General features: G+C 75.0%; 55 protein-coding genes (2 of these 55 only partly in view). 37 read left to right on the forward strand and 18 right to left on the reverse strand.

Going from position 1 to position 54715, the window contains the following annotated elements; genetic code table 11:
- Positions 1-120 carry the beginning of a family 2B encapsulin nanocompartment shell protein gene (locus tag ACBI99_RS27810; protein WP_357593315.1) on the reverse strand. Its footprint begins 1269 nt before the window's first position, so 120 of the gene's 1389 nt are visible here — the first part of the coding sequence; the start codon lies at positions 118-120; the stop codon falls past the left edge of the window.
- A 111-nt stretch (positions 121-231) separates the two neighbouring features.
- The gene (locus tag ACBI99_RS27815) at positions 232-1038 is read right to left on the reverse strand and encodes a class I SAM-dependent methyltransferase (RefSeq protein WP_357593317.1); all 807 of its coding nucleotides are present in this window, start codon (positions 1036-1038) and stop codon (positions 232-234) included.
- Positions 1039-1233: 195 nt separating this feature from the next.
- On the opposite strand from ACBI99_RS27815, the gene ACBI99_RS27820 reads away from it, so the two are divergent.
- The 4 genes from ACBI99_RS27820 (at position 1234) to ACBI99_RS27835 (ending at position 5397) form a co-directional block, all read left to right on the forward strand.
- Positions 1234-1836: a DNA starvation/stationary phase protection protein gene (locus ACBI99_RS27820; RefSeq protein WP_357593319.1), complete on the forward strand. Its 603-nt coding sequence runs from the start codon at positions 1234-1236 to the stop codon at positions 1834-1836.
- Positions 1837-1841: 5 nt separating this feature from the next.
- The gene (locus ACBI99_RS27825; protein ID WP_357593321.1) at positions 1842-2954 is read left to right on the forward strand and encodes a PP2C family protein-serine/threonine phosphatase; all 1113 of its coding nucleotides are present in this window, start codon (positions 1842-1844) and stop codon (positions 2952-2954) included.
- A gap of 83 nt (positions 2955-3037) precedes the next feature.
- Positions 3038-3793, forward strand: coding sequence for an ABC transporter ATP-binding protein (locus ACBI99_RS27830; RefSeq protein WP_375073864.1), 756 nt, complete (start codon positions 3038-3040; stop codon positions 3791-3793).
- A complete protein-coding gene (locus ACBI99_RS27835; RefSeq protein ID WP_357593323.1) occupies positions 3790-5397 on the forward strand; it encodes a hypothetical protein in 1608 nt (535 codons plus the stop codon). Before ACBI99_RS27830 ends, ACBI99_RS27835 begins: the two co-directional genes overlap by 4 nt.
- Before the next feature lie 15 nt (positions 5398-5412).
- Here ACBI99_RS27835 and aceE read toward each other — a convergent pair whose 3' ends face one another.
- The gene (gene aceE, locus ACBI99_RS27840) at positions 5413-7863 is read right to left on the reverse strand and encodes a pyruvate dehydrogenase (acetyl-transferring), homodimeric type (protein ID WP_375073865.1); all 2451 of its coding nucleotides are present in this window, start codon (positions 7861-7863) and stop codon (positions 5413-5415) included.
- Positions 7864-7881: 18 nt separating this feature from the next.
- Between aceE and ACBI99_RS27845 the strand changes: the two genes are divergently transcribed.
- Positions 7882-8526, forward strand: coding sequence for a GntR family transcriptional regulator (locus tag ACBI99_RS27845; protein WP_375073866.1), 645 nt, complete (start codon positions 7882-7884; stop codon positions 8524-8526).
- A 29-nt stretch (positions 8527-8555) separates the two neighbouring features.
- Complete coding sequence (locus ACBI99_RS27850; RefSeq protein ID WP_219508637.1) at positions 8556-9356, forward strand: SDR family oxidoreductase; 801 nt, start codon at positions 8556-8558, stop codon at positions 9354-9356.
- Between the two features lie 39 nt (positions 9357-9395).
- On the opposite strand, the gene ACBI99_RS27855 is transcribed toward ACBI99_RS27850, so the two are convergent.
- The 4 genes from ACBI99_RS27855 to ACBI99_RS27870 form a co-directional block, all read right to left on the reverse strand.
- Entirely contained in the window at positions 9396-10370 is a 975-nt protein-coding gene (locus ACBI99_RS27855) for an aldo/keto reductase (RefSeq protein WP_219508638.1), read from the reverse strand.
- 91 nt (positions 10371-10461) lie between these two features.
- Entirely contained in the window at positions 10462-10653 is a 192-nt protein-coding gene (locus ACBI99_RS27860; RefSeq protein WP_219508639.1) for a ferredoxin, read from the reverse strand.
- A gap of 35 nt (positions 10654-10688) precedes the next feature.
- Positions 10689-11900 carry a cytochrome P450 gene (locus tag ACBI99_RS27865; RefSeq protein ID WP_375073867.1) on the reverse strand — a complete coding sequence of 404 codons (1212 nt, stop codon included), beginning with the start codon at positions 11898-11900 and terminating at the stop codon, positions 10689-10691.
- A gap of 43 nt (positions 11901-11943) precedes the next feature.
- Positions 11944-13179, reverse strand: a complete 1236-nt coding sequence (locus tag ACBI99_RS27870; RefSeq protein WP_357593331.1) for an FAD/NAD(P)-binding oxidoreductase — start codon at positions 13177-13179, stop codon at positions 11944-11946.
- A gap of 57 nt (positions 13180-13236) precedes the next feature.
- On the opposite strand from ACBI99_RS27870, the gene ACBI99_RS27875 reads away from it, so the two are divergent.
- The 4 genes from ACBI99_RS27875 (at position 13237) to ACBI99_RS27890 (ending at position 15916) form a co-directional block, all read left to right on the forward strand.
- A complete protein-coding gene (locus ACBI99_RS27875) occupies positions 13237-13875 on the forward strand; it encodes a TetR/AcrR family transcriptional regulator (protein WP_357593333.1) in 639 nt (212 codons plus the stop codon).
- 17 nt (positions 13876-13892) lie between these two features.
- Positions 13893-14108: a hypothetical protein gene (locus tag ACBI99_RS27880; RefSeq protein WP_219508642.1), complete on the forward strand. Its 216-nt coding sequence runs from the start codon at positions 13893-13895 to the stop codon at positions 14106-14108.
- A complete protein-coding gene (locus tag ACBI99_RS27885) occupies positions 14105-14566 on the forward strand; it encodes a Clp protease N-terminal domain-containing protein (RefSeq protein ID WP_375073868.1) in 462 nt (153 codons plus the stop codon). The genes ACBI99_RS27880 and ACBI99_RS27885 overlap by 4 nt, the downstream gene beginning before the upstream one ends.
- A gap of 108 nt (positions 14567-14674) precedes the next feature.
- A complete protein-coding gene (locus ACBI99_RS27890; protein ID WP_375073869.1) occupies positions 14675-15916 on the forward strand; it encodes an ATP-binding protein in 1242 nt (413 codons plus the stop codon).
- Here the strand turns inward: ACBI99_RS27890 and ACBI99_RS27895 are convergent.
- Positions 15891-16517, reverse strand: coding sequence for a response regulator (locus tag ACBI99_RS27895; RefSeq protein ID WP_219508645.1), 627 nt, complete (start codon positions 16515-16517; stop codon positions 15891-15893). The two genes, ACBI99_RS27890 and ACBI99_RS27895, sit on opposite strands and share 26 nt — an antisense overlap.
- Before the next feature lie 108 nt (positions 16518-16625).
- Here ACBI99_RS27895 and ACBI99_RS27900 point away from each other — a divergent pair, with 108 nt between their 5' ends.
- From ACBI99_RS27900 to ACBI99_RS27925, 6 genes are read left to right on the forward strand one after another with little or no spacing between them, the layout of a single operon-like run.
- Positions 16626-16814 (forward strand): DUF6229 family protein, encoded by a 189-nt coding sequence (locus ACBI99_RS27900; RefSeq protein WP_219508646.1) that lies wholly within the window; start codon positions 16626-16628, stop codon positions 16812-16814.
- Positions 16815-16830: 16 nt separating this feature from the next.
- The gene (locus ACBI99_RS27905) at positions 16831-19668 is read left to right on the forward strand and encodes a type 2 lanthipeptide synthetase LanM family protein (protein ID WP_375073870.1); all 2838 of its coding nucleotides are present in this window, start codon (positions 16831-16833) and stop codon (positions 19666-19668) included.
- A gap of 5 nt (positions 19669-19673) precedes the next feature.
- Positions 19674-21536, forward strand: coding sequence for an ABC transporter ATP-binding protein (locus tag ACBI99_RS27910; RefSeq protein WP_219508648.1), 1863 nt, complete (start codon positions 19674-19676; stop codon positions 21534-21536).
- Positions 21533-22873, forward strand: coding sequence for an FAD-binding oxidoreductase (locus tag ACBI99_RS27915; RefSeq protein WP_219508649.1), 1341 nt, complete (start codon positions 21533-21535; stop codon positions 22871-22873). Before ACBI99_RS27910 ends, ACBI99_RS27915 begins: the two co-directional genes overlap by 4 nt.
- A gap of 37 nt (positions 22874-22910) precedes the next feature.
- Complete coding sequence (locus ACBI99_RS27920; RefSeq protein WP_219508650.1) at positions 22911-23516, forward strand: TetR/AcrR family transcriptional regulator; 606 nt, start codon at positions 22911-22913, stop codon at positions 23514-23516.
- A complete protein-coding gene (locus ACBI99_RS27925; RefSeq protein ID WP_219508651.1) occupies positions 23513-24178 on the forward strand; it encodes a VC0807 family protein in 666 nt (221 codons plus the stop codon). Before ACBI99_RS27920 ends, ACBI99_RS27925 begins: the two co-directional genes overlap by 4 nt.
- Here ACBI99_RS27925 and ACBI99_RS27930 read toward each other — a convergent pair.
- Positions 24162-25160 (reverse strand): zinc-dependent alcohol dehydrogenase family protein, encoded by a 999-nt coding sequence (locus ACBI99_RS27930; protein ID WP_219508652.1) that lies wholly within the window; start codon positions 25158-25160, stop codon positions 24162-24164. The two genes, ACBI99_RS27925 and ACBI99_RS27930, sit on opposite strands and share 17 nt — an antisense overlap.
- 96 nt (positions 25161-25256) lie before the next feature.
- On the opposite strand from ACBI99_RS27930, the gene ACBI99_RS27935 reads away from it, so the two are divergent.
- The 3 genes from ACBI99_RS27935 to ACBI99_RS27945 all read left to right on the forward strand — a co-directional run bounded on the left by ACBI99_RS27935 (position 25257) and on the right by ACBI99_RS27945 (position 27101).
- Positions 25257-25583: an ArsR/SmtB family transcription factor gene (locus ACBI99_RS27935; RefSeq protein ID WP_375073871.1), complete on the forward strand. Its 327-nt coding sequence runs from the start codon at positions 25257-25259 to the stop codon at positions 25581-25583.
- Between the two features lie 33 nt (positions 25584-25616).
- Positions 25617-26342, forward strand: coding sequence for a phytanoyl-CoA dioxygenase family protein (locus ACBI99_RS27940; protein WP_357593343.1), 726 nt, complete (start codon positions 25617-25619; stop codon positions 26340-26342).
- Positions 26343-26492: 150 nt separating this feature from the next.
- A complete protein-coding gene (locus ACBI99_RS27945) occupies positions 26493-27101 on the forward strand; it encodes a carboxymuconolactone decarboxylase family protein (RefSeq protein ID WP_364183579.1) in 609 nt (202 codons plus the stop codon).
- Here ACBI99_RS27945 and ACBI99_RS27950 read toward each other — a convergent pair whose 3' ends face one another.
- The gene (locus ACBI99_RS27950) at positions 27102-27500 is read right to left on the reverse strand and encodes a nuclear transport factor 2 family protein (RefSeq protein ID WP_375073872.1); all 399 of its coding nucleotides are present in this window, start codon (positions 27498-27500) and stop codon (positions 27102-27104) included.
- 186 nt (positions 27501-27686) lie between these two features.
- Between ACBI99_RS27950 and ACBI99_RS27955 the strand changes: the two genes are divergently transcribed.
- Both ACBI99_RS27955 and ACBI99_RS27960 read left to right on the forward strand, forming a co-directional pair.
- Positions 27687-28232: a carboxymuconolactone decarboxylase family protein gene (locus ACBI99_RS27955; protein ID WP_375073873.1), complete on the forward strand. Its 546-nt coding sequence runs from the start codon at positions 27687-27689 to the stop codon at positions 28230-28232.
- Complete coding sequence (locus ACBI99_RS27960) at positions 28225-29757, forward strand: NAD(P)-binding domain-containing protein (protein WP_375073874.1); 1533 nt, start codon at positions 28225-28227, stop codon at positions 29755-29757. Before ACBI99_RS27955 ends, ACBI99_RS27960 begins: the two co-directional genes overlap by 8 nt.
- A 10-nt stretch (positions 29758-29767) precedes the next feature.
- Here ACBI99_RS27960 and ACBI99_RS27965 read toward each other — a convergent pair whose 3' ends face one another.
- Both ACBI99_RS27965 and ACBI99_RS27970 read right to left on the reverse strand, forming a co-directional pair.
- Positions 29768-30904, reverse strand: a complete 1137-nt coding sequence (locus tag ACBI99_RS27965; protein WP_375073875.1) for a glutamate--cysteine ligase — start codon at positions 30902-30904, stop codon at positions 29768-29770.
- Positions 30905-31027: 123 nt separating this feature from the next.
- Positions 31028-31561 carry a helix-turn-helix domain-containing protein gene (locus ACBI99_RS27970; RefSeq protein ID WP_308125928.1) on the reverse strand — a complete coding sequence of 178 codons (534 nt, stop codon included), beginning with the start codon at positions 31559-31561 and terminating at the stop codon, positions 31028-31030.
- Between the two features lie 38 nt (positions 31562-31599).
- Here ACBI99_RS27970 and ACBI99_RS27975 point away from each other — a divergent pair, with 38 nt between their 5' ends.
- The 3 genes from ACBI99_RS27975 (at position 31600) to ACBI99_RS27985 (ending at position 34942) form a co-directional block, all read left to right on the forward strand.
- The gene (locus tag ACBI99_RS27975; protein WP_375073876.1) at positions 31600-32868 is read left to right on the forward strand and encodes an alpha/beta hydrolase family protein; all 1269 of its coding nucleotides are present in this window, start codon (positions 31600-31602) and stop codon (positions 32866-32868) included.
- 79 nt (positions 32869-32947) lie between these two features.
- Positions 32948-33436: a MarR family winged helix-turn-helix transcriptional regulator gene (locus ACBI99_RS27980; RefSeq protein ID WP_364183501.1), complete on the forward strand. Its 489-nt coding sequence runs from the start codon at positions 32948-32950 to the stop codon at positions 33434-33436.
- Between the two features lie 72 nt (positions 33437-33508).
- The gene (locus ACBI99_RS27985) at positions 33509-34942 is read left to right on the forward strand and encodes an MFS transporter (RefSeq protein ID WP_375073877.1); all 1434 of its coding nucleotides are present in this window, start codon (positions 33509-33511) and stop codon (positions 34940-34942) included.
- Here the strand turns inward: ACBI99_RS27985 and ACBI99_RS27990 are convergent.
- Positions 34939-36249, reverse strand: a complete 1311-nt coding sequence (locus ACBI99_RS27990) for an FAD-binding oxidoreductase (protein WP_375073878.1) — start codon at positions 36247-36249, stop codon at positions 34939-34941. The two genes, ACBI99_RS27985 and ACBI99_RS27990, sit on opposite strands and share 4 nt — an antisense overlap.
- 81 nt (positions 36250-36330) lie before the next feature.
- Here ACBI99_RS27990 and ACBI99_RS27995 point away from each other — a divergent pair, with 81 nt between their 5' ends.
- Together ACBI99_RS27995 and ACBI99_RS28000 are read left to right on the forward strand one after the other, a co-directional pair.
- Positions 36331-37287 carry a helix-turn-helix transcriptional regulator gene (locus tag ACBI99_RS27995; RefSeq protein WP_375073879.1) on the forward strand — a complete coding sequence of 319 codons (957 nt, stop codon included), beginning with the start codon at positions 36331-36333 and terminating at the stop codon, positions 37285-37287.
- 1 nt (position 37288) lies between these two features.
- Positions 37289-38200 carry a serine hydrolase gene (locus tag ACBI99_RS28000; protein WP_375073880.1) on the forward strand — a complete coding sequence of 304 codons (912 nt, stop codon included), beginning with the start codon at positions 37289-37291 and terminating at the stop codon, positions 38198-38200.
- On the opposite strand, the gene ACBI99_RS28005 is transcribed toward ACBI99_RS28000, so the two are convergent.
- The gene (locus ACBI99_RS28005) at positions 38191-39123 is read right to left on the reverse strand and encodes an MBL fold metallo-hydrolase (protein ID WP_375073881.1); all 933 of its coding nucleotides are present in this window, start codon (positions 39121-39123) and stop codon (positions 38191-38193) included. The genes ACBI99_RS28000 and ACBI99_RS28005 overlap by 10 nt on opposite strands.
- Positions 39124-39222: 99 nt before the next feature.
- Here ACBI99_RS28005 and ACBI99_RS28010 point away from each other — a divergent pair, with 99 nt between their 5' ends.
- On the forward strand, positions 39223-40173 hold the full coding sequence (locus ACBI99_RS28010) for a GlxA family transcriptional regulator (RefSeq protein WP_375073882.1): 951 nt from the start codon (positions 39223-39225) through the stop codon (positions 40171-40173).
- Between the two features lie 21 nt (positions 40174-40194).
- On the opposite strand, the gene ACBI99_RS28015 is transcribed toward ACBI99_RS28010, so the two are convergent.
- Positions 40195-41148, reverse strand: coding sequence for a helix-turn-helix domain-containing protein (locus ACBI99_RS28015; protein WP_375073883.1), 954 nt, complete (start codon positions 41146-41148; stop codon positions 40195-40197).
- Between the two features lie 57 nt (positions 41149-41205).
- Between ACBI99_RS28015 and ACBI99_RS28020 the strand changes: the two genes are divergently transcribed.
- Complete coding sequence (locus ACBI99_RS28020) at positions 41206-42183, forward strand: zinc-binding dehydrogenase (protein WP_375073884.1); 978 nt, start codon at positions 41206-41208, stop codon at positions 42181-42183.
- 13 nt (positions 42184-42196) lie between these two features.
- Here ACBI99_RS28020 and ACBI99_RS28025 read toward each other — a convergent pair whose 3' ends face one another.
- A complete protein-coding gene (locus ACBI99_RS28025) occupies positions 42197-42760 on the reverse strand; it encodes an SPFH domain-containing protein (RefSeq protein WP_375073885.1) in 564 nt (187 codons plus the stop codon).
- Between the two features lie 384 nt (positions 42761-43144).
- Between ACBI99_RS28025 and ACBI99_RS28030 the strand changes: the two genes are divergently transcribed.
- From ACBI99_RS28030 to ACBI99_RS28040, 3 genes are read left to right on the forward strand one after another with little or no spacing between them, the layout of a single operon-like run.
- Entirely contained in the window at positions 43145-43945 is an 801-nt protein-coding gene (locus tag ACBI99_RS28030; RefSeq protein ID WP_357593369.1) for a hypothetical protein, read from the forward strand.
- Positions 43942-45066, forward strand: a complete 1125-nt coding sequence (locus ACBI99_RS28035) for a sensor histidine kinase (protein WP_375073886.1) — start codon at positions 43942-43944, stop codon at positions 45064-45066. Before ACBI99_RS28030 ends, ACBI99_RS28035 begins: the two co-directional genes overlap by 4 nt.
- The gene (locus ACBI99_RS28040; protein WP_375073887.1) at positions 45063-45725 is read left to right on the forward strand and encodes a response regulator; all 663 of its coding nucleotides are present in this window, start codon (positions 45063-45065) and stop codon (positions 45723-45725) included. The genes ACBI99_RS28035 and ACBI99_RS28040 overlap by 4 nt, the downstream gene beginning before the upstream one ends.
- On the opposite strand, the gene ACBI99_RS28045 is transcribed toward ACBI99_RS28040, so the two are convergent.
- Positions 45716-46174, reverse strand: coding sequence for a DUF3592 domain-containing protein (locus ACBI99_RS28045; RefSeq protein WP_357593374.1), 459 nt, complete (start codon positions 46172-46174; stop codon positions 45716-45718). The genes ACBI99_RS28040 and ACBI99_RS28045 overlap by 10 nt on opposite strands.
- Positions 46175-46270: 96 nt before the next feature.
- Between ACBI99_RS28045 and ACBI99_RS28050 the strand changes: the two genes are divergently transcribed.
- Positions 46271-49294, forward strand: a complete 3024-nt coding sequence (locus ACBI99_RS28050) for a BTAD domain-containing putative transcriptional regulator (RefSeq protein ID WP_375073888.1) — start codon at positions 46271-46273, stop codon at positions 49292-49294.
- A gap of 73 nt (positions 49295-49367) precedes the next feature.
- Positions 49368-50303, forward strand: coding sequence for an NAD-dependent epimerase/dehydratase family protein (locus tag ACBI99_RS28055; RefSeq protein WP_375073889.1), 936 nt, complete (start codon positions 49368-49370; stop codon positions 50301-50303).
- Positions 50304-50317: 14 nt separating this feature from the next.
- Here ACBI99_RS28055 and ACBI99_RS28060 read toward each other — a convergent pair whose 3' ends face one another.
- Entirely contained in the window at positions 50318-52936 is a 2619-nt protein-coding gene (locus ACBI99_RS28060; RefSeq protein ID WP_375073890.1) for an AAA family ATPase, read from the reverse strand.
- Positions 52937-53077: 141 nt separating this feature from the next.
- On the opposite strand from ACBI99_RS28060, the gene ACBI99_RS28065 reads away from it, so the two are divergent.
- The 4 genes from ACBI99_RS28065 to ACBI99_RS28080 all read left to right on the forward strand — a co-directional run.
- Positions 53078-53563 carry a GNAT family N-acetyltransferase gene (locus ACBI99_RS28065; RefSeq protein WP_219508679.1) on the forward strand — a complete coding sequence of 162 codons (486 nt, stop codon included), beginning with the start codon at positions 53078-53080 and terminating at the stop codon, positions 53561-53563.
- Positions 53564-53633: 70 nt separating this feature from the next.
- A complete protein-coding gene (locus ACBI99_RS28070) occupies positions 53634-53864 on the forward strand; it encodes a hypothetical protein (protein ID WP_375073891.1) in 231 nt (76 codons plus the stop codon).
- Complete coding sequence (locus tag ACBI99_RS28075) at positions 53864-54202, forward strand: helix-turn-helix transcriptional regulator (protein WP_219508681.1); 339 nt, start codon at positions 53864-53866, stop codon at positions 54200-54202. The genes ACBI99_RS28070 and ACBI99_RS28075 overlap by 1 nt, the downstream gene beginning before the upstream one ends.
- Positions 54203-54354: 152 nt before the next feature.
- On the forward strand, positions 54355-54715 hold the 5' end (the start) of the coding sequence (locus ACBI99_RS28080; RefSeq protein ID WP_375073892.1) for a 6-phospho-beta-glucosidase. Its footprint extends 890 nt past the window's final position; the window shows 361 of its 1251 coding nt (coding positions 1-361); its start codon is at positions 54355-54357; its stop codon lies off the right edge, out of view.

The raw sequence follows: 54715 nt of genomic DNA on the forward strand, positions 1-54715 counted from the left end.
CGGCAACCGGCGCAGCAGCCAGCGGGACGTGATCGCCCGCATCTGCGGACGGGTCTTGGTGGTCGTGGCCAGGTTGCGCGCGGCCTGGGTGTCCAGGCTCAGCCGCGGCTCCGTGGTCATGGTTCCTCGCAATCACCGATCCGGACCGTTCGCTCACTGAACGTAATCATCTCGCCACTCTCTGTAGAGTGGCGTGGCGGCGAGGGAATGCTGGCGGCCCGCAACGACGATCTAGCGTCTGGCCGCCCACACCGTCCGGGTGGTGCGCACCTCCAGGTCGTCGCGCTCGCCGATGCCGTCGAGCAGGGCGTCGAGCGCGGCGAGGGAGGCGGCGTCGAGCGTGCCGTCGAGGCCGTGGCGCATGCGCCGCAGCGACCGTTCGGCGTAGCGGCCGGCCGAGGCGGGCAGCGGGTGCGTCAGCCGCACGTCGAAGACCCGTTCCGCCTCGACGGTGAAGCCGGCCGAGGCCAGGCGCGGCCCCCAGTCGTCGCCGAAGTGCGGCAGCGCTTCGGCCCGGCGCCGGTCCAGGATCGCATGGCAGCGCTCCTCCAGGCCGGCGTGCTCCTGGGGCAGGAAGCGCGGGAAGCCGGCCGTCTCCGCGGCGACCAGCAGCCCGCCGGGCCGCAGCGCGGCATGCGCCTCGGCCAGGACGCGGCCGGGGTCGGCCAGGTGGTGCAGGGACGCCGACGCCCACACCAGGTCGACCTCGCCGACCGGCGGCCAGCCCGTGTCGAGGTCCGCCTGAAGGGTGCGGACCCGGCTCGCCAGCCCGCGCTCGCGGGCCCGCCCCTCCAGGTGGCGCAGCATCGGCTCCGACTGGTCCAGCGCGATAGCCTCGGCGTCGCCGAAGCGCTCCAGCAGGGCGAACGTGCCGGTGCCGGTGCCGCTGCCCAGGTCGAGCAGGCGGTGCGGCGGCCGGTCGGCGGTCAGGTCGCGGACCCAGGCGGTCACGTCGGACAGGTAGGAGTGCAGGACCTCGCCGTCGAGGTCGAGGATCTCGGCCAGCGAGTGGTCGTCGTGGTGGTGATGGTTCGCCATGCCGCCGACTTTAGGCAATGCTTGCGTGTGCGGCATACGGTCTTGCGTAGGAAGCAAGAAAGAGGCGTTCGCCCAGGCCGACGGCGCAGCAATCTGCGGCCTTCGGGGTGATTCTTGCCCCGATGCGCGGATGGTGCTGGCGCTCGCTTGGGACGGCACCGGGAACCTCCCCGTTACGTGACGAAGGAGGACGCCTTGGCCGGCAAACGCACGTCCAGGAACGGCAGGAAGGCCGACAGCCAGCCGTGGCCGCACCTGAACGGGGTGCAGATCCAGGAGTACGGCACGGTCCGGATGTTCCCGCTGGGCCTGTCGTACGAGGCCCGCATGTACTCGTGCCAGCGCCTCAACCAGATCCTGGCCGACACCCAGATCCTGTACGCCCTGTACAAGAAGCACCACTGGCTGATGCGCGGCCCCACCTTCTACCAGCTCCACCTGCTGCTGGACAAGCACGCCGAGGAGCAGAACAAGCTCGTCGACCTGATCGCCGAACGGGTGCAGACGCTCGGCGGCGTGGCCGTCGGCGACCCGCGCCACGTCGCCGAGATCACCGTGGTGCCGCGCCCGCCGGACGGCGCCGAAGAGGTGCCCGCGATGCTGACGCGCCTGATCGAGGCGCACGAGACGATCCTCGTCGCCGCCCACGACGCCGCCGCCCGGACGGCCGAGATGGGCGACGACGGCACCAACGACCTGCTGGTCTCCGACGTCATCCGCACCGGCGAGCTGCAGACCTGGTTCCTGATCGAGCATCTGGTCGACACCCCGCTGGTCGAGCCGCCGCCGGGAGACTGACGCGGGTGAGCGCGGACCTCCCGGACCGGCTCGCCCGGCACGCCGCGCCGGCCGGGTTCACCGGCGCGGCCATCTACGTGGCGGACCCGTGGCAGCGCTTCCTCGTGCCGCTGCCGGGCCAGCGGGACGCCTCGGGGGCGGTGCTGGAGCCGCTGGGCGTCGACGACAGCGTGGCGGGCCTGGCCTTCCGCGGCATGGAGCTGGTCCGGTCGGGCGCCTCGGCGGCCGGGGAGCAGGTGTGGGCGCCGCTGCTCGACGGCACGCAGCGGATCGGCGTGCTCGGCCTGACCGTGCCGCTGTTCGACGCCGCCGCCGAACGGCGCGTCCGGCGGCTGGCTGCCCTGCTCGCCACGCTGGTGGCGGGCAGGCGGCAGCCCGGCGGCCACCAGGAGTGGCGCCCGCTGCCGGTCCGGGCCTTCGCCGGCGAGCGGGTGCTGGTCAGCGCGGCGCTGGAGCCGGCCTACGTGGTCGGCGGCGACGCCTTCGACCAGGCGGTCACCGGCGACGTCCTGCATCTGGCGATCTTCGACGCGATGGGGCACGACACCTCCGCCGGCCTGACGGCGGCGATCGCCATGGGCTGCTACCGCGACACCCGCCGCCGCGGCGCCGACCTGTGCGCCGCCGCCGAGGCGATCGACGCGGCGATCGCCGACCGGTTCGCCCGCACCCGGTTCGCCACCGGCGTGCTGGCCGCCCTCGACACCGCGACCGGCGAGCTGACCTGGGTCAACCGCGGCCACCACCCGCCGATGGTGCTGCGCCGCGGCCGGGTCGCGGCCACGCTGGAGACGCTGCCCGACCCGCCGATGGGCTTCCGGCTGGGCGCCGAGGCGGGCCCGTCACGCTTCAGGCTCGAACCCGGCGACCGGCTCGTCCTCTACACCGACGGCGTCGTCGAGGCCAAGAGCCCCGCCGGGGAGCCGTACGGGCTGGAGCGTTTCACCGAGTTCATCCTCCGCCGCGAGGCCGACGGCGTGAGCGCCCCCGAGACGCTGCGCCGCCTGATCCGGGCGATCCTCGACCACCAGGACGGCCACCTCCAGGACGACGCCACCGTCCTGCTGGTCGAATGGCGGACGCTGCCGCGTCGCCACCCACGCCGCGAACGCCACTAAGTGGAACGGCACGTGCCGTGTTGACACTCTGCCCGGCATCCGCCCAGAATGAGCCAGCTCTCCCGAGATTCAGGAAGAAGGCCGTGTTCGATTCCCCCGTTCCCGCCGTCGAGGTGGCGGACCTCACCCAGCGCTTCGGGTCCGCGGTCGCCGTCGACCGGCTCAGCCTGAGCGTCCCGCCCGGGATGTTCTACGGCGTCGTCGGCCCGAACGGCGCCGGCAAGACCACCACCCTCATGGCCGTGTGCGGCCTGCGCGAGCCGACGTCCGGCACGATCAGGATCGCCGGCCACGACCTGCGCACCGCGCGCGAGGCCGCCCTCGCCCAGCTCGGCGTCATGATGGACGGGCTGTCCCTGCCCGAGCGGCTGACCGGCGCCGAGGTCCTGCGCTACAGCGCCGGGCTGCGCGGCCTGGACGACGGCTGGCAGGCCCGCGCGGGCGACCTGCTGGAGATCCTCGGCCTGGACGCGGTCCCGCGCACGCTGATCGTGGAGTACTCCACCGGCATGCGCAAGAAGATCAATCTCGCGCTCGCGATGCTGCACCGGCCCCGCGTCCTCGTGCTGGACGAGCCGTTCGAAGCCATCGACCCGGTCTCGGCCCACTCCATCGAGCAGGTGCTCAAGCAGTACGTCGAGGGGGGCGGCACCGTGCTCCTGTCGAGCCACATCATGGACTTCGTCGAACGCAACTGCCGCCGGGTGGCCGTGGTCGCCGGTGGGCGGGTGCTGGTCGAAGGGCCGACCGAGGAGGTGGCTGCCGGCTCGACGCTGAACGAGCGCTTCATCGAGCTGGTCGGCGCCGACCCGGTGCGCCCGCTGGAGTGGCTGCGATGACGGGCGCCCTGTTCGCGCTCAAGCTGCGCCTGCTGCGCAACGGCCCGCACAACGAGCGGGCCTTCGGCCTGGTCACCGGCCTGGTCCTGGCCGCCCTGGTGGTCGCGGGCTCGGCGCCGGCCGCCCGTGGCGTGATCCACGAGGGCTGGGTCGCGGTGGCGCTCACCGTGTGGGGCGGCATGTGGGTGTTCGGGCCGCTGGCCCAGCCGCGCCACGACCCCTCGGTCATCTCGCGCGAGTGGCTGCGCGGCTATCCGCTGCGGCCCGGGCGGCTGGCGCGCGCGCTGTCCTGGACGGAACTGCTCGGCGTCGGGCCGCTGATCACCCTGGCGTGCCTGGCGTCCCTGGTGGTGCTGGCGGCGCCGGGCGGCCCCGCGGCGGCGGCGATCGCCGCGCTGGCCGCCGCCGCCCAGCTCTACCTGCTGATCTGGGCGGGCAAGACGGTGGCGGCGCTGGCCGCCTGGCTGCTGCAGACCCGGGCCGGGATGACCCTGGCGGCGCTGCAGACCGCGATCATGCTCGCGCTGTCGTTCGCCGGATGGGTGCCGATCGCCGCCTGGCTGCTGCCGCGGCTCGGTGAGGGGGACACCGCGCTCGTCATCCCCACGTTCGGGCATCTGCCCGCGCCCGTGATCGACGCGCTCACCGCCCTGCCCACCGGCTGGGGTTACGGCGTGGCGGTCGCCGTGCGTGACGGCGCCGGCTTCGGCGAGGTCGCGGCGCCGCTGGCGGGGCTGCTGGCCTGGGGCGTCCTGCTGCAGGCGGGCTGGATCGCGCTGACGGCGCGGGCGCTGCGCCGGCCGCCCCGCCGGGCGGTCCCGCGACGGCCGGCCGTGCCGGGCCGCCCGCTGCCGCTGCCCGGCACCAGCCCGCAGGTGGCGGCGGTCGTCTCGCGGGAGCTGGCCACCTGGCTGCGCGACCCGGCGCGCGGGGTGGAGCTGCGCAGCGCCTGGCTGACACCGCTGCTGATGGCGGCCGTCATCGCGCTCACCGACTGGAGCTGGGCCCTGCCCCTGGTGGGGCCCGCGGCGGCGGTGTTCGGCGCGATGGTCGCGATCAACACCTACGCCCTGGACGGCACGGCCCTGTGGCAGCTCCTCACCACCCCGGGCGCGCTCCGGGCGGACGTGCGCGGGCGCATGGCGGCCTGGGCGCTGCTGTTCGGCGTCCCGTCGGTGGCGCTGGCGGCCGTGCTGTGGGCCGTGACCGGCTCGCCCCTGGGCGGTGCCGCGCTCGGCGGCGCCGTCACGGCCGCCGCCGCCGGCTGCGCGGCGGCGCCGCTGCTCGCGCTCGTGATGCCGGCCGTGGGCGCCGACGCCCGCGATCGCGTCCACCCCGGCCAGCAGGCGGGCGATCCGACCGGCGGCCAGATGACGATCTTCCCGGTGGTCCTGGCGGCCGCCGCCGTGCCCGGCGTCGCCGGCGCGCTCGCCGGCGGCCCGGGGTGGGTGGCCGCCGCCGTCCTCCTGGCCGGTGCTCTCCTCTACGCCACCCCGGTGCTCACCGTGCGCCTGCTCCACCGGCGCGGCCCCGGCCTCCTGGACGCGATGGCCTCGCGCGACGCCGCCGTGCTCCGCCCGGCCGCACTCAAGGCCGAGCGGTAGCGGCGGCCGGGCTCGTCACTGGACGGCCTTGATCACCGCGTCCGCGATGGCGCGCGGGCTCACCCCGAAGTGCTCCCGCGCCGCCTCCCGCGTGTCGGACAGGCCGAAGCCGTCGGTGCCGAGCGACGTCCACGGGCGGCCGATCCACGGGTGGATCTGGTCCGGCACCGCCCGCATCCAGTCGCTCACCGCGATCACCGGCCCCTGCGTGTCCGCCATCGCCCGCTGCAGATACGGCACGCCGTCGGCGGCCATCGCGTCGCGCCGCAGCTCGCTCCAGGAGGTCACCGACCACACGTCCACGCCCAGCCCGTACTCCTCCTTCAGCAGCCGCTGCGCCTCCAGCGCCCAGTGGATCGCGGTGCCGCTGGCCAGCAGGTGGGCCCGCCCGCCGCCCTCGGAGCAGCGGTAGAGGCCCCTGAGGATGCCCTCCTCGACGCCCTCCGGCATCGCCGGCTGGGGCAGCGGCTCGTTGTAGAGCGTGAGGTAGTAGAACACGTCCTCGCCCGCCGGCCCGTACATCCTGCGCAGCCCCTCCCGGACGATCACGGCCACCTCGTAGCCGAACGCCGGGTCGTAGGCCAGGCACGCCGGGTTGGCCGAGGCGAGCAGCTGCGAGTGGCCGTCGGCGTGCTGCAGCCCCTCGCCCGTCATCGTGGTGCGCCCGGCCGTCGCGCCGACGAGGAAGCCGCGGCCGAGCTGGTCGGCCAGCGCCCACATCTGGTCGCCGGTCCGCTGCCAGCCGAACATCGAGTAGAAGATGTAGAACGGGATCATCGCCTCGCCGTGGGTGGCGTAGCTGGAGGCCGCGGCGGTGAACGACGCCATCGACCCGGCCTCGGTGATGCCCTCGATGAGGATCTGCCCGTCGACCGCCTCCTTGTAGGCCAGCAGCAGCTCCCGGTCGACCGCGTCGTAGCGCTGGCCGAGCGGCGAGTAGATCTTCGCGGTGGGGAAGAGCGACTCCATGCCGAACGTCCTGGCTTCGTCGGGCACGATCGGCACCCACCGGCGGCCGGTCTCCGGGTCCTTCATCAGCTCCTTGACCAGGCGCACGAACGCCATCGTGGTGGCGATCCGCCCGCCCCCCTTGGCCGCCGCCTGGAAGGGCCGCTCCGCGGGCGGGGGCAGCGGCGCGTACGAGACGGTCCGGCGCGGGATCGGGCCGCCGAGCGCGGCCCGCCGCTCGGCCAGGTAGCGCGCCTCCGCCGAGCCGGGGCCGGGGTGCAGGTACGGCGGCAGGTCGCCGCTCAGCGCCTCGTCCGGGACGGGCAGGCCGAGCCGGTCGCGCATGGCGGCGAACTCGTCCTGGGTGAGCTTCTTCATCTGGTGGTTGGCGTTGCGCGCCTCGACCCCGGCGCCGAGCGTCCAGCCCTTCACCGTCTTCACCAGCACCACCGTGGGCGCGCCCCGGTGGTCGAGCGCCGCCCGGTAGGCGGCGTGCACCTTGCGCGGCTCGTGCCCGGCCCGCGACCCGCCGACGATCGCGCGCAACTGGTCGTCGCTGTAGGGCGCGGCGACGGCCTCCAGCCCGGCGAACAGGCTCTGCCTGATGTACGCGCCGCTCGAGGCCGCGTACGTCTGGAACTGGCCGTCCGGCACGGCGGAGAGCCTGGCCACCAGCTCGTCCGAGCCGAGCAGCCCGTCCCAGTCGCGGCCCCACAGCGCCTTGACCACGTGCCAGCCCGCGCCCCTGAACACGCTCTCCAGCTCCTGCACGACGCTGGTGTTGCCGCGTACGGGCCCGTCGAGGCGCTGCAGGTTGCAGTTGACGACGAAGGTGAGGTTGTCCAGCCCCTCGCGGGCGGCCAGGGTGAGCGCGGCGGTGGCCTCCGGCTCGTCCATCTCCCCGTCGCCGAGGAACGCCCACACGTGGCTGCGCGAGGTGTCCTTGATCCCCCGGTGCAGCAGGTAGCGGTTGAACCGCGCCTGGTAGACGGCGTTGAGCGGGCCCAGACCCATCGACACCGTGGGGAACTGCCAGAAGCCGGGCATCGCGCGCGGATGCGGGTAGGAGGGCAGCCCGCCGGCGGTCTCCCGCCTGAACAGGTCGAGCTGCGCCTCGCTCAGCCGCCCCTCCAGGAACGCGCGCGCGTACACGCCGGGGGAGGCGTGGCCCTGGAAGTAGACCTGGTCGTCGGCGCCGTGGAAGAAGTGGTTGAACCCGACCTCGTACAGCCAGGCGGCCGAGGCGTAGGTGGCCATGTGGCCGCCGAGGCCGAGCACGCTGCCCCGGGTGACCATGGCCGCCGCGTTCCACCGGTCGTAGGCGGCGATGCGCTCCTCCAGCTCCAGGTCGCCCGGGTAGGCGGGCTCCTGCGCGGTGGGCACGGTGTTGAGCGGGCGCGTGCCGGTGGCGAGCCTGCGCAGCAGGAACTCGGCGCGCTCGTCACCGGCGGCCCGGCGCACCGCCTCCAGCGACTCCAGCCACTCCGCGGTCTCCTGAGGGTCCAGATCTCTCTCCATGCCTCCATTAAACACCCTATGATCGATCATCCGGTTTATGATGGTCGGATGAATCCGGTCGAACGGTCCCCGCTCCGCGACGAGATCCGCCAGGTGCTGCTGGACGGCCTGATCGACGGCCGGTGGGAGCCCGGCGACCGCATCGTCGAGCGCCGCCTCGCCACCGAGCTCCAGGTCAGCCAGGCCCCGGTCCGCGAGGCGCTGCGCGAGCTGGAGGCGCTGCGGCTGATCGAGACGGTCCCCAACCGGGGCGCCCGCGTGCGCGCGTTCACCGCCGCCGACCTGCGCGAGGTCTACCAGGTCAGGGCCTGCCTGGAGGAGAAGGCCGCCACGCTCGGCCGCCCCGACGCCGACGCGCTGGAGCTCCACCTGGCCCGGCTGCACGAGGCCGCGACCGCCGGCTCGCTCACCGCCCAGGTGCGGCACAGCGTCGCCTTCCACCGCGAGATCGTCGCCGCCTCGGGCAACGCCGTGCTCGTGTCGGTGTGGGAGTCCCTGGGCATCGAGGTGTGGACCCACCTGTCGATCCGCCTGTTCAGGGTGCGGCTGCACGAGAACGCGGCCGACCACGGGCCGATCGTCGAGGCGTTCCGGCGCGGCGACCCGGCCGTGGGCCGCCTGCTGCACGACCACGTCCTCGGCTACGCCCCTCCGCAGCCATAAGCCCCAGCGGAGCGGGCAGGGGCAGCGGCATGGGCAACGGGTACGACAAGGTGGCGATCGTCACGGGGGCCGACTCCGGCATCGGCAGGGCGACCGCCGTGGCACTGGCCGAGCAGGGATTCGACGTGGGCATCACCTATCACGCCGACCGCGACGGCGCCGAGGAGACCGCACGGCAGGTGCGCGAGCTCGGCCGGGCGCCGGCCGTGCGCGGGCACGACCTCACCGATCCGGAACGCGCCGCGGGCGTCGTCGACGAGCTGGCCGACGAGCTCGGCGGGCTCGGCGCGCTGGTCAACAACGCCGGCACCGGCACCGCCGAGCCGCTGCTGGACATGGGGTACGACCGCTGGCGCTCGGTCGTGGCGGTCGACCTCGACGGGCCGTTCCTGTGCGCGCAGCGGGCCGCCCGCCGCATGATCGCCTCCGGCAGGGGCGGGCGCGTCGTCAACGTCACCAGCGTGCACGAGGAGCACCCGCGCGTCGGCGCAGGGCCGTACTGCGCGGCCAAGGGCGGGCTGCGGATGCTCAGCCGGGTGCTGGCCCTGGAGCTGGCCGAGTACGGCATCACGGTCAACACCGTGGCGCCGGGCGAGATCGCCACGCCGATGACCGGGCAGGAGGACCTGCCGCCGCAGCCGGGCACCCGGCCCGGCTACCCGGTGCCGAGGCCGGGCGACGCCCGCGAGGTCGCCGCCGTGATCGCCTTCCTGGTGAGCCCCGGCGCCTCGTACGTGACGGGCGCGAGCGTGTTCGTGGACGGCGGCCTCGGCCTGATGGGACCGCAGGCCGCCGGCGCGCTCGGCTCGGGCGACTGGCGCACGGGCTGAGCACGCGGGCTGACCGCAACAGCAGGCCGCGCCGGACCGTCAGCCCGCCAGGCCGGCCTCCTTGGCGGCGGCGTCGATGGCCGCGAGCTCGTCGGCGGTGAAGTCCAGGCGGTCCACGGCGGCCACGTTCGCCTCCAGCTGCTCGGGGCTGGAGGCGCCCACGAGCACCGAGGTGACGCGCGGGTCGCGCAGCGCCCAGGCGAGCGCGAGCTGGGCCACCGACTGGCCGCGCGCCCGCGCCAGCCCGGCGAGCGCCCGGACGAACGCCAGCACCTGCGGCGTCACCCGGTCCGGCGTGAGGAAGCGCCCCTCGGCGGCACGCGAGTCGGCGGGGATGCCGTCGAGATAGCGGTCGGTGAGCAGCCCCTGCGCCAGCGGCGAGTAGACGACGCAGCCGACCCCGTGCTCCTCCAGCACGCCCAGCAGCGAGTCCTCGATCTCCCGGTTGAGCAGCGAGTAGGACGGCTGGTGCACCAGGAGCGGCGTGCCGAGCTCGCGCAGCAGCCGGGCGGCCTCGGCGGTGCGCTGCGGGGAGAAGTTGGACACGCCCACGTACAGCGCCCGCCCGGTTCGCACCAGGTGGTCGAGCGTCGCCACCTGCTCCTCCAGCGGGGTGTCCGGATCGTCCCGGTGCAGGTAGAAGATGTCGACGAAGTCGAGCTCCAGCCGGGCCAGCGAGCGGTCCAGCGTGGCGAGCAGGTGCTTGCGCGAGTTGCCCTTGCCGTACGGGCCGTCCCACATGGGGTTGCCGCCCTTGGTGGTCACCACCACCTCGTCGCGCAGCGAGCGCGGCAGCAGCCGGCCGAACGCCGACTCGGCTGCGCCCAGCGGCGGGCCGTAGCGGTCGGCGATGTCGACATGCGTGATGCCCAGGTCGAAAGCCTTGTGCAGGATCGCCCGCTGCCCGTCGAGCGGCTTGCCGCCGCCGAAGTTGTGCCACAGGCCGAGCGACACGGCGGGAAGCAGGAGGCCGCTACGGCCACACCTTCTGTACGGCTGGCGTTCGTAGTCCACGGTGCACCTTCCGGCGTGATCAACAGGATGGGCGACATATCCGTCGTGCCCTGATGAATCACCGTAGCGGCATCTCCCCGGCCCGCCCGGGTCAGCCGAGCTCGATGGCCGCCCCCGGGCACACCGCCGCCGCCTCGCGGACCGCGTCGTGCTGGTCCGCGCCCGGCTCGGCCTGGAGCACGACGGCGATGCCGTCGTCGTCACGCTGGTCGAACACCTCCGGCGCGATCAGCACGCACTGTCCGGCGCCGCAGCACTTGTCCTCGTCGACGATGACCTTCATTCCGATCCTCCCCTTTCCGATGACCAGCGGACCGGCTACCAGCGGACCGGAACGGTGCGCAGGCCGCCGACGGCCAGCCCCTCCACCCGCTCCAGCTCCCCGGCGGGCACGGCCAGCTCCAGCGTGGGCAGCTTGCGCAGCAGCACCTCCAGCACGACCTGCAGCTCGGTGCGGGCCAGCGCCTGCCCCAGGCAGGAGTGCGCGCCCGCGCCGAACGCCAGGTGCGGGTTGGGGCTGCGGGTCAGGTCCATCTCGCCGGCGGCCTCGAAGGCGCTCTCGTCGCGGTTGGCCGCGGCCATGCTGCACACCACGGTCGTGCCGCGCGGCAGGACCGTGCCGCTGACCTCGGTCTCCTCGCCCAGGTAGCGGGGCAGGCCGAAACCGGCGTTGGCGTCCAGGCGCAGCGTCTCCTCCACGGCCGTGCGGATCAGCTTCGGGTCGGCCAGCAGGCTCTCCCAGCAGCCGCGGTCGGCCAGCAGCATGGAGACCATCTTGCCGATCATGTTGGCGGTGGTCTCGTGCCCGGCGACCAGCAGGCCCATGCCGGTGACCACGATCTGCAGGTCGGACAGGCCGCCCTCCTCGGGGCCGCCCACCGCGATCAGCTCGCTCAGCAGGTCGTCGCCGGGCGCGGCCCGCTTGCCCGCCACCAGGTCGGACATGTACTGGAAGAACTCCGCCTGCGCGGCGTCGATCTCCTCCTTGCCGTAGCGGGTGAGGTTGAGCAGCGTGTCGGACCAGTACGAGAACCGGTCGCGGTCCTCCGCTGGCACGCCGAGCATGTCGCAGATGACGTAGACCGGCAGCGGGAAGCCGAGGCTGGCCCTGAGGTCGCCGGGCGCGCCGCCCGCGACCATCTCGTCGATCAGGCCCTCGGCGATCTTCGTCATCGACGGCCGCAGGGCCGACATCCGCTTCGCGGTGAACCATCTGCCGACCAGGCGCCGCCAGTGCTGGTGCTCCTCGCCGCCGTCGGGGATGATCGTCGCCATCTCGTTGCTGAACACGCCGCCGCCCTCGGCCGACAGCCGGGCCGCGTCGGGCGCGGTGAGCTGCCGGGTGAAGCGCGGGTCGGCCAGCACCTGCTTGACGTCGTCGTAGCGGGTCAGCAGCGTGGCGGTGTCGCCGCTGGGCAGCTTCACGTGGGCCACCGGGCACTCCTTGCGCAGCTCCGCCCACTCGGCGGGCGGGTCGAGCGCCGCGTCACTGGGGATCGGGTAGCGCAGGACCTGCTCGTTGACGCTCATGCGGCATCTCCTCTGCGGTAGTGGTTGGTCACGCGCGGACGGGTCAGGCGGGCGCGAGCGGCTGGGCGGCGAGGACCTGCTGCCTCAGGACACGCGCCTGCTTGGGCATGTTCCAGCCGAGCACGCCGGTGACCCGGCCGTCCTCGCGGTAGAGGGCGGCGAAGCGGTGCTCCTCCGGGTCGCCTTCGGCGACGGTCAGCTCGGCCGCCGGTGACGGCAGCCCGTGAGCCTGGATCTTGACGTCGTACTGGTCGGTCCAGAAGTAGGGGATCGGCGTGTACGGCCGGTCCGCGCCGAGGATGTTGGCCGCCACCGCCTGGGCCTGCTCGGTGGCGTTGGTGCGGTTCTCCAGGCGCAGCCGCCTGCCGAGCCCTTCGTGCGGCCAGGAGGCCACGTCGCCGACGGCCCAGACGCCCGCGGCGGCGCGGCAGCGCGAGTCGCACCTGACGCCGTCGTCCAGGGTGAGGCCGCTGCCCTCCAGCCAGCCGGTCGCCGGGCGGGACCCGGCGGCCACCACGACCACGTCGGCGGCCAGCAGCTCGCCCCCGGCCAGCCGGACCCCGGTGACCCGGCCCGCGGCGCCGGTCAGCTCCTCGACGGTGACGCCGAGCCGCAGCCGGACCCCGCGCTCGGCGTGGGTGCGCGCCAGCAGCGCGCCGGCCACGTCGCCGAGCTGCGCGCCGAGCGGCGTGCCGCCCATGCCGGCGAGCGTGACGTCCAGGCCGAGGGTGCGGGCGGTGGCCGCGACCTCCGCGCCGAGCACGCCGTCGCCCACGACCACCAGCCGCCGCCCGGCGGTCAGGTCGCCGCGCAGCGCGAGCGCGTCGTCCAGCGTGCGCAGCACGTGCACGCCGGCCAGCCCGTCCTGGCCCGGGAGCCGGCACGGGGTCAGCCCGGTGGCGACGACCAGGGCGTCGGCGCGCAGCACGCGGCCGGAGGCGGTGGTGACCTCCCGGGCCGCCGCGTCCAGCGTGACGGCCGGGTCGCCGAGCGCGAACTCCGCCCCCAGCGCGTCCAGCCGCGCCTGGTCACGGAGCTGGACGCGCTCCGGCTCCCACACCCCGGCCAGGACCTGCTTCGACAGCGGCGGCCGGTCGTAGGGCAGGTGCGGGCCGGCGTCGAGCAGCGTCAGGCCGCCCTGGTAGCCGTGCCGCCGCAGCGCCTCGGCCGTGCTCAGGCCGGCCGCCGAGGCGCCGACGATCAGCACGCCGCCGGGCGGGGTCACGAGCGGCCGCCCCGGGAACGTGTGCGCATGGTCGTGCTCCCTTCCGGACGCCACATTACCCTACACATGTAGGAAATCGTACACATGTAGTCAGAAGGTAGGGTGAAATGCGTGTCCACTAGCAGAAACAGCACCCCCGCGGCCGACCGGCGGGTGCGACGGACCCACGCCGCCCTGGCGCGGGCGCTCCTCCGGCTCGTCGAGGAGCAGGACCTGTCGCGCATCAGCGTCGCCGACGTCGCCGAGCACGCCGGGGTGAGCCGCTCGACCTTCTACGACCACTACCGCGACGTGCACGAGCTGGCCGAGGCCGCCTGCACGGCGATGATCGACGACCTGATCGCCTCCCTGCCCGCCCCCTCGCCGGGCTCGCCCGACCTGGAGCGGGAGGCTGCCCTGTCGCTGGAGGCGTTCTTCGCCAGCCTCGCCGGGCACGCCGGGCTCTACCGCGGCCTGCTGGGGCCGCAGGGCAGCGCGCGCGTGGCCGACCACATCCGCCGCCGCATCACCGCGGCCGTCTACGACCGCCTGCGCGAGGGCACCGGCCTGCCCGCCCGCGCCGGGGCCCCGCTCGACGGCCGGCTCGACATCCCGCACAACGTGCCCGCCGCCTTCACCGGCGGGGCGATCATCGGGGTGGCCGCCGACTGGCTTGAGCGCGGCTGTCCGCGCTCGCCCGCCGAGATGGCCGCGCTGACGTGGCCGCTGTTCAGCGCCCTGTACGGGGCCGGCGTGCATAAGCAACTCTAGTTGCTAGGCTTGCCCGCATGGCAAGCGAAGATCCGGCCGACGCGCTGGCCGCCGTGGCCGCGCTGCGCCGGCTGGCCGACCAGCTCGAGGACGCCGCCGTCGAGCAGGCGATGCGGGCCGGCTGGAGCTGGCCGCAGGTCGCCGAGGCGCTCGCCGTCACGCGCCAGGCGGTCCACAAGAAGCACGCCAAGCGGCTCATCGCCGCCGGGGTGACGCTGCGGAGGCGGGCATGAGCGAGATCGACCTCCACCTCCAGGAGGTCCTGGGGCGCGCCGAGGAGGAGGCCGCGCAGGACGGCTCGGCCACCATCGAGGCGCACCACCTGCTGCTGGCCATCGCCACCGGCCCCGATCCGGCGCTCACCGCGGCGGGCCTGGACCACGCGGCGCTGAAGGCCGCCCTGCGCCGCGAGTTCGAGCACAGCCTGAGCGTCGCCGGGGTGTCGCCCGGCGACTTCGACCTGCCGCCCGCCACCCGCGACCCGGAGCGCCGGCTCGGCCTGGGCGCCTCGGTCAAGCTCGCCCTGGACCGGATGGCCAGGGCCCACCGCAAGAAGGACCTGCGGCCGGGCCACCTGCTGATCGCCGTCCTCCAGGCAGAGGCGGGCACGGTCCCGCGCGCCCTCGCGCTGGCGGGCGTCGACCGGGCCGCCCTGATCGACCGCGTACGGGACGGGCTCGCCGGCCGGTGAGCACACGCCGAAAACGGCGACTCGGACACCCGTATCAGGCGCGCGCTTGAGATCGCGCCGGGCTCGATGGATCTTAGAGTCCGGCTCGTCTGAAGGGCGTCGCTACACATGCAGCCTCCACCCCCGAGCGACCCGCGCGACCCGGGCGGACGGGGCTCACTCGGCTGGCGGGACCCGCTCTTCCTGGCGTCCAGGCCCAGCGCCGAGCGGGTGCGCAGGTTCGTGGCGATGCTGCTGCTGCTCCAGCGGCTCAGCTACCTGCTGCCCGCCTGTTCGAGCCTGTTCACCGCGCGGGGACCGGTCACCGTGCTGTCCACCGGCCGGGGGCTCGACGTGGCGCTGCTGGCCGTGGCCCTGGCGTGGAACGCGGCGCTGTTCCGCTGGGTGGCGCGGCGCGGCTGGTTCGACCCCCGGGCGGTGGTGATCGACGTGGCCGCGACCTGCGTGTTCATGATGGGGGTGACCGGGGCGTGCCTGCCCTCGTCCGGCACGTGCGTGTCCAACTGGTCCTCCCACGCGCTGCTGGCGACGGGCGCGCTGATCGGCGCGGTGTGCGAGCGGCCGGTCCAGTTCGCGGCGCTGCTGCCGCCGGTCGCGGTCTACGCGCTCGCGCACGCCGGCGACCTGGGCCAGCGCCTCCCGGCCGTGGTGGAGCTGGGCGTGCGGGTCAACAGCTACGTGTGGTTCGCGGTCATCGTCTTCTTCATCCGCCGCTACCTGGCCGCCCAGGCGACGCGGCTGGACGCCCTGGCCGAGCAGCGCTCGGTGGCCGAGGCCGAGCGGGCCGCCGAGCGGGCCAGGCTGGCGCACTACCGGCAACTGCACGACACCGTCCTGACGACGCTGACCGCGATCGCCCGCGGCGGCCTGGACCACCGTACGGAGGAGGTGCGGCGGCGGTGCGCGGCCGACGCCGCCTACGTGCGGACGCTGATCAGGCAGGACGCGATCGGTCCCGCCACCGGGCTGGGCAACGGCCTGGCCCGCGCGGTCGCCAGGGCGGCCGGGCTGGGGCTGTGCGTGCGCTACGCCGCCGAGGCGCTGCCCGGCGGCGTGCCCGACGAGGTGGGGGAGGCGATGGCGGAGGCCGGTGCGGAGGCGCTCAACAACGTGGCCAGGCACTCGGGGGAGCGCGAGGCGTGGCTGACCGCGGTCGAGGTGGACGGCGTGGTCACCGTGCGCGTCGTCGACCGGGGCACGGGCTTCGACCCCGGCCTGGTCGAGCCTGGTTACGGGCTGCGGTCGTCGGTGATGGGGCGCATGCGCGAGGTGGGCGGGCGCGCCGAGGTGATCACCGCGCCGGGCGAGGGGGTGTGCGTGGAGCTCAGGTGGCCAGACCGTCCTCCCTGACGCGGTCGGCCAGGTCCAGCTTGGTGTAGGCGGGGCGGCCCGCCTTGCGGTACTTGTCCTTGACGCGTTCGAGGTAGTTCCTGGCGGTGCCCGGCTGTACCCCGGCGCTGCGGGCCGCCGCGGTGAGCGTCATGCCGGAGGCGTAGGCGAGCAGCACCGCGCGTTCCTGCGGCGACAGGACCGGCCGGTCGCCGTCGCGGTCGGCCAGCCAGCCGAGCGCCAGCTCGGGCGAGATCGCCACCCGGTCCTCGGCCACCTCCCTGACCTTGGCCACCAGCATGCCCAGGTCGTGATCCTTGGTGAGGTAGCCGCCCGCGCCCGCGGCGATCATCTGCCTGGCCATGTCGCCCGAGGTCACGACGCTGACCACGAGCACCCGGCGGTGCAGCCGTACCAGCGTGCGCACGTTGCCCGCGGGGTCGGAGCGGTCGGCGAGCAGCAGGTCGAGCAGCACCACGTCGGCCGGCGAGCGCTCGGCGGCGAGCAGCTCGGCGACGGTCGCGGCCGATCCGATCAGCCGGACGTCGGGCACCGCGGCGAGCCAGGCGGCCAGCCCGTCGATGAGCATCCGGTCGTCGTCCACGACGGAAACGGTGATCACGCCTGTCTCTCTCATATCCGGAATGTCGTGTCAAGTGCGCAGTTTTGACGTCTAGCCGTCATGAACCCGGCACCAGATCATGACGCCAAGTCCGAGAAGGGAGCAAGGATGACCGTCACCCTCGAAAGGGCCGAGGAGATCATCGCCGCCTGGAGGGCGGGCGACGAGCCGGACAGCCCGGTGGGCCCGCTGCTGCAGGGCACGTACGCCGAGTCCGAGATCACCATGACCGGGCCGGGCGCGTCCGGGAAGTGCGGCACCGCCTGCTCGGCTTCTCGCACCCGTTACTGCTGCTGAGCGGGGACGGGAGCACATGGCCGGTGAGTTCGACCCACCGCTGGACCCGCTGATCGGACCGGCTCTGGCCGACCTGGAGGCCCGGCTGGGACGGCTCACCGGCCTCGCCGGGGCCGAGCGCGCAGCCGTCCTGGCGGGCTCGGCGCGGTCCCTGGACGAAGACGTCCGCCGCAGGATCACCAGAGTGCTGGTCCTGGAGGTGAACGCCGCCCGGCTCTCCGGGCGCCTGACCGCCTCCGACCCCGCCGCCCGCTGGGAGCAGTGGAAGCGGACCGTGGCGGAACCGGCGTTCTGGCGCGGACTGGACGGCCCGTACCCGGCCATGAAGGCCCGGCTGGCGACCGTGATCCGCAACCGCTGCGAGGCCGCCCACCGCTTCGCCGCCCGCTTCGCCCGCGACCGCGCCGCGCTGGCCGCGCTGCCCGGCGCGCCGGCCGGCGAGCTCACCCGCGTCGAGTTCGGCGCCGGAGACAGCCACCGCGGCGGGCAGACGGTCGTGCTGGCGCACGGCGAGGACGGGCGGGTGCTGTACAAGCCGCGCTCGCTGGCCGTCGACGCCGAGCTCGCCCGGCTGCTCACCCACCTCGGCGACTCCACCATGCGAGTGCCCGAGGTCGTGACCCGCGACGGGTACGGCTGGGCCGAGCACATCGAGCACCGCCACTGCGCCGACGCCGCGGAGCTGCGCGCCTTCTACCGGGGCATGGGTCACTGGCTGGCCCTCATGCGCCTGCTCGGCGGCAGCGACCTGCACGCCGAGAACCTCATCGCGGCGGGCCCGCACCCCGTGGTCGTCGACTGCGAGAGCCTGTTCACCCCGCACGCCAAGGCCCGCCCCTCCGGCTACGGCCAGGCCGTCGACCTGGCCGTCGAGCTGGTCAACGCCTCCGTCATGCGCACCGGGCTGCTTCCCGGGCGCGGCGTCGCGCTGGGCTGGCGGGGCGTCGACATGTCGGCGGCCGGGGCGCTGCCCGGCCAGCAGCCGGAGGTCGAGCTGCCGGTCGTGCTCGACGCCGGCACCGACAGCCCGAGAATGGGCACCGAACGGGTGGAGCTGCCTCCGGCGGCCAACCACCCCAGCCCCGAGCCGGTCCTCGGCCACTACTGGGACGCCATCATCGCCGGGTTCGACGAGCTCGACGAACGCCTCGCCGAGCTGGACCGGTCGGCCAAGCTGGAGCCGCTGCTGGCGGGCTTCGCCGACTGCCCGGTCCGCGCCGTGCTGCGCTCCACCGAGTCCTACGCCGAGCTGGCCCGCATGCTCTGGCATCCCGTCGCGCTGCACGACGAGGCGCCCGCCCGGGCCAGGGCCGCCGCGCTGCTGGCCAGGATGTCCGAGAACGTGCCCGGCGCTCCCGGCGACGCCGCCGTCATCGCCGCCGAGGTGGACGAGCTGTGCCAGGGCGACATCCCGCTGTTCGACACCACGCCCCGGGTGGGCGTGCTGCGCGGCCCCGGAGGCAGCCGGTGCGGGCCCGAGCTCGACCTGGTGGCCGACGCCGTGGCCCGCTGGCGGGCGCGTGATCACGCGCTGGACCGCCGGGTGGCGCAGGCTGCCCTGGTCAGCGCGTACCTGAACGAGGGCTGGATGCCGGAGGACAAGCGGCTGTCGCCCGGCCTGCTCCTCACCGACCGGCTGGAGCCCAGGCGGCGCGCGGCGGCGGCCGGCATCATGCGGGGCGTGCTGGACGCCGCCGTGCGCGGGCCCGACGGCACCGTCACCTGGATCACGCCCGTGCTCAACCCCACCGGCTGGGCGGTGCAGCCGCTGTCGGCCGACCTGTACGGCGGAGCCCACGGCGTGGCCGTCCTGCTGGCCGCCTACGTGAGCGAGGCCGCCGCCGGCCGGGCCGAGCCCGTCGACGAGCTGCCCGGCCTGCTGGCGGCCGTCCTGCGCACCGTACGCCTGACCGAGGACCGCGACGCCGCCCAGCGGCGCGCAGACATGCGGCTGCGGCCGGAACCGCCCGGCGCGTACCTCGGCATCACCTCGCAGGTGTGGGGCTGGCTGCTGCTGCGCGCGCTCGGCGCGGCCGGGGAGGAGGCGCCGGACCGCGCCCGCGCGCTGGCCGAGCTGCTGCCGGAGGCGATCGACGCCGACGACGGCTACGACCTGCTGTCCGGCATGTCCGGGGCGATCGTCCCCCTGCTGCGGCTGGCCGAGCAGACCGGGGAGCCGCGCTGGACCGCGCTCGCCGCGTCCATCGGCGAACGCCTCGCCGCCCTGGCCGAGCACCGGACCGGCGGGGCGTGCTGGCCGGGTGCGCGCTTCCCGCAGGGCCTCGGCGGGCTGGCCCACGGCGCCACCGGCATCGGCTGGGCGCTGTCCCGGCTGGCGGACACCGCCGCCGCCCCCGCCGGGACGCGCGAGCTCGCCGACGCCGCGTTCGCCTACGAGGACACCCTGTACGACCCGGACCAGCGCGGCTGGGTGGACCTGCGCGGCGACGGGTTCACCGCCGCCGCCTGGTGCCACGGCGCGGGCGGCGTCGGCATCGTCGCCGCCGACCGGCTCGCCCGCGAGGGCGGCGCCCGCTGGCGCGACCGGCTGGCCCGCGCCGCCGCCTCCTGCTGGGCCGACGGCACCGGCTGGAACCACACGCTCTGCCACGGCGACCTCGGCTCCTGGGAAGTGATCGAACACGCGCGGGCCGCCGGGGTCGCGCCGGTGGACCGGGCCGTCCTGGACGCCCACATCCTGGGCGGCCTGGAGGTCAACGGCCCGGTCAGCGGCCTGGCCAGGGACGCCTTCGCGCCGGGCCTGCTGCCCGGACTCGGCGGCGTCGCCTACCAGCTCCTGCGCATGCACCCGGACTGCGCGCTGCCGTCCGTCCTGCTGCCGGACCCGGCGTGAGCGGCATGACGGCGGACGCGCAGGACGAGCTCGTCACCCCCTACTGGCACCTCGACAGCCCGGACGGGCCCCGGCACACCCTGCGCCGCCTGCCGGCGCTCGTCGCGCCCGTGCTGCGGCTCGTCTGGGAGTGCGGGCGCCGTCCCGCGCTCGCCGTCCTGGCCCTCCAGCTCGCGATCGGCGCGGCGACGGCGGGCGGCCTGCTGGCGACCACCGCCGTGCTGGACGAGCTGCTGGCCGCAGGGGCGGCCCCGGAACGCATCCTCGCCGCGCTGCCCGACCTCGTCCTCGTCGCCGTGATCGTGGCGCTGCGCGGAGCCGCCGTGGCGGGCGTCGAGCTGGCCAGGGCGCGGCTCGAACCGGCGCTGCGCCGGGCCGCGCAGGAGCGGCTGTTCGCCGCGGCGCTCGGCGTGCAACTGGCCGACCTCGACGACGTGGACTTCTTCGACGGCCTGCACCGGGCCCGCGACCGCGGGCTGTTCCACCTCGACCGCTCCGCGGGCAACCTCGTCGACCTGCTCGGCGCCGCCTGCGGGGTGACGGCCGCCGCCGCCGGGCTCGCCGTACTGCACCCGCTGCTGGTGCCGCTGCTCGTGGCCGGGGTGATCCCGGAGGCGTGGGCGGTGCTCAGGGCCGCCAGGCGCGGCTACGCGGGCATGCGCGCGATGGTCACGCTGAACCGCCGCGTGGACCTGCTCACCTCCCTGGCCACCGAACGCGAGCCGGCGGGCGAGCTGCGCGCCTGCCAGGCCGAGCCGTCCGTGCTCGCCGAGTACCGGCAGGTGGCGGACGTGCTGAAGGCGGAGGAGACGCGGGTCGGGCTGGCCATGGCGCGGGCCACCGCCGCCGGCCGCGCCGCCGCCGGGCTGGCCCTGGCCGGGGTCCTGGCCGCGCTCGGGCTGATGCTGCACGCCGGCTGGATCGCCACCGCCGCCGCCGGCACCGCCGTGATCGCCGTCAGGGTGGCCGCCGGGGCGCTGCGCCAGCTCACCCAGGCCGCCAACCAGCTGTTCGAGCAGTCCCTGTACGTGGCCGACTACCACGACTTCCTGGCCGACGCCGAAGCCAGGAGGCGGCCCGAGGGCGGCGTGCCCGCGCCCCGCTCACCCGCGCGCATCACCCTGCGCGACGTGGGGTTCACCTACCCGGGCGGTGCCGGGCCCGCGCTGCGCGGCATCGACCTGACCGTCCACGCCGGCCAGACGATCGCGCTCGTCGGCGAGAACGGCTCGGGCAAGACCACGCTGGCCAGGCTGCTGGCCGGGCTGTACCGGCCCACCACCGGGACCATGCGCTGGGACGGGCTCGACTGCGCCGGACTGGACCCGCGCTCGCTGGCCGACCGGATCGTGCTGGTGCCGCAGCACCCGGTCCGCTGGCCGCACGACGCCAGGACCAACGTCCGCATGGGCCGCCACGACCGCCCCGACCCGGGCGACCACGCCCTGCGCGAGGCCGCCTCGCTCGCCGCCGCCGACGACGTGATCGCCGGGCTGCCCTCGGGCTGGCGGACGCTGCTGTCCAAGCAGTTCCGGGGCGGTCACGAGCTGTCGGCCGGGCAGTGGCAGCGCCTGGCCGTCGCCCGGGGGCTGTTCCGCGACGGGCCGCTGCTGATCTGGGACGAGCCGACCGCGCCACTGGACGCCAAGGCGGAGTACGCCGTCTACGAGACGCTCCGGCGGATCGCCGGCGAGCGCACGGTCGTGCTGATCACGCACCGGCTGACCAGCGTGCGGCACGCCGACCGCGTCTACCTGCTGCACCAGGGCCGCATCGCCGAGCAGGGCACCCACGAGGAGCTGCTGGCGCTGCGCGGCCGCTACGCCGAGCTGTACGCGCTACAGACCGGCAAGCCGGCCCGCCGATGACCGCGCCGCGGCTCATCCATCCCGGCGAGCCCGGTTACCAGGCCCGCCGCAAGCCGTTCCTGGGCACGCTCGACGAGGCGCTGCCCGCCGCCGTGGCCTGCTGCGGCTCCGAGGCCGACGTGATCGGCGCACTGGAGCTCGCGCGCGTCCGCGGCCTGCCGTTCGCGCTGCGCGGCGGCGGCCACAGCTTCGCCGAGCACTCCTCGACGACCGGCCTCCTGGTCGACCTCGGCGGGATGCGGACGATCGAGGTCGGCGACGGCACCGTGCGGGTCGGGCCCGGCGTGCGGATCGGCGAGCTGGCCCGGCGGCTGGCCGAGCACGGGCGCATGGTGCCGTGCGGCTGGTGCCCGGCCGTGGGCGTGACGGGCGCGGTCCTCGGCGGCGGCTACGGCGTCTTCTCCCGCCTGTACGGGCTCGGCGCCGACCACCTGCTGGCCGCGCGCGTCGTCCTGGCGGACGGGCGGGCCGTCGAGGCGGGCGACGACCTGCTGTGGGGGCTGCGCGGGGCGGGCGGCGGCACGTTCGGCGCTGTCACCCGGCTGACGCTGCGCACCCGCCCGATCGTCCCCGTCACCGCCGTCCGGGCGATCTGCGGTTTCGGCGACGCCGCCGCCCTCGTGGACGCCTGGCAGCACTGGGCGCCCGGCGCGCCGGACGAGGTCAACCTGGAGATTGCCGTCATCGCCGGCGACGAGCCTGAGGAGGAGCCGTACGCGGTGCTGTTCGGCGTCGTCGCCGGGCCGGAGGAGCAGGCCGCCGAGCTGGTGGCCGGCCTGGCCCCGGTGGACCGGCTCACGCTCACCCGGCTGGAGGGCGCCGCGGCCGCCTGTCACCACTCCTACGCCGACGGCGGAGCCGGAGCCGCCACGGAGCTGCCGCCCGGAGAGCGGCCCGGCCTGCGCCTGAGCAAGTCGGGATTCCTGCCCGGCGCCCTGCCCCGGGAGGCCGTCGAGGACCTGCTGGAACGGCTGGCCGCCGACCGGGTCTACGGCGAGATCCGCGACCTGGAGTTCGTGCCGTGGGCGGGCGCGATCGGCCGCGTCGACCCCGCCGCGACGGCCTTCGCCCACCGCACGCCGCGTTTCCTGCTCAAGCAGGCCGTGCAGGTCGGCTTCCGGGCGAGCGACAGCCGCCGCCGGGACGCGCACGCCTGGCTGCGCCGCGCCTGGGAGCGCATCTCCCCGTGGACGTCCGGCGTCTACCCCAACTACCCGGACCCGGACCTGGCCGACTGGGCGCGCGCCTACCACGGGGCCAACCTGCCCCGGCTGCGCGAGCTGAAGGCCGTCCACGACCCGCACGGCGTGTTCGGCTCGGCCCAGCCGCTGGGCTGACCTGGCGCCGGTTACTCGAATGGCGTATGTTTTACTCATGCAAGTAAGAACGTTCACGGGGGAGGCCCGGCGCGCGCAGATCATCGCCGCGACTGTGGAGACCCTGAGCGAGGCCGGCTACGGCCAGACGTCGTTCGCCCGGATCGCCAAGCGGGCCGGGCTCAGCAGCACGCGGCTGATCTCCTACCACTTCGCCGGCAAGGACGAGCTGATGGCCGAGGTCGTCGGCCACATCATCGGCAAGCTCGGCCGCCACCTGGGGGAGCGGATGGCCGGGCTGCCCGGCGCCGCCGCCCGGCTGCGCGCGTACATCACCGGGCTGGTGGAGTTCAACGCGACGCACGCCGGTGAGATGCAGGCGCTGATGACGATCTTCCTCGACTGGCGCGGCGGCGCGGGCGAGAGCCGGTCCTACGGCCCCGACGAGGAGAACGGCGTCCTCGGGCACCTGGAGGCGATCCTGCGTGACGGGCAGAGCCGGGGGGAGTTCCGGCAGTTCGACACGTTCGTCATGGCGGCGACCATCCAGCGCTCGCTCGACGGGCTGCCGTTCCTGCTGCGCACCAAGCCCGACCTCGACCTCGACGGCTACGCGCGCGAGCTCGTGACGCTGTTCGACCTGGCCACCCGGAGCGGCGGGTGAGCCGGGCCCTGTCGTTCGCGCTAAACGTCGTGGTGCCGCTGGGGGTCTACTACGGGCTGCGCGCGCTCGGGGTCAGCGTCTATCTCGCGCTGCTGGTCGACGCGCTGGTCCCCGCCGTGGTCACCGCCTGGCAGTTCGCCCGGGGGCGCAGGCTGGACGGGCTCGGCCTGTTCATGGCGGGCATGATGGGCATCGCCCTGCTGGCCGCGCTGGTCGGCGGGGACGAGCGGCTGCTGCTGGCCAAGGAGGGGTTCGTCACCGCCGCCGCTGGGCTGTGGTTCCTGGCCTCGGTGTGGTGGGGGAGGCCGATGGCCTACGAGTTCACCCGCCCGCTGGTGGAGCGCAGGCTCCCGCGCGGGCCGCTGCGCGAGCCGTGGGACGTCTACTGGGAGCGGCTGCCCGCCTTCCGCCGGATCTGGCGGGTGTCCACCGTGATCTGGTCCGTGGCGCTGCTGCTCGACGCCGCGGCCCGGGTCGCGATCGCGTACACGCTGCCCGTCGACCTCGTCAGGGCGGCCGGGCTGGGGCTGTACGTGGCCATGACGCTGCTCGCCGTGCTCGCCACCAACGTCCACTACTTCGCGACCGGGCTGTTCAACGGCTGGAGCGCCCTTTACGCGCCCATCAGGGAGCGGAGCCTGCCCGTCACCGGCCCGTCGTGACGACGATCTTGCCGACCTGGGCGCCCGACTCCAGATAGCGGTGCGCCTCGGCGACGTCGGCCAGGTCGAAGACGCGGTCCACGGCGGGCGCGAACGCGCCGGCGCGCAGGCCGGAGGCGACGAACGCCTCGGCGCGGCGCAGCCGGTCCGGGTCGGTGGTCGTCTCGTGCACGGTGTAGGTGCGCATGTTCAGGGCGGGCATGCCGAGCGCGAACCCCGGATAGGGCGTCACCTCGCCGCTCAGCGCCCCGTACATGATCAGCGAGCCGCCCGGCGCGACCGCCCGGCCCAGCTCCAGCACGCCGGGACCGGCGACGGCGTCGAAGACGAACTCGGCGCCGCGCCCGCCGGTCAGCGCGAGCACCCGCGCGGCCACGTCCTCCTCCTCGGTGACGATCACCTCGGCCGCCCCGGCCGCGCGCAGCCGCGCCGCCTTGGCCCGCGTGCGGGTGGTCGCGACGGGCACCGCGCCGACGCGGCCGGCGATCTGGATCGCGGCCAGGCCGACGCTGCTGGAGGCCGCCGTCAGCACGACCGTGTCGCCCGCGCGCATCCCGCCGACCTCCACGAGCGCCCCGTACGCCGTCAGGTACGGCATCCACACCGCCGCGCCGCCGACCGCGTCGAGCCCGGCGGGGCGGGGCAGCACCGCCGCGGCCGGGACCACCGCGCGCTCGGCGTAGACGCCGTAGTCGTTCATGGAGAACGCGGGCACCACGCTGATCTCCTGGCCGGGGGCGAACCCCGTCACGCCGGCGCCGACGCCCTCGACCACGCCCGCGGCCTCGGCGCCGAGCCGGGAGGGGAACTCCTTGACCGGCTCGATGTAGTGGCCGCTGCGGAACAGCGTCTCGGCGCGGTTGAGCCCGATCGCGTCGACCCGGACCAGCAGCTCGCCGGGGCCGGGGTCGCCGGGCTCCACGTCCTCCAGCCGCAGCACCTCGGGCCCGCCGAGCTCGTGGAAGCGCACCGTCCTGGTCATCGCGCATCGTTCCTTCCGTGGTGAGGGGTTCACTCAAGCGGAAAGTATGATCGCTGTCAAACTTCGATGGTGGCCGTACTTTGCTAGGGTGGGGTGATGACGGTGGCACGGCGAACCGGGCGGGAGCGCGTCCCGCCACACCCGGACATCCGGACGATCACCCTCCAGCAGGTGCTGGAGGCCCTCGTCGACCCCGTGCGCCGCCACATCGTCAGCGAGCTCTACCGGGCCCGCGAGGACGTCAGCTGCGGCACCATCGAGCTGCCCGTCAGCAAGTCCACCGCCACCCACCACTTCAACGTGCTGCGCGAGGCCGGCCTCATCCGCCAGCACTACGTGGGCACCTCCCGGATGAACGCGCTGCGCCGCGACGAGATCGACGAGGCCTTCCCCGGCCTGCTCCAGGCGCTGGTCGGCCGCTGAAAAGCAGTGGACAGCCCCGTTACGGTGGCTGCCATGACTGTTGTGGACGTGGAGCGTTTCGTCGCCGACGGATTCGTCAAGCTGGAGGCCGCCGTGCCCCGCGAGGCCGGCGACGCGGCCAGGGCGGCGGTGTGGCACCAGATCGGCCTGTCGCCCGACGACCCCGCCGGATGGCGGCAGCCCGTGGTGTGGGCCGCCGACGTCACCGGCCAGGGGCCGTTCGGCGCGTTCGTCCGCAGCGCCCGCCTGGCCGAGGCGCTCGACGCGCTGGCCGGGCCGGGCGGCTGGAAGCCGCGCGGAGCCATCGGCAACATGCCGGTCCGCTTCCCCGGCAAGTCCGAGGTCGACGACCGGGGCTGGCACATCGACGCCTCCGTCGCCCGGCCCGACGGCTCCTGGGCGGTGTCCGGGCGGCCCGAGACGATGCTGCTGCTCACGCTGCTGTCGGAGGTGGGCGAGGACGACGCGCCGACCCGCATCCGGGTGGGCTCCCACCGTGACGCCGCCCGCGTGCTGGGCGAGCGGGTGCTCGACCCGTTCGAGGCCGGGCCGCTGCTGGACGAGGCGTCCCGCGACCGCCCGGTGGCCCGCGCGACCGGCCTGCCCGGCGACGTCTACCTCGTGCACCCGCTGACCGTGCACGCCGCCGACGAGCACCGCGGCACCCGGCCGAGGTTCATGGCCCAGGGGCCGGTCTTCCTCACCGAACCGGTCGCGCCCGGCGACGGCAACGCCCTGGCGCGCGCCCTACGGGACTGAGTCCCGCCGCCGTCCAGCGTCCGGGCTGACAGGAACGTGTCACGGCGGACATCATGCTGGCCCGCACAATTCCGGATACGCGGCGGCCCGGACCGCACACTTGCAGTATGCAGGCGAATTCGGCGGACGAAGGGACGGCAAATGGCACAGGTGAATTGGCCCCCGCGACGGCGGGAATTCGTCAACCACGCGGGCGGAAAACGCCCGCACATTACACTGGTTTCGGATGAGCCGGGAATTCGCGGGCTGTTCCGCTACCGGCCGGAGGCGGCGGCGCCGCTCACGCAGTTGTCGGAGGTGCTCCTCTCCGGCGACGACACCCTGGACCGCGCCGAACGTGAGCTGATCGCGGCGTACGTGTCGTCGCTGAACCGGTGCCGGTTCTGCTTCCACACCCACGCGGCGTTCGCCGCGGTCCGGCTGCCCGAGGGCATGAAGCTGGTCGACGCGGTGCGGGCCGACCCGGACACGGCGCCGATCTCCGCCAGGCTGCGGGCGCTGCTCGCGATCGCGGCGGCGGTGCAGCGCGGCGGGCAGCAGGTCGGCGCCGACCTGGTCGAGGCCGCCAGGGCCGAGGGGGCCTCGGACCTGGCGATCCACGACACGGTGCTGATCGCCGCGGCGTTCTGCATGTACAACCGCTACGTCGACGGGCTGGCCACGCTGGCCTGCGACGATCCGGAGCACTACGCGGCCAGGGCCCGCCTGACCAGCGGCTACGTGGCCGTCTGGCGCAAGGAGCTGGCCGAGAGCGCGTGATCAGGAGGCGAAGAACGCGTCCACGGCGCCAGGGTCGTCCGGGTAGCTCCACCGCTCGCTGATCCTGCCGCCGGTGACGCGGTAGACCTGCAGGCCGGTGTCCTCCAGGACCCGGCCCTCGCGCTCGGCGTAGACGCTCAGCATCGCCGCGACGTGGTCGTCGCCCACCAGGAACGTGCGCGGCTCCATCCGCAACGTGTCGCCGGTGCTCTGGGCGAGACGCTTGAGATAGCCCAGCACCTCGTCCTTGCCCCGGTAGTCGCGGGCCAGCGAGCCCTGGCCGGGCACGTGGAAGACCACGTCGTCGGCGAGAAGTTCGTCGCGCAGGTAATCCCAGTTGCCCTTCGCCATCGCGTCGTAGCTGTTCGCGGCGACGGTGATGTTCGGGTGATCGGCCATGACGCACTCTCCGGTCGTTAAACGGGGTTCACGTGGCGTGCGTGACATTACGCCGGGCGGTAACGCCCGACAACCCTTGTCCGGCCGCCGGGAAACAAATGGGGCCGGCGACCGGAAAAGAGGCGTTGACAGGCGCGCATTACACAACGATCATGCAGGTGCCCGGTCGTCCGAAGGAGTTGTGTCTTGCCCCACGTCACCATCGATTCCGGCGTGCCGGGCATCCGCGGCCTGTTCGCGTTCCGGCCCGAGACGGCCCGGCCGCTGAACGCGCTGGCGGAGGTCCTGCTGCGCGGCGAGAGCACGCTGACCCGCGGCGAGCGCGAGCTGATCGCCGCCTACGTGTCAGGGCTCAACGCGTGCTCCTACTGCACCGCCTCCCACTCGGCGTTCGCCGCCGCGCAGCTGCCCGAGGGCGCGGACCTCGTCGCCACGGTCCACGCCGACGCCGCGACCGCGCCGGTCACGCCGAAGCTCCGCGCGCTGCTGGCCATCGCCGCCGCCGTGCAGCGCGGCGGCAAGAACGTCACCGGCGAGCTCGTCGCCGCCGCCGAGGCCGAGGGCGCCACCGAGGTGGAGATCCACGACACCGTGCTGATCGCCGCCGCGTTCTGCATGTTCAACCGCTACGTCGACGGCCTGGCCACCGACACGCCGGACGACGACTCCTTCTACGCCGCCTCCGCCGAGCGCATCGTCGAGCGGGGCTACACGAGCGTCGCCGATGGATGACGAACGGCACCGCTACGTGATCATCGGAGCCGGTCCCGCCGGGCTCCAGCTCAGCTACTTCCTCCAGCGCGCCGGCGCCGACTACCTCACCCTCGAACGCGAGGCCGCGCCCGGCGGCTTCTTCCGCCGCTACCCGCGCCACCGGCGGCTCATCTCGCTCAACAAGGTCAACACCGGCGAGAAGGAACGCGAGATCCAGCTCCGCTGGGACTGGAACTCGCTGCTCTGCGACGACGGCCCCGACCTGCGCTTCGACGCCTACTCGCGCGAATACTTCCCGCACGCCGACGACCTGGTCCGCTACCTGGGCGACTTCCACGCCCTGCACGGGCTGAACGTCCGCTTCGACACGCCGGTGACCCGCGTCGGCAAGCGCGACGGGCTGTTCGAGGTGCACGCCGGCGACCGCGTGGTGCGCGCCGAGTGCGTGATCGTCGCCTCCGGCTGGAGCGGCCCGTACGTGCCCGACATCCCGGGCATCGAGCTCGCGACCGGCTACGAGGACGTGCCGACGGCGGGCGAGGAGTTCACCGGCCGCCGCGTCCTGATCATCGGCAAGGGCAACGCCGCGTTCGAGACCGCGATGGCGCTGCTGCCGCACGCGTCCGTCATCCACCTGGCCAGCCCCAGCCCGGTCCGGCTCGCCTGGACCACCAAGCACCCCGGCCACGTGCGCGGCCAGTACGGGGCGCTGCTGGACAGCTACTGGTTCAAGACGCTGCACGCCGTGCTGGAATGCACCGTCGACAAGCTCGAACGGCACGGCGAGGGCGTGCGCGCCTCCATCACCTACACGCTGGCCGACGGCGAGCGGGCCGAGCTCGACTACGACGCGGTGCTGCGCTGCACCGGCTTCGTCATGGACACCGGCCTGTTCGCCGAGGAGTGCCGGCCGGAGATGGCGCCCGGCGGGCGGCTGCCGGCCATCCGGCCCGACTTCCGCTCGGCCAACGTCGACGGCCTGTACTTCGCGGGCACGCTGATGCAGGCGCGCGACTTCAAGCGGGCCTCGTCGGCGTTCGTCGACGGCTTCCGCTACAACCTGCGCGTGCTGGCCGCGCTCCTCGGCGAGCGCTACGACGGCGTCCCCCTGCCCGAGGGCGCGGTGCCCGCCGAGGCCGAAGCGCTGACGCGGTCGATGCTGGCGCGGGTCAACCACAGCTCGGCGCTGTGGACGCAGTTCGAGTACCTGTGCGACGCCTACGTCGTCGACGGCGGCGTACGGCACTACCGGGACCTGCCGGAGGACTACGCGGTCGAGCGGTTCGGCGGCGGCGGGCTGACGTTCACGGTCACGCTGCGGTGGGGGCGGCGCGACTACGCCGACGTGTTCGCCATCCGCCGCCACCCGGAGCCGGAGCGGGCCGAGGAGTGCGCGTTCCTGCATCCGGTCGTCCGGGCCTGGCGCGGCGGCGAGCTGCTGGCCGAGCGGCACCTGCTGGAGGACCTGCAGGCCCGCTGGGACGACCCGGTCCGGCACGCCGAGCCGCTGCGCGCGTTCCTGGCCCGCTGGCTGCCCGGCTGAGCCCGGCCGGTCAGCGGGTGAAGCGGCCGATCAGGTCGTCCACCACGTCCGTCAGCAGGCCGCGCCGTGCGAAGGCGGCGCGCTGGCGGGCCGCGCCGCTGCCCGACGCGCGCAGCCGCCGCCACAGCTCCTGGACCGCCTCCAGGTCGCCGCTGGCGGCCAGCGCGGGCCGGACCAGCTCCAGCAGCTCGGCCACCAGCTCGATGGCGGGACGCGGCACGCCGGTGAACGGGTCGACCGCGTGGCCCTCCAGCCCGTCGCGGGCGCTGCGCCAGTAGGCCACGCGCAGCAGCGGCTCGGCCGGCCGGGGACCGGGGTCGCCGTCGCGCGCCCGCTTCGCGCACACCGTCACCAGCGCCCGGACGAGCAGCGCCAGCAGCGTCGCCTCGGCCGTCGAGGCGGGCACGTCGCCGACGCGCACCTCCACGGTCGGCAGGCGGGCCGACGGGCGGGCGTCCCAGAACAGGGTGCCGGGGTCGACCACCGCCTCGGACGCGGTCAGCGCCGCCACCAGCCGGTCGTGCTCGGCGGCGCTCGCGCAGTAGGGCGGCGGCCCGGCCACCGGCCACTTGCCCCAGGCCAGCACCCGCCAGGCGGCGTAGCCGGTGTCGCGGCCCTCCCAGAACGGCGAGTTGGCCATCAGCGCGATCAGCGCCGGCAGCCAGGGCCGCAGGTGGTTGCAGACGAGCACGGCCAGCTCGCGGTCGGGCAGGTGCACGTGCACGTGCCCGGCGCAGATGCTCTGCTCGTCGTGCAGCGCCCGGTAGGCGGCGATGCCCTGGTCGTAGCGGGCGCCCTCGGTGATGGGCGGCGGCACCGCGCCGGGCAGGACGGGCGTCCCCGACGCGATCACGGCCAGCCCTTCGGCGCGGGCCGCGGCGGCCACCGCCCGGCGCATGCCCGCGAGCTGGCCGCCCAGCTCCGCCACGCCCGCGCACGGAGCCGTCTTGGCCTCCACCTGGAAGCGGGTGATCTCCGCGCCGACGCGGTCGCCGAGCTCGGCGGCGGCCCGCTCGACGACGGCCCGCGCCCGCGGGGCGACCGCCCGCGTGACCGGGTCGACGAGCAGATACTCCTCCTCGACCCCCATGAGCGGGGTGACGGCGTCGAAGGGGAGGTCGAGCGTGGTCTCTGCGGTCGCGGTCATCTCATCTCCGGCTCACGGGCGGACTTCCTCCCGATCATGCTGCCGTAACCGCCACCCGGCCGCGAGGACCTTCGCCAGGTTCAGGGGTAGCGTGCGTGGCCCGGCCCAGGGAGGCCGGCGTCGCTATCCGGCGTCCTCGCTCGGGAACAGGATCGGGCTGAGCAGGTAGCGGGACCGGCCGGGGCCCGGCTCGTTGGCCAGCTTGGGCGCGATCGCCGCGCGCAGCCCGGTGATCAGCTCGTCGAGCTCCTCGGGGCTGAGCCAGACGGCGTGCTGCCGGTAGCCGACCAGGTCCGCGATCGGGTCGGCGTGCTCCCGGTCGAGGTAGGCGTTGAACTCGGCGAGCAGGATCGCCATCGCCGTGGCGAAGCCGCGCCGGTGGTCGTCGGGCGTCAGCGTCCGCATCAGCTCGGCGTCGATCACCGCCCGGTCCTGCCGCAGCCGGTAGCGGCGCTCGACCGCGCCGCGCACCCGCTGCTCGCCGGCCACCTCCAGGACCCCGCCGGCCGCCAGGAGGTCGACGTGCCGGTAGACGGTGGCCTTGGAGACGTCGGGGATCAGGCCGCACAGCTCGGTCGTGGTCAGCGTCCGCCCGCCGCGCATGGCGTGCACGACGCGCAGCCGTACGGGGTGGCCCAGGAGCTCCAGCGTGTTCACTCCCGTACGATCTCATGTCGTGCTACCGTTCTCAAACTATGAGAATGTTAACGGGGGCGGAGACGACCGCCCGGACGGTCGCCGAGCTCGCACACGCGGGACGGTTCGCGGAGCTCGAGCGGCTGTTCGCGGCGCCGCTGCGGAAGCTGATCGACGCCGAGGCGGTGCGCGCGGCCTGGACGGGCGCGATCGCCGAGCGGGGGCCGGTCACCGGCATCGGCGAGCCCGCGACCGAGCACGCCGGGCCGGGCCCGGCCCGCGTGAGCGTCCCGGTCACCGGCGAGGGCGGCGGGCTCGCCGTCGTGGTCGCCGTCGACGCCGACGGCCTGCTGCACGACCTGCGGCTCACCGCGCTCACCCCGCCCTGGGAGCCGCCGCCGTACGCCGACCCGGCGGCGTTCGCCGAACGCGACATCGTGATCGGCGACGGGCCCCTGGCCGTCCCCGGCACGCTGAGCCTGCCGAGCGGGCCCGGCCCGCGTCCGGGCGTCGTCCTGCTCAGCGGGGGAGGGCCGTTCGACCGCGACGCCACCAGCGGGGCCAACAAGCCGCTCAAGGACCTGGCCTGGGGGCTCGCCACGCGCGGGATCGCGGTCGCCAGATTCGACAAGGCCACCCACGTCCACGCCGCCGCCGAGCTCACCATGACCGGCGAGTACGTGCCGTACGCGACCGCCGCCGTCCGCCTGCTGCGGGACGAGCCGGGCGTCGACCCGGACCGCGTGTTCGTCCTCGGCCACAGCATGGGCGGCAAGGTCGCCCCGCGCGTCGCCGAGGCGGAGCCGGCCGTCGCCGGTCTGGTGATCATGGCCGGTGACACGCAGCCCATGCACGAGGCCGCCGTCCGCGTCGTCCGATACCTCGCGTCGCTGGACCCGGGGCCGGACATGGACGCCGCCGTCGAGACGATCACCCGGCAGGCCGAGGCGGTCGCCGACCCGGCCCTGTCGCCTTCGGCCCCGGCGCAGTCGCTGCTGTTCGGCCTGCCCGCGCCGTACTGGCTGGAGCTGCGCGGCTACGACCCCGTCGCGACGGCGGCGGCGCTGGAGCGGCCCATGCTCATCCTCCAGGGTGGCCGCGACTACCAGGTGACCGTCGAGCACGACCTGGCGGGCTGGCGCGCCGGGCTCGGCCACCGGCCCGACGTCACGATCCGCGTCTTCGACGCCGACGACCACCTGTTCTTCCCCGGCACGGGCCCGTCGACCCCGGCCGGGTACGAGCCCGCGCAGCACGTGGACCCGGCCGTGGTCGCCGACGTCGCGGCCTGGATCGGAGGCCGATCGGGGGAGGCGCCGGCCGGGTGACGCGGAGCGTGGCGGAGCGCCTGTCCGTGCAGGGTCGTTGCGGATAATCCGGATGGGGACGATTGGCTAGGCTGGTGGCATGACCGCAATGGCGCCCGGCCGCACTGAGCCCGACCTGTCGTTCCTGCTCGACCACACCAGCCACGTGCTGCGGACGAGGATGGCCGCCGCGCTGGCCGAGATCGGCCTGACGGCGCGGATGCACTGCGTGCTCGTCCACGCCCTGGAGGAGGAGCGCACGCAGATCCAGCTCGCCGAGCTCGGCGACATGGACAAGACGACGATGGTGGTCACCGTCGACGCCCTGGAGAAGGCCGGGCTGGCCGAGCGCCGCCCGTCGAGCACCGACCGGCGGGCGCGCATCATCGCGGTCACCGAGAAGGGCGCCGAGATCGCCCGGCGCAGCCAGGAGATCGTCGACGGCGTGCACCGGGAGGCGCTGCACGCCCTGCCGGAGGCGGAGCGCGAGACGCTGCTCGCGGCGATGCGGCGGCTGGCCGAGGGCCACCTGTCCACCCCGGTCGAGGTCGCGCCGGGCGCGCGCCGGGCCCGCCAGTCCCAGAAATAAGTCCGACGGGGATCGTCTACAACAAAACCATCTGTTAGGGTCTCACCTGTCCGCATCTGAACAGGAGAGGCCATGTCCCCCACCCCATCGCGCCCGCTCGCCCTGATCGCGCTGTCGGCCGCCGGCCTGATGACCATCCTCGACGGCAGCATCGTCACCGTCGCGATGCCCGCCATCCAGCGCGACCTCGGCTTCACCGCGGCCGGGCTGAGCTGGACCGTCAACGCCTACCTGATCCCCTTCGGCGGCCTGCTGCTCCTGGCCGGGCGGCTCGGCGACCTGATCGGCCGCAAGACCGTGTTCCTCGCCGGAAACGTGATCTTCGCCGCCGCGTCGCTGCTCGCCGGCCTGGCCGCCACGCCCGCCGTGCTGATCGCCGCCCGCTTCCTCCAGGGCGCCGGCAGCGCGCTGGCCTCCGCGGTCGTGCTCGGCATCCTGGTGACGCTGTTCACCGAGCCACGCGAACGGGCCAAGGCCATCGGCGTGTTCAGCTTCACCGGCGCGGCCGGGGCCTCCATCGGCCAGGTGCTCGGCGGCGTCCTCACCGACGCGCTCTCCTGGCACTGGATCTTCTTCATCAACCTGCCGATCGGCCTGGCCACCGTCGCCCTGGCCGTCCGCGTCCTGCCCGCCGACCGCGGCGCCGGCCTCGCGGCGGGCGCCGACACGCTCGGCGCAGCCCTCGTCACCGGCGGCCTCATGCTCGGCATCTACACCGTCGTCAAGATCGAGGAGTACGGCTGGGCCGCCGGGCACACGCTGGGCCTGGGCGCGCTCTCGCTCGCGCTGCTGGCCGGGTTCTTCGCCCGCCAGGCCACCGCCCGCAGCCCGCTCATGCCGCTGCGCGTGCTGCGCTCCCGCAACGTCGCCGGCGCGAACCTCGCCCAGATGCTGAGCCTGTCGGCGATGTTCGCCTTCCAGATCCTCGTCGCGCTCTACATGCAGAAGGTGCTCGGCTACGGCGCGCTGGAGACCGGCCTGGCGATGCTCCCGGCGGCCGTCGCCATCGGCGGCGTCTCGCTGTTCGTCTCCGCCCGGCTCAACGACCGGTTCGGGGCCCGTGCCGTGCTCGTCGCCGGGCTGGTGCTGCTGCTCGCCGCGATGGCCTGGCTCACCCGGGTGCCCGTGCAGGCGTCGTACGTCCCCGACCTGCTGCCCGTCATGCTGCTGATCGCCGGAGGCGGCCTGGTGCTGCCCGCCCTCGCCACGCTCGGCATGTCCGCGGCCAGGGCCGACGACGCGGGGCTCGCCTCCGGCCTGTTCAACACCACCCAGCAGATCGGCATGGCGCTGGGCGTGGCCGTCCTGTCCACCATGGCCGCCTCCCGGACCGGCGAGCTGCTCGGCCAGGGCGCGACCCAGGCGGCGGCCCTGACCGGCGGCTACCGGCTGGCGTTCGGCATCGCGGCCGGGCTCCTGCTGGCGGCGCTCCTCGTCGCGCTGACCGTGCTGCGCACGCCCGCCCGCGCCGCCGCCGCGTCACCCGCCCCCGTGGTCACGCACTAGGACGCGGGCGCGACGTTGTAGTTGAACCGGAACACGTTGCCCGGGTCGTACACCGCCTTGATCGCGGCCAGCCGGGCGTGGTGGGCGGCCGGGTACGCGGTGCGCACCAGCTCCGGGCCGGCGGCCTCCCCGTGGCCCATGAAGCTGAGGAAGCGGCCCAGCGTCCACGGCCGCAGCTCGCGGAACACCTCCGCGGGCGCCGGCCGCCCGTCCATCGTCAGGACCGCCAGCATGAACGCCGCGTCCCGGTGCCCGACCGCGTTCGGGCGCGCCGGGGGAGCGGCCAGCGCCCCGCCCAGGTGACGCAGCTCCACGATGACCTCCGGACCGGCGTGCGCCAGGATGATCCCCGCCGCCTTCTCGTCCAGCTCGCGCAGCATGGCGTTGTCCGCGCCCCACGGCATCGGCGTCGGCGGGTCGTCGTGGATCGAGGCGCACTCCGCGTACGGCATCTCCCGCAGCGTCTCCAGCACCCGCGGGCCGACCCGCCGCAGCGGCTCGACCAGGCGCTCGCCCTCCTCCGCCGGGCCGGTGTACGCGATCCGCACGTGGCACAGCCGCCCGTCCGGACCCGGGATCAGCGCCAGCGAGGAGTTCATCTCCGCCGGGACGCCCGCGGTCCACTCCCGGTACGCCTCCAGCACCCCGGCGGCGAGCCGGGCGTCGAAGAACAGGCCGCCCCCGTACAGCCGGGACACCTCCACCAGGCCGAACTCCAGCGCCGTCACCACGCCCACGTTGTCGCGCCCGCCCACCAGCGCCCAGTACAGGTCCGGCTCGGAGTCCGGCGTGACCCGGCGGGCCCGGCCGTCGGCGGTCACCACGTCCAGCGCCAGCACCCGGTCGGCGGCCCAGCCGTGGGAGCGCCCCAGCAGCGCGAGCCCGCCGCCCAGCACGTACGAGACGACGCCCACGTGCGGCGCCGACCCGTTCAGCGGGGCCAGCCCGTACGGCGCGGCCTCGGCGATCACCTGGCCGAGCCGGGCCCCGGCCGCCACCCGGGCGGTCCGCGTCTCCGGGTCCACCTGCACGCCGGTCATGCGCCGGGTCGAGATCAGCACGCCGCCCGTCGCGGGGACCGAGAAGCCGTGCCCGGCGCTCTGCACCGCCACCGGCAGGCCGTGCGCCACCGCCGCCTCGACCGCGGCCGCCACGTCCCCGGCCTCCCGGGCGCCGACGATCACGTCGGGGCGGTGCCGCACCGCCAGGTTGAAACCGGTCAGCTCCTCCTCGAACCCGTCCTGGCCAGGCAGGAACACCGGTCCGGTCACCCGGCCGGCCAGCGCGGAGGCAAGGGTGCGCGTCATGTCGTACTCCGTTCGTCTCGTCAGGGTCAGCACGGCCAGCCTGGCGACATAACATGACATCTGCCGTCATATTCTGAACGGGTGAAATTCGACCGGCTGCTGTCGATCATGCTGGTGCTCCAGCACCGGCGCCTGGTCCCCGCCAAGGAGCTGGCCGAGCTGCTGGAGGTGTCGCAGCGCACCATCTACCGCGACCTCGAGGCGCTGTCCGCCGCCGGCGTCCCCGTCTACGCCGAGCGCGGCAAGCACGGCGGCGTCGGGCTGCTGGCCGGGTTCCGCACCGACGTCACCGGGCTGACCACCGACGAGGCCAGGGCGCTGTTCGTGCTGAGCGCCCGGGGCGCCCACGCGGCGCTCGGCCTGGACCAGGCGTTCGGCTCCGCGATGCGCAAGGTGATGGCCGCGCTCCCCGCGCCGCACCGGCCCGCGGCCGAGCTGACCAGCCGCCGCATCCTCGTCGACCCCGACCGCTGGCTCGCCGGCCCCCGCCCCGACTTCCCGCTCGACACCCTGCTCGACGCGGTCCTCGCCGACCGGCGGCTGCGGCTGCGCTACCGCCACAGCGGCCAGCGCGCCGTCCGCGGCTACACCGTCGACCCGTACGGGCTGGTCGCCAAGGCCGGCGTCTGGTACCTGGTCGCCGACCACCGGCGCGGCCCGTACCTCTACCGCACGGAACGCATCTCCCGCGTGACCGTCACCCCCGAGCCCGTACGCCGCCGCCCAGGCGTGGAGCTGGCGCAGGTGTGGGACGAGCTGCGCCGCCAGGTGGAGCAGCGCGGCGACGGCATCCGGATCGAGACGCGCATCCGGCGGTCACGCCTTGACATGGTGACCCGCATCGCCGGCGGCTACTTCAGCGGCCCGCCCGAGGATGACGGGCCCGACTGGGTGCGCGTGCCGTTCACCTACCCGGAGCTGGGCGCGGTCTGCCACCTGCTGCAGTTCCACGCGGACCTCGAGGTCACCGCGCCGCCCGAGGCCCGCGATTACCTGTCCCGCGCGGCCTCCGCGATCTCCGCCCTGTACCGTGACTGACATGGCGGACGAGCTCCAAGAGATCTTCGACCGGGCCGGATGCCAGGGCGCGCTGTGCGTCCGGCCGCTCACCGGCGACGCGGAGATCGGCCTGCGCTCCGCCGAGCCGGTCGTGCCCGCCTCCGTGGTCAAGGTGCAGATCGCCCTGGAGGCCGAGACCTGGTTCGCCGACGGCCGCCTCGACCCGCGCGAGCGCGTCACCCTCCGCGCCGCCGCCCGCACGCCTGGCCCGGTCGGGACCTCGCTGTTCGAGGACGACACGGTCATCTCGTTACGGGACATGGTCACGCTGGCGCTGACGATCAGCGACAACCACACCGCCGACACGCTGCTGCGCCGCACGGGCGTCGCCGCGGTCAACGCGACCGCCGCGCGCCTCGGGCTGGCCGCGACCGTGGTCGAGTCCGACCTGGCGGCCATGCTCGACTCGATGGGGCGCGAGCTCGGCCGCGCGGGCTGGGAGGACCTGGTCACCTGGTCGGCGGGCGCGCCGCCGGAGGAGGTGGCGCGGGCCGAGCGGCGGCTGCCCGGGTGCCGCGCCCTCGACCCCGCGCGCGGCACCCGCACCACGCCGCGCGACATGACCGAGCTGCTGCGGCTGATCTGGTCCGACGCCGCCGGCCCGGCCGCCGCGTGCGCGCGGGTGCGGGCGCTGATGGGCCGCCAGCTCACCCGCCACCGCATCGCGAGCGGCTTCCGGCAGCCCGTCCGGGTGGCGGCCAAGAGCGGCGGCCTGGCCGGGGTCGTCCGCAACGAGATCGGCGTCATCACCTGCCCCGACGGCGGGCGCTACGCCGCCGCCGTCTTCACCCGGTCCGAGCCCGGCGCGGACGACGCGGCGATCAACGCCGCCATCGGCGCCGCCGCCGCGCGGGCCGTCGCACTGCTGCGCGACACCGCCGGTCAGGGATAGCGGGCGTTGACGAACGGGCTGGTCAGGTGGGCCGTCGCCAGCGTGGCGCGGCGGCGCCTGGCGTCGGCGAGCAGGGCGCGGCGCGTCTCGGCGGCCACCGCCTGGTCCGCCTCCAGCGCGTAGCCGACGCCCGGGGCGACCAGCTGCACGGCGTGCACCAGCACGTCGCCCGTGATCACCATGCGCCGGCCGTGGCCGTCGACCAGCACCGACTGGTGGCCCACGGTGTGCCCCGGCGTCGGGATCGCGGTGAGCCGGCTGCCACGCGCACCGGCCAGCCGCACCTCGCCGTCGATCTCGCGGAGCTGTCCCGTGCGCTGCAACGGCACGATCAGGTAGTCGCGCATCGGGCTGGTCGCCGCGAGCCGCGCCACCTCGGTCCGCTGGACCACGTACCGGGCGTTCGGGAACGTCGGCACCCCGTCCGTGCTCACCGACCAGCCCATGTGGTCCTCGTGGACGTGGGTCAGCACGACCAGGTCCACGTCCGCCACGTCGATGCGGGCGGCGGCGAGCAGTTCGGGCAGCACGCCCGGGGCGGCCCACGCCGAGCCGGGGCTGCCGGCCGGGCCGACCCCGGCGTCGACCAGCGCGATCCGCCCGCCCGGACGCCGCACCGCGTAGCAGCGGAAGTCGAGCTTCCAGGCGAGGTCGGGGCCGAACGCGCCCGGGTCGGCCCGGCGGGCCCGCTGCCAGTCCGCCTCCGTCGCGTCCGGGAACATCTCGGTACGCGTCGCCGGGAACGTGTCGGCGGAGTCGCGGAGCGCCACCACGTCGAAGGCGCCCACGGACCTGGACGTGATGGCCCCGCCCGGCGACGCCCCGGCGTGGGCCGCCGCGGGAACGGCGGCCGCGGGCAGGAGCGCGCCCGCCCCGGCGGCGACCGCGCCCCACAGGAACGTCCGACGATGCACTCCGGTCATGATGTGTCTCTCCTCTGCGTTCGGCTCCGGGATCATCCTGATCGGGGCGGCGAAGGCGGCAGGAGTAGCAGGAATGCCAACATGCGCTACATTCCTGCCATGCGCAGCGTCGCTCTGCTTCTGCATGACGGGATGAGCGTGCTGGACTACTCGGTCGCCTGCTGGGTGTGGGGAGCCGACCGCTCCCATGCCGGGGTGCCGCGCTTCGACCTGCGGCTCTGCTCGGTCGACGGGGCTCCGGTCACGATGGAGCCCGCCGCGCGGGTCCAGCCCGCGCACGCGCTCGACGGCCTCGCCGACGCCGACCTGATCGTCATCCCCGGCGCCGGCGTTCCCCAGGGGCCGCTGGACGGGCGGCTCGCCGACGCGCTGCGCGCCGCCGCCGGCCGGGGCGCCGACCTCGCCGCCCTGTGCAGCGGCGCGTTCGTGCTGGCCGCCGCCGGGCTGCTCGACGGGCGGCGCGCCACCACCCACTGGCTGCTGGCCGGCCGGCTCGCCGAGGCGCACCCCGACGTCACAGTCGATCCGGACGCGCTGTTCGTGGCGGACCGCGGCGTCTGGACCTCCGCGGGCGCCACCGCCGGCATCGACCTGTGCCTGCACCTCGTCCGGCTCGCGCACGGCGTGAACGTGGCCAACACCATCGCCCGCCACCTCGTCGCCGCCGGTCACCGCGACGGCGCGCAGGCCCAGTACGTCGCCAGGCCGGTGCCCGCGACCGGCTCGGCCGCCCCGGACATCGCCGCCACCCAGGCGTGGGCGCTGGAGCGGCTGGACCAGGCGCTGACCGTGGCCGACCTGGCCGCCCATGCCCGGACCAGCCCGCGCACGTTCGCCCGGCACTTCGCCGACTACACCGGCACCACCCCGGCCCAGTGGCTGCTGCACGCCCGCATCGCCCGCGCCCAGCAGTTGCTGGAGTCCACGACGCTGCCCATCGACCAGGTCGCGGCCCGCTGCGGCTTCGGCGTCACCGCGCTGCTGCGCCGCCACTTCGCCCGGCTGATCGGCACCTCGCCGGGCCGCTACCGCCGCCTGTACGGCCACTGAACCCAAGCGCGGGGGCTGTCCTCAGGGCGCCATCAGCTGGTCGGCGAGCGCCGTCCGTGCGTACAGCACCTGACGGCCCGCCCTCGTGCGGGACAGCAGCCCGTTGCGCCGCAGCACGGCGAGATGCTGGGAGACGGCGCTGGGCGTGACGCCGTGCCGCCTGGCGAGCTCCGACGTCGACATCGGGTCGTCCAGGGTCGCCAGCAGGCTCGCCCGGGTGGGCCCGATCAGCTCGGCGAGCGCCTCCGGCGGGGGCGCCGGGGACGCCTCCCACAGGGTGCCGATGCCCCGGCACCGGTAGATCACGGTGGGCGGCTCGCCGGGCCCGACGGGCGCGATGGTCTGCGGCGCGAACAGCGTGGGCACCAGCCACAGGCCGCGCCCGGCCACGTCGGCCTCGTAGTCCAGCGAGGCGCCGCCGTACACGCGCAACGCGCCGTCGGCGAAGCTCACCCGGTGGTCGAGGCCGCGCAGCACGGCGGCGGCGCCGTCGGCGGCGGCCTGCCGCGCCCGGTGCAGCAGGTCGGCCTCCAGCACGGCCCGCATCCGGGGCCAGTGCGGGGCGACGGCCGCGTCCCAGTAGCGTCCCAGCACGCCGGCGATGGCGGCCGGATCGGTCGTCCCGGGCAGCGGGTGGGTGCCGTAGACGGCGCGGAAGTCGGCCAGGGCGCGCTCCGGCGGGGTGCCGCGCAGGCGGTCGAGCTCGCCGGCGATGTCGGGTGAGCGTACGGCGGGGCGCGGGGTGAGGAAGTCGGGCAGCCAGTCGCGGCCGGGGCTGAGCAGTCCGTCGAGCACGGCGACGTCGGCGGGCGCCGCCCCGGCGAGCGCCGCGCGGGCCCGCCGGATCCAGGGCAGGTGGATCGCGTGCCGCTCCGGCCGCCGCAGGGCCCACAGGCTGGTGACGGTCTCCAGCAGCGGTGAGCAGGCGAAACGCACGTCCGCGAGGTCGTCGACGGACAGCCGGTAGGTAATCATTAAGCCAGAGCCTAAATCAGTGTCGGCGTGGGGCGGCTCCCGGTTGACTCCTCGGCCATGGCTGTCATCGTGCATCAGGTGGCCCGGCCCCACGAGTGGCCGGACACCGGAGACTTCGCATATGTCAAGATCCCCGACCCGGTGCCGGGCCCGGGACAGGCGCTGGTGGAGAACCTCTACCTCTCGGTCGACCCGTACATGCGGGAGCGGATGGACACCGACGACCTCGGCATCCCCCTGGAGGGCCGCTCCATCGGCCGGGTCGCCGACTCGCGCGACCCCCGGCTCGCACCCGGTGACCTGGTCTTCCACCGCCAGGGGTGGCGCAGCCACGCCGTGGTCGCGCCGGAGGACGTCCGGATCCTGCCCCGGGCGCCCGGCGTGCCGGTCACCGCGTACCTGGGCGTGCTGGGCGGGACGGGCCTGTCGGCGTACGTGGCGCTCACCCAGGTGGCCCGGCTGCGCGAGGGGGAGACCGTGTTCGTGTCGGCGGCGGCCGGGGGAGTGGGCAGCGCGGCCGGCCAGTTCGCCAGGCTGCTCGGCGCCGGGCGGGTCGTCGGCAGCGCCGGCTCGGCGGCCAAGGCCGCGTACCTGACCTCCGAGCTGGGCTTCGACGCCGCGATCGACTATCGGGCGGGCGACCTCGGCGGCCGGCTCGCCGCCGCCGCGCCGGACGGGATCGACGTGTACGTCGACAACGTGGGCGGCGACCACCTGGAGGCGGCCATCGGCGCGCTGCTCCCGCACGGGCGCATCGCCTGGTGCGGCGCGGTCGGCCAGTACAACACGCCGGTCCCGCCCGCCGCTCCGCGCAACCTGTTCGACGTCGTGGGCAAGCAGCTCCGCCTGGAGGGCTTCCTCGTCCGCGACTACGGGCACCTGCAGCCCGAGCTGGAGGAGTTCGCGATCCCGCACCTGCGGGCCGGGCGGCTCGTCGCGGCGGAGACGGTCACCGAGGGCCTCGACGGCATGGCCGACGCCTTCATCGCCATGCTCCGCGGCGGCAACGTGGGCAAGATGATCGTCAAGCTGTAGCGGGACCGCGCCGCTACCGTGCGCCCGCCCGGCTCTCCAGCCAGTGCACCAGCCCGCCGCTGAGCGGGATCTGGACGTCGGTGACGTCGAGCAGCACCACCTCCACCCCCCACCGCATGCTCGTCTCACTCACCCGGTCGGCCAGCGCGGCGTGGTCGTAAGCCGCCAGCGCCGGCAGCTCGGCCAGGTCCCGCTGGGCGATGTGACGCCGCAGCTCGCCCTCGACCGCCATCGCCGTGGCCGCCGCCGGGCTCTCGACCGCCGTCGCGAACCGTACCGGATCGGTCACCGCCGTCAGCGCGGCCGCCGTGACCTGAACCGTCACCCCGTCCCTGGTCACCGCGCCGGGGCAGGACAGCTCGAGCGGCTCCAGCCGCAACGGCACCCGCACCTCCCGGTCCAGCACCGGCCACATGACCACCGGCCCCGGCCCGCGCACCCCCTTCGTCCGCCCGAACCTGCGCACCACCAGCCGCTCGTCCTCGCCCACCACCCGGAAGCACCGCCCGGCGATCACGAGAAGGGACAGGCCCAGCAGGATCCACAGCCCGGGCTCAGCGATGTCGAGTGCGTCCATATGGGCCCTCTCCCTCCATGGTCGTGCCGCGGCCATGCGGGTGAGCAGGCGCTCCGGGGGACCTTCCGCCCCTCACGCATGGCCCTACAGTCTGCCCGTCCCCGGCCGGGAACTCCATCGGGCCTGACACCCATCTCCGGCCGGGCCACCATGTAGACGGGAACCGCAGGTCGCGCGGTCAGCGGCGGCAGGCGGCCAGGGTGGTGAGGATGACCTCGGCGAGCCGCTCGTGCGGGTACGGGCCGGCTTGACGCCGTCCTCCGGACCGGCGAAGCCTGACCCGCCGCACCGCATCCGGGCTGGTTGTCAATACCTCTGGGGTCTTGGGCTCGGGGGACCTGGTGGAGACGCGGGGGCCCGGGGCGGGGCGGGATCGTCGACGGCATGCGAATCTCCAGGCTTCAACTCGCGGCGGCGGTCGTGTCGCTGCTCACTCTCATCACGGCCCTGGTGACGGCGGGGCTGCCCGCGCCGTCGTACACGGCCGGTTTCGCGCCCCATCTCGTGACGGCGGGGGCCGCGCTGGCGGGGGCGGTGTTCGCGCTGGTCCCCCGGCTGGCGCCGCTCGGGTGGGCGGCGGCGGTGCTGCTGCTCTGGTCGGCGGGCGGGGTGGTGCTGGACGGGTTCCGGGCGTTCTTCGCGGTCACCGGCATCCCGGCGGGCGACTTCGCGACGGTCGACTGGCCGGGGATGGCGGGCCGGGCGCTCGCGCTGGCCGCGACCGGGCTGGTGGGCGCGCTGATCCTGCGGCGGACCCGGGTGCCGGGCGGGCCCTGGCTCGGCTACACGGCGTTCGCGCTGGGCTTCGTCTACCCGACCGCCAAGCTCTACTGGTCGTTCGGCGGCGAGTTCCTGCGCCCGGCGGTGTACGCGGAGGGGTTCCCGTACGGTGAGCTGGTCATGCTGGTGATGGGCGCGGCCGGGTCGCTGGCGCTGGTGCAGGGGTGGGGGCGGCGGCTGCCGCGCCGGCTGGTGCTGGCCGGCGGCTGGACGGGAGCCGCCATGCTGGCCACGATGGGAAGTATGTCGGTTTTCGGCACGCTTGCGCAGCTTCTCGGGGTGACCGACGGCCCGGTGCCGCTCGGCGACGCCTCGGCCGTCATCATGGTGTCCGTGGTCTATGGAAGCTGGCTGCTGTTCGGGCTCGCCGTGGGTGGGGCCACGCTGGCCTTCCAGCGCGGATGAGCCCCGCCCGCAGGTTCGACGTCACCGTCGCGTTCGTGCTCGGACTGCCGGTCTTCCTGCTGTCCGCCGTCGTGGCCGTGCTGTCCGTGCCGGGCCCGAGGGCGATCGTCCTGGTGGCGGCCTGCCTGGTGGCGCACGTGGCGTTCGCGTTCCGTCGGGACCTGTGGGCGTTCGCGGTGATCGCCGGGATGATGGCCGTCCAGGCGGCGGTGACCGGCCTGTTCATGGTGCTGCCGACGGTCGTGCTCTTCCCGCTCGCGCTGTATTCGCGCACCGCGTACGGCAGCCCGTACCCGCCGCTGGTCGTGGGCGTGGCGGGGGCGGGGCTGGCGGCGGCCAGGTTCGCCACCGACGCCAGCGTGGCCGCCGCCCGGCTCGGCCCGGACCCGTGGATGCTGCTCGGCCTGCTGCTGGCCGTCGTCGTCGCGGCCTGGGGCCTGGGCCTGCACCGCAGGAGCCAGCTCCGCTACGTGGAGCTGCTGGAGGAGCAGGCCACGATGTCGGCCGAGCGGGCCACGCTGGCGGAGCGGGCCAGGATCGCCCGCGAGATGCACGACGTCGTCGCGCACGCCCTCGCCGTGATCGTCGCCCAGGCCAGGGGCGGCCGGCTGGTGCCCGCCCGCGCCCCGGAGGTGCTGGCCACCGTCGAGGAGACCGGGCGGCAGGCGCTCACCGAGATGCGCGGCCTCGTCGGCGTCCTGCGCGCCGAACCGGCCGGGCTCACGCCGCAGCCCGGCCTCGCCGACCTTCCCGGCCTGCTCGACCGTACGCGCGCGGCCGGGCTCGACGTCACCATGACCGCCTCCGGCGAGCCCAGGCCGATCGGCCCGGGGGCGGAGCTCGCGCTCTACCGCGTGGTCCAGGAGGCGCTGACCAACACGCTCAAGCACGGTGGCGGCGCGGCCCGCTCGTCGGTGGACGTGTCGTGGACCCGGGGCGCGCTGGAGGTGACGGTGACCGACGACGGCCCACCCCCCGCCCCGGGCAAGCCCCCGGGACACGGGCTGGCCGGGATGCGCGAGAGGATGGCGGCCGTCGGCGGCACCGTGTCCGCCCGGGCCGAGGGGGAGCGGGGATTCGTGGTGAGGGTCCGTCTGCCGTACCGGGAGGGCGCGCGATGACGATCAGGGTGTTCGTGGTCGACGACCAGGACCTGGTGCGCACCGGCACGGCCATGGTGATCGACGCGCAGGACGACATGGCGGTCGTCGGCGAGGCGCGCGACGGGCTCGACGCCCTCGCGGGGCTGGCGCGCGTCAGCGCCGACGTGGTGCTGATGGACGTGCGGATGCCGCGCCTCGACGGCGTCGAGACCACCCGCCGCCTGCTGGCCGGGGGCGGCCCGAGGGTCATCGTGCTGACCACGTTCGACCTGGACGAGTACGCGTTCGCCGCGCTGCGGGCGGGCGCGTCGGGGTTCCTGCTGAAGGACGCGCCGGCGGACGAGCTGGTGGCCGCGGTGCGGACCGTCCACGCGGGCGACGCGGTCATCGCCCCGTCGACCACCCGGCGGCTGCTCGACCACGTCGCCCCCACGCTGCCTCGGCCCGCGGACCCGGGCGTCCAGCTCACCGAGCGGGAGCGGGAGGTCCTGCGGCGCATCGCGGCGGGCGAGACGAACGCCGAGATCGCCGGCCGCCTCTACATGGCGGAGGGCACGGTCAAGACCCACGTCGGCCGCATCCTGGCCAAACTGGGGCTCCGCGACCGCGTCCAGGCGGTCATCTGGGCCTACGAGCACGGCTACGCCAGGACCGGCGGGCCCGGCCCTCACGCGTGACCCCGCCGCCCCCTGACGAACAGCACCGCGCCCACGGGGGTGAACAGCAGCCCCAGCCCGCCGACGATCAGCGGGCCGAGGAAGCCCGACGAGAACGAGGCGATCCGCGCGTCCGCCGGGTCGCCCGGGTCGTAGGCGACGGGCACGCTCTCGCCCGTCGCGTAGGACGGCGGGTTGCTGCCGGTGGAGTCCCGGAACGTGTACGTCCGGCCGCCGACGCTGAACTCCACGGTCGGGTACCACACCGACTCCCGGCGCCGGTGCCCGTCGGAGTTGCGAGGCTTGGTGGTGATCCGCTCCGTCATGTCGACCACGGTCCCGTCGGCCCGCCCGGCCGAGGACAGGAAGCTCGCCGAGGAGACGGCCAGCGCGACGCCGACGCCGAGCAGCACCAGCCCGACCACGCCGAAGATCGCGCCGAGCAGGGTGAGAGGCCGTCCGATGCGCATGGGACGAGTGTGGCGCAAAGGGGACAACTGATTTCGACTGCGCGAACCGTTGATCAACAATACGGTGGGGTCATCGCGAGTGCGGGAGCGTGGTGCGTGACGGAACTGGCCTGTGGCGTCCTGGGCCCGGTCTTCCTCCGGGTGGCCCAGCGGACCGTCGAGCTGAGCGGCAAGCAGAGCGCCCTGCTCGCCGTCCTCGTGCTCGACGCGAACGCCACCGTGTCCCGGGACCGCCTCGTCGCCGCCCTGTGGGACAGCCCGCCCACCTCGGCCGTCTCCAACCTGCAGACCTACGTCGCCCGGCTGCGCAAGGCGCTCCCGGCCGGGATCCGCATCCTCACGAAGGGCACCGGCTACCTGCTGGAGGCCGACGCCGGCCTGGTCGACCTGCTCGTCTTCGAACGCGAGACCCGGCTCGCCCGCTCGGCCGCGGCCGAGGGCGCGCCGGAGGCCGCCGCCGGACACTACGAGCGCGCGCTGGCGCTGTGGCGCGGCCAGCCCGCCGAGGGCGTCCGCCTGCCCGCCGGCGTGCTCGCCCGCCTCGACGAGCTGGAGGAGCGGCGCACGCGGACCCGCCTCGACCACGCCGAGACCAAGCTCGGCCTCGGGCACGCCCAGGACGTCATGAACGACCTGCGCCGCCTGCTGGCCGAGCATCCCCTCCAGGAACGGGCCTGGTACCTGCTCATGCTGGCGCTGGCCCGCACGGGACAGCGCGACATGGCGCTCGACGTCTTCCGGCAGGCCCGCGACGTGCTCGTGGGCGAGCTCGGCGTGGAGCCGGGCAAGGACCTGCAGCAGCTCCAGGCCAGGGTGCTGGGCGGCGACCTGCCGTCCGGCGCGCCCCCCGGGCCGCGTGACGGGGGCGTGTGCCAGCTCCCGCCGGACGCCGCCGACTTCGTCGGCCGGGCCGACGAGCTGGCGGCCGCCCTGGAGACGCTGCGCCCGGCCCGCCCGCAGGCGGGCCCCGAGTCGCCCGTCCCTGTGTGCGTGATCTCCGGTCAGGGCGGCGCCGGCAAGACGACGCTCGCCGTCCACGCCGCCCACCACCTGCGGCGCGACTTCCGGGACGGCCAGCTGTACGTGAACCTGCACGGCGCGGGCCAGTCGCCGGTCACGCCGGAGACGGCACTGGGACGGTTCCTGCGCGCGCTCGGCGTCGACAGCGCCGCGATCCCGGCGAGCCTGGAGGAACGGGCGGAGATGTACCGGGGGAAGCTGGCCGACCGGCGCTTCCTCGTGGTGCTGGACGACGCCGCGGACGAGGGTCAGCTCCGCCCGCTGCTGCCCGGCACCCCGGGCTGCGCGGTGCTGGTCACCAGCAGGCGGCGCCTGACCGGCCTGCCCGCCGCGCGCCGGATCGAGCTGCCGCTGATGCCGCCGGGCGAGGCGCGCGAGCTGCTGCGGTCCGTCATCGGCGCCGAACGGGCGGCCGAGGCGGCGGGCGACACCGACCGGCTCGTCCAGCTCTGCGGCGGCCTGCCCCTCGCCGTGCGGATCGCCGGGGCCAAGCTCGCCGCCCGCCCGCACTGGAACGTGGACCAGCTCGTCGCCCGGCTGCGCGACACCCGCGACCGCCTGCGGCACCTGTCCCACGGCTCCCAGGCGGTGCGGGCCACGCTCGCCGTGGGCTACCAGGGCCTGACGCTGCCGGCGCAGCGGCTGTTCCGCCTGCTCGGCCTGCTGGAGGCGCCGGACTTCGCCGCGTGGACGGCCGCCGCCCTGCTCGACGCGCCCCCGGCCGAGGCCGAGGACCTGGTCGAGGAGCTGGTCGACGTCCGCCTGCTGGACGTCGCGGGCCGCGACCGGAGCGGGCAGACCCGGTTCCGCTTCCACGACCTGACGCGCGCGTACGCCCGCGAATGCGCCGAGGCCGCCGAGACGGAGGCCGAGCGGACCGCGGCGGTGCGGCGGGCGGTGAGCGGCTGGCTCGCGCTGACCCGCCAGGCCCACATCAAGCTGTGCGGCGGCGACTACCAGCTCCCGCGCGGCGGCGACCTGCTCTGGTCGCCCGGCCCGCAGGTCACCGACGGGCACGTCCTGCCCGACCCGCTCGCCTGGATCGAGGCCGAACGCGCGGCCCTCGTCGCCGCCGTCCGCCAGAGCGCCACGCTCGCGGCGTGCTGGGAGCTCGCCGCCGCGGCCATGCACCCGCTGGAGACCCGCGGCCTTTACGACGAATGGCACGCGATGCACGAGACCGCCCTGGCCAGCACCCGCGCGACCGGCGACGTCCGGGGCCAGGCGGTCGCCCTCTACGGCCTGGCCCGCCTGTACTTCGCCCGCAACGAGCTGGCCCGCTGCGAGCAGGTCATCGAGGAGTCGCTGGCGCTGTTCGACAGGGCCGCCGACCCGTACGGCCACGCCCTGGCCCAGGTCACCCTGGCCGAGCTGCACCGCCTGCGGGGCCGCGCCGCCGACGCGCTCGCCTGCTACGAGCAGGCGGGCGACGGCCTGGCCCGCGCCGGCGACCGGTTCACCGAGATCACCCGCGTCCGCGGCATCGGCCGCCTGCACTTCAGCCAGGGCCGGTACGACCTCGCCACCCGCCACATCCGGCGCGCGATCATGCTCGCGGACCGCACCGGCGACGTCCGCTCCCGCGAGTTCACCCGGATCGTCCTCGGCGAGATCGAGCTCGAACGCGGCGACCTCGCCGCCGCCGAGGACTGCTTCAGCCGGGCGCGGGCCTGCCTCGACGAGCTCGGCTTCCCCATCGGGATCGCCTACGCCGTGCTCGGGCTCGGCATGGTCAGGCTCGCCCAGCACGACCTGGCCGACGCCGAACGCCGGCTGCGGCACGCCCTGGAGATCTACCACGGCGTCCAGGACCGGGTCAGCCAGGCCCGCGTCCTGTTCACCTGGGCCGACCTGCGGCGCAGGCAGGGCCGCTCCGGCGAGGCGATCGCCACGCTGACCGAGGTCATCGCCATCGCGGGGGACATCCCCGCGCCCCGCCGCCAGGGCCTGGCCCTGCGCGCCCTCGGCGACCTGCACCACGAGCTCGGCGACCTGCCCCAGGCCGCCGACGCCTGGCGGCGCGCCCTCACCGTCCTCGGCGCCGCCTCGCCCGAGGCGGCCGAGCTCACGACGAAGCTGGAGCTGCACGGCCGGCCGTGAGGCGCCGATGTCACGTTCGCTGCCGCTGGATCCGTCTGGATGCCGGTACGCGGACGATGACGAGGAGGCTGTCATGAAGGTTCTGGTCGCGGGGGCCACGGGGGCGATCGGCCGCCCCCTGGTGGCGGCGCTGGTGGAGGCGGGCCACGAGGTGCTGGCCCTCACCCGGAACGCCGGGGTGCGGGTTCCCGGCGCCACCACGGTGGTGGCCGACGTGCTGGACCGCGACGGCCTGCTGCGCGCGGTCGGCGGGCTGCGCGCCGACGCGCTGATCCACGAGCTGACCGCGCTGGCCAAGACCCCGGCCCGCTACGCCGACATGGCGATGACCAACACGCTGCGCACCACCGGCACCGCGCACCTGCTGAAGGCCGCCCGCGCGGTCGGCGCGCGCCGGTTCGTCACCCAGTCGATGGTGCCCGGCTACGGCTTCCTCGACCACGGCGTCAGGCCGCTGACGGAGGAGGACCCGTTCGGCCAGGCGCGCGGCGCGAGGACCGACCCGGTCGTGGCGGCCATGCGCGCCACCGAGCGGCAGGCGTTCGAGGCCGACGGGATCGACGGCGTCGCCCTGCGCTACGGCGCGTTCTACGGGCTGACCGCGTCGCGGAGCTTCGTGGAGGCGCTGCGGTCCGGCAGGCTGCCGGTGCCGCGCGACGGCGGGCGGACCATGGCGTGGATCCACCTCGCCGACGCCGCCTCGGCCACCGTGGCTGCGCTGGAGAAGGGCGCGGCCGGTCAGGCGTACAACATCGTCGACGACACGCCCGTCACCTGGGGCGAGATGTTCCGCGAGCACGCGCGCGCGGCGGGCGTCAGGCCGCCGCGCGCGCTGCCGGACCGGGTCATCCGCCTGGCCGCGCCGTACTTCGCCGCCCTGATGGTCGACACGTCGATGCGCGTGTCGAACGCCAAGGCCAAGGCCGAGCTCGGCTGGACGCCCGCCCTGCCGGGCTACCGCGACGGCGTGCGGCGCGACCTCACCTCCCGTACGACCCCGGCCGGCTGACCGGGGCAAGACGGTCAGCGGCCGAGGGCGTCGGCGAGCTGCCTGCGTGAGGTGACGCCCAGCTTGGGGAAGGCTCGGTAGAGGTGGTGGCCGACCGTGCGGGGGCTGAGGAAGAGCTGCGCCGCGATCTCCCGGTTGCTCACCCCGGCGGCGGCGAGCCGGACGACCTCCCGCTCCTGCGGGGTGAGGCGGCCGAGCGGGCTGCCGGTGGCGGCGGTCTCGTCGATCACCTCGCCGGTGCCCCGGAGCTCCGCGCGGGCGCGGGCGGCCCACGGCGCGGCGCCGGCCCGGTCGAAGCCCTCCAGCGCGGCGCGCAGGTGGCGGCGGGCGTCGGTGCGTCGGCGGCGCCGGCGCAGCCACTCGCCGTACAGCAGGTGCGTGCGCGAGCGTTCCAGGCCCGGCTCGTGGTGGCCGAGCGCCGCGCCGAAGTGGTCCTCGGCCTGCTCGCCGGTGCTGGTGAGGGCCCGGCAGCGGGCGGCGAGGGCGAGCGCGGCCGGGCTGCCGGTCCGCCGCGCCCACCGCTCGTAGCCGGCCGCGGCGTCGGGGCGGGGCGTGCCGGTGCGGGCGGCGGCCTCGACCAGGCCGGGCAGCAGGAAGGCGGTCAGCATCGGCGGCCCCGGCGGGACGCGGTCCAGGTGGGCGAGCGCCGGGGCGGGGTCGCCGGCGCCGAGGTGCAGGAGGGCCAGCGCGTGACGGGCGTGGGCGGCGGCGGAGCCGATGTCGTGGGCGGTGGCGTGCGCGAGGGCGTCCCCGGCCAGCTCGCGGCAGCGGGTCTCGTCGCCTTCCAGGGCGGCGACGGTGGCGAGGGTGGCGCGCAGGTGGCAGGCCCGGTGGTCCAGCCCCGCGTACTCGGCGTGGCGCAGTCCCTCCGCCGCCGACTGCCCGGCCAGGTCCAGGGCGCCGAGCGCGAGCCGGCTCTCCGCGAGCAGGTGCAGGCACGTCGCCTGCCAGCCGAGCAGCCCGTGGGAGCGGCAGTGGTCCAGCAGGAGCGCGGCGAGCTCGCCCGCCAGGCGATGGTCGTCGACGGCGTACGCGGCGCGGGCGGCCAGGAAGCGCTCGCTGAACAGCGCCCCCGCGTCCCGGGCCGCGTCCTCCCAGCGGGGCGTCGTGGCCCGGCCGGTGAGGAGCAGGGCGACGCCGGTCAGCGTGCCGTGGGGGCCGGGAGGGGCGGCGAGCGCCCGTTCGCACACGCGCGCGGCCAGGCCGGGGTCACCCGCGGACAGGGCCGCGTGCATGGCCTCGACGGCGATGGCGGGCTCGCCGAAGTCCGCGCCGAGCAGCACCCGGACGGCTTCGGCGGCCGAGCCCGCGTTCAGCTCGAGCGCGGCCCGCACCCGGGCCGCCTCGGGCGAACCGGTCCCGTCGCCGTGCTCCAGGAGCGCGGCGACGCGGTGGAACAGCCCGGCGTCGGCGGCGACCTGGGCCGCCGTGACGAGGCGGCGCTGCCGGGCGGCGGGGTCGGCGCTGAGCTGGGCGGCGCGCTCGTACGCGGCGGAGGCCGAGGCCATGCCCTGCCGGCCGGTGGCGCGCTCGGCGGCGCGTTCCAGCTCGGCGGCGGCCCGCTCGTCGGGGCCGGTGGCGGCGGACGCCCGGTGCCAGGCGCGGCGGTCGGCGTGCTCGTCGCCGTGCAGGACGGCCACCAGGGCGTCGTGGGCGGCGATCCGCTCGGCGAACGTGGCTCCCTGGTAGGCGGCGGCCCGCACCAGCGGATGCCGGAAGGCCAGCGTGGAGCCGGTCAGGTGGATCAGCCCGGCCTTCTCGGCCGGCTCCAGGTCGGGCGCGGCGGCCCCGGCCGCGGCCAGGACGACGGCCGGATCGCCGGTGTCGTCGGCGGCGGCGACGAGCAGCGCCCGCCGGGTGAGCGGCGGCAGCAGGCCGAGCTGCGCGCCGAACGCGGCCTGCACGCGACCCGCCGCGCTGAGGCCGCCCGGCGCCGCCGGGAGCGGGCCGAGCAGCCCCGCGCGCTGCTCGGCGGTCATCGCCCGCGACAGCTCGACGAGGGCCAGCGGGTTGCCCTGCGCCTCCGCCGTGACCCGTTCGCGCACGTACGCGGGCAGCTCGCCGCCCGTCCGCGCCGCGAGCAGCGCCGCCGTGGCCGCCTCGTCCAGCCTGCCCAGCCGCAGCTCAGGCAGACCGAGCGGACGCGGCTCGCGCAGGGCGAAGAGCATCACCACGCCCTCGGCGTCCAGCCGCCGCGCGGCGAAGGTCAGCGCGTCCAGGGACGCCTGGTCCACCCACTGCGCGTCGTCCACCAGGCACAGCAGCGCCTGCTCCCCGGCGTGCTCCGACAGCAGCGTCAGCACGGCGAGCCCGATCAGGAAACGGTCGCGGCCGGTGGCCGCGGTCATGCCGAACGCGGCCCGCAACGCCTCCGCCTGCGGCCCGGGGAGCAGGTCCAGGTGGTCCAGGGCAGGCCGCAGCAGCTGGTGCAGGGCGGCGAACGGCAGCTCGTTCTCCGACTCGATCCCGGTCGTCCGCAGCACCCTGCCCGCGCCGGACGCCAGGTGGTCGAGCAGCGCGGTCTTGCCGATGCCCGCCTCGCCGGTCAGCACCAGCGCGGCGCTCGCACCGGCTCCGGCCTCGGTGAGGAGGCGGCGCAACTGTTCTTCTTCGGCGGCCCGACCGTACAACACCCGGCAAATGTACTGGCATGCCGGTCAGGGCGATCGGTCGCATTAGGTCGTCATGACCGATTCGGCGGCGGGGGCCGGGTGCCTACTGTCGGTGCCGTACCCCTACGCCGGCCTGGTTCCGGCCTGATTCGGCAGGAGAGCATGATGACGTTCACCCTGGAGACCGCCCGGCTGCGGCTTCGCCCGTTCACCGAGGAGGAGGCCCGGCACGTGGTGGCCGGGTCGCGCGAGGGCCGTAACTGGAGCCCCGGCTACCCCAGGGACGACGACCGGGACATCGCCGGGCTCGTCCTCAAGGGCGCCGGGGGTGATCCGCTGTTCGGGCCGCTGCAGATCGTGCTGCTCGGGTCGGGCGCGGTCATCGGCGGCCTCGGCTTCTTCGGCCCGCCCGACGAGGCGGGGACCGTCGGGTTCGGGTACGGCGTCGCCCCCGAGGCCGAGGGGCGCGGTTACGCGACCGAGGCGGTGCGGGCGCTGCTGCGGGAGGGCTTCGACGACGGCCGGGTCCGCCGCGCGCTGGCCGACACCGCGCACACCAACGTCGCCTCCCAGCGGGTGCTGGAGAAGGCCGGCCTGCGCCGGGTCTCCTCCGACGACAGCCTGCACTACTACAGTACCGAGGATTGACGCTGCGGTGTCGTGCAATTGCGAAATTGCGCAACTGCGTCGACACTGGAGCGCATGAATGCGGGATGCGATGAGTGAGGCCTTCGCGGCGGAGATCCGCAGGCGAGCCGACGAGGCGGCCGAGGCCCTGCGCGCCGCCGAACGGGCCGGTGACGCCGAGGCCGCGCTGGCCGCCGCCGGCGACCTGGGCGAGGTGCTCCGGCTGGCGCGCGCCCACGGCGTGACGACGGGCCACGATGAGACGGGCCACGAGACGGGCGGCGAGGCGGGCGGCGAGAGACCGGGGGAGGGGAATGCGTGATGTCCGTCCCGCTGTACGAGGCCAAGGCGGAGCTGTTCCGGCTGCTGGGGCACCCGGTCCGGATCCGCGTGCTGGAGCTGCTCCAGGACGGGCCGAAGCCGGTGCGTGACCTGCTGGCCGCGATCGAGGTGGAGCCCGCCGGGCTGTCGCAGCACCTGGCCGTGCTGCGGCGTTCGGAGCTGGTCACCGCGCGCCGCGACGGCTCGACCGTGGTCTACGCGCTGTCCGGCGGCGACGTGGCCGAGCTGCTGCGCGCCGCCCGCCACCTGCTGCACGCCAAGCTGGCGGGTCGCCACGCCCTGCTCGACGAGCTCGAGGCGGAGGCCGGCAGCCGGTGAACCAGGCGCTCGCCGGGGCGTGGGCCATCGACCGGCTGGAGAGACGGGTCCTTCCTCCGGATGACGGCGGCGGGGCCCGTCCGCATAGGGCTTTTCCCGAAAGCGTCAGCTAAGGTCCCGGGTTAGGAAAGTTTCCTAACTAGGGAGTTCGCATGAAACTCGCCGTGATCGGGGGCGGCTCGACCTACACCCCCGAGCTCATCGACGGCTTCGCGCGGCTGCGCGACGAGCTGCCGCTGACCGAGATCGCGCTGGTGGACCCGGACGCCTCCAGGCTCGGGCTGGTGGCGGGCATGGCGCGGCGGATGCTGGCGCACGCCGGGCACCCGGCCCGGGTGGTCGCGACCGCCGACGTGGCCGAGGGCGTCGCCGGGGCCGACGCGGTGCTGTTCCAGCTCCGGGTGGGCGGCCAGGCCGCGCGGAACGTCGACGAGACGCTGCCGTTGCAGTGCGGCTGCGTCGGCCAGGAGACCACCGGCGCGGGCGGCCTGGCCAAGGCGCTGCGCACCGTCC

The sequence above is a fragment of the Nonomuraea sp. ATR24 genome (assembly GCF_041950485.1).
Taxonomy (GTDB): domain Bacteria; phylum Actinomycetota; class Actinomycetes; order Streptosporangiales; family Streptosporangiaceae; genus Nonomuraea; species Nonomuraea ceibae.

Bases quoted from the DNA above. Each gene is read 5' to 3' on its own strand.
- ACBI99_RS27815 (WP_357593317.1), bottom strand. From the start codon at position 1,038: ATGGCGAACCATCACCACCACGACGACCACTCGCTGGCCGAGATCCTC.
- ACBI99_RS27835 (WP_357593323.1), top strand. From the start codon at position 3,790: ATGACGGGCGCCCTGTTCGCGCTCAAGCTGCGCCTGCTGCGCAACGGC.
- aceE (WP_375073865.1), bottom strand. From the start codon at position 7,863: ATGGAGAGAGATCTGGACCCTCAGGAGACCGCGGAGTGGCTGGAGTCG.
- ACBI99_RS27845 (WP_375073866.1), top strand. From the start codon at position 7,882: ATGATCGATCATCCGGTTTATGATGGTCGGATGAATCCGGTCGAACGG.
- ACBI99_RS27850 (WP_219508637.1), top strand. From the start codon at position 8,556: ATGGGCAACGGGTACGACAAGGTGGCGATCGTCACGGGGGCCGACTCC.
- ACBI99_RS27860 (WP_219508639.1), bottom strand. From the start codon at position 10,653: ATGAAGGTCATCGTCGACGAGGACAAGTGCTGCGGCGCCGGACAGTGC.
- ACBI99_RS27865 (WP_375073867.1), bottom strand. From the start codon at position 11,900: ATGAGCGTCAACGAGCAGGTCCTGCGCTACCCGATCCCCAGTGACGCG.
- ACBI99_RS27880 (WP_219508642.1), top strand. From the start codon at position 13,893: ATGGCAAGCGAAGATCCGGCCGACGCGCTGGCCGCCGTGGCCGCGCTG.
- ACBI99_RS27885 (WP_375073868.1), top strand. From the start codon at position 14,105: ATGAGCGAGATCGACCTCCACCTCCAGGAGGTCCTGGGGCGCGCCGAG.
- ACBI99_RS27890 (WP_375073869.1), top strand. From the start codon at position 14,675: ATGCAGCCTCCACCCCCGAGCGACCCGCGCGACCCGGGCGGACGGGGC.
- ACBI99_RS27900 (WP_219508646.1), top strand. From the start codon at position 16,626: ATGACCGTCACCCTCGAAAGGGCCGAGGAGATCATCGCCGCCTGGAGG.
- ACBI99_RS27905 (WP_375073870.1), top strand. From the start codon at position 16,831: ATGGCCGGTGAGTTCGACCCACCGCTGGACCCGCTGATCGGACCGGCT.
- ACBI99_RS27910 (WP_219508648.1), top strand. From the start codon at position 19,674: ATGACGGCGGACGCGCAGGACGAGCTCGTCACCCCCTACTGGCACCTC.
- ACBI99_RS27915 (WP_219508649.1), top strand. From the start codon at position 21,533: ATGACCGCGCCGCGGCTCATCCATCCCGGCGAGCCCGGTTACCAGGCC.
- ACBI99_RS27920 (WP_219508650.1), top strand. From the start codon at position 22,911: ATGCAAGTAAGAACGTTCACGGGGGAGGCCCGGCGCGCGCAGATCATC.
- ACBI99_RS27930 (WP_219508652.1), bottom strand. From the start codon at position 25,160: ATGACCAGGACGGTGCGCTTCCACGAGCTCGGCGGGCCCGAGGTGCTG.
- ACBI99_RS27935 (WP_375073871.1), top strand. From the start codon at position 25,257: ATGACGGTGGCACGGCGAACCGGGCGGGAGCGCGTCCCGCCACACCCG.
- ACBI99_RS27940 (WP_357593343.1), top strand. From the start codon at position 25,617: ATGACTGTTGTGGACGTGGAGCGTTTCGTCGCCGACGGATTCGTCAAG.
- ACBI99_RS27950 (WP_375073872.1), bottom strand. From the start codon at position 27,500: ATGGCCGATCACCCGAACATCACCGTCGCCGCGAACAGCTACGACGCG.
- ACBI99_RS27960 (WP_375073874.1), top strand. From the start codon at position 28,225: ATGGATGACGAACGGCACCGCTACGTGATCATCGGAGCCGGTCCCGCC.
- ACBI99_RS27965 (WP_375073875.1), bottom strand. From the start codon at position 30,904: ATGACCGCGACCGCAGAGACCACGCTCGACCTCCCCTTCGACGCCGTC.
- ACBI99_RS27975 (WP_375073876.1), top strand. From the start codon at position 31,600: ATGAGAATGTTAACGGGGGCGGAGACGACCGCCCGGACGGTCGCCGAG.
- ACBI99_RS27980 (WP_364183501.1), top strand. From the start codon at position 32,948: ATGACCGCAATGGCGCCCGGCCGCACTGAGCCCGACCTGTCGTTCCTG.
- ACBI99_RS27985 (WP_375073877.1), top strand. From the start codon at position 33,509: ATGTCCCCCACCCCATCGCGCCCGCTCGCCCTGATCGCGCTGTCGGCC.
- ACBI99_RS27990 (WP_375073878.1), bottom strand. From the start codon at position 36,249: ATGACGCGCACCCTTGCCTCCGCGCTGGCCGGCCGGGTGACCGGACCG.
- ACBI99_RS28000 (WP_375073880.1), top strand. From the start codon at position 37,289: ATGGCGGACGAGCTCCAAGAGATCTTCGACCGGGCCGGATGCCAGGGC.
- ACBI99_RS28005 (WP_375073881.1), bottom strand. From the start codon at position 39,123: ATGACCGGAGTGCATCGTCGGACGTTCCTGTGGGGCGCGGTCGCCGCC.
- ACBI99_RS28010 (WP_375073882.1), top strand. From the start codon at position 39,223: ATGCGCAGCGTCGCTCTGCTTCTGCATGACGGGATGAGCGTGCTGGAC.
- ACBI99_RS28015 (WP_375073883.1), bottom strand. From the start codon at position 41,148: ATGATTACCTACCGGCTGTCCGTCGACGACCTCGCGGACGTGCGTTTC.
- ACBI99_RS28020 (WP_375073884.1), top strand. From the start codon at position 41,206: ATGGCTGTCATCGTGCATCAGGTGGCCCGGCCCCACGAGTGGCCGGAC.
- ACBI99_RS28025 (WP_375073885.1), bottom strand. From the start codon at position 42,760: ATGGACGCACTCGACATCGCTGAGCCCGGGCTGTGGATCCTGCTGGGC.
- ACBI99_RS28030 (WP_357593369.1), top strand. From the start codon at position 43,145: ATGCGAATCTCCAGGCTTCAACTCGCGGCGGCGGTCGTGTCGCTGCTC.
- ACBI99_RS28035 (WP_375073886.1), top strand. From the start codon at position 43,942: ATGAGCCCCGCCCGCAGGTTCGACGTCACCGTCGCGTTCGTGCTCGGA.
- ACBI99_RS28040 (WP_375073887.1), top strand. From the start codon at position 45,063: ATGACGATCAGGGTGTTCGTGGTCGACGACCAGGACCTGGTGCGCACC.
- ACBI99_RS28045 (WP_357593374.1), bottom strand. From the start codon at position 46,174: ATGCGCATCGGACGGCCTCTCACCCTGCTCGGCGCGATCTTCGGCGTG.
- ACBI99_RS28055 (WP_375073889.1), top strand. From the start codon at position 49,368: ATGAAGGTTCTGGTCGCGGGGGCCACGGGGGCGATCGGCCGCCCCCTG.
- ACBI99_RS28065 (WP_219508679.1), top strand. From the start codon at position 53,078: ATGATGACGTTCACCCTGGAGACCGCCCGGCTGCGGCTTCGCCCGTTC.
- ACBI99_RS28070 (WP_375073891.1), top strand. From the start codon at position 53,634: ATGAGTGAGGCCTTCGCGGCGGAGATCCGCAGGCGAGCCGACGAGGCG.
- ACBI99_RS28075 (WP_219508681.1), top strand. From the start codon at position 53,864: ATGTCCGTCCCGCTGTACGAGGCCAAGGCGGAGCTGTTCCGGCTGCTG.